We start from the raw sequence: 56,386 nt of genomic DNA, 5'->3' as shown, positions 1-56,386 counted from the left end.
CACGCTGAACATGCTCATGATGAGCTTCATCAGCATAGGGATCGTCACCATCCTGTGGGTGCTGTACGGCTTCTCCATGGCCTTCGGTACGGACTCCGGCAGCCTCATCGGCTGGAACTCCGACTGGGTCGGCCTCAGCAACATCGGCCTGACGGAGCTATGGGACGGCTACACCATCCCGATCTTCGTCTTCATGATCTTCCAGATGATGTTCGCCATCATCACGCCCGCCCTGATCAGCGGTGCCCTGGCCGACCGTGTGAAGTTCACCGCCTGGGCGCTCTTCGTCGCCCTGTGGGCCACGGTCGTCTACTTCCCGGTCGCGCACTGGGTCTGGGGCTCCGGTGGCTGGGCCTTCGAGCTGGGTGTGATCGACTTCGCCGGTGGTACGGCGGTGCACATCAACGCGGGTGCCGCGGCGCTCGGCGTGATCCTCGTCATCGGCAAGCGCGTCGGCTTCAAGAAGGACCCGATGCGTCCGCACAGCCTCCCGCTGGTCATGCTCGGCGCAGGGCTCCTGTGGTTCGGCTGGTTCGGCTTCAACGCCGGTTCGTGGCTCGGCAACGACGACGGCGTCGGCGCGCTGATGTTCGTCAACACGCAGGTCGCCACCGCCGCCGCCATGCTGGCCTGGCTCATCTACGAGAAGATCCGGCACGGCGCGTTCACCACGCTGGGCGCCGCCTCCGGCGCGGTCGCCGGTCTGGTCGCCATCACCCCGTCCGGCGGTGCGGTCTCCCCGCTCGGCGCGATCGCGGTCGGTGCCATCGCCGGTCTGCTGTGCGCCATGGCCGTGGGCCTGAAGTACAAGCTCGGTTACGACGACTCGCTCGACGTCGTCGGCGTCCACCTGGTCGGCGGTGTCGTCGGCTCCCTGCTGATCGGCCTCTTCGCCAGCGGCAAGGGCCAGTCCACCGTCGAGGGCCTCTTCTACGGCGGCGGCCTGACCCAGTTCTGGAAGCAGTGCGCCGGTGTCTTCGCGGTCCTGGCCTACTCGCTGGTCGCCTCCGCGATCCTCGCCTTCATCCTCGACAAGACCATCGGGATGCGGGTCTCCGAGGACGACGAGGTCGCCGGCATCGACCAGGCCGAGCACGCCGAGACCGCATACGACTTCAGCGGCGCCGGCGGCGGTTCCGCCCGGACCGCCACCCCGGCCCCGGCCGCGGCAGCCACGAGCAAGAAGGTGGACGCATGAAGCTCATCACCGCCGTCGTCAAGCCCCACCGGCTCGACGAGATCAAGGAAGCCCTCCAGGCCTTCGGCGTGCACGGCCTGACGGTCACCGAGGCCAGCGGCTACGGTCGTCAGCGGGGCCACACCGAGGTCTACCGCGGTGCCGAGTACACCGTCGACCTGGTCCCGAAGATCCGCATCGAGGTCCTGGCCGAGGACGACGACGCCGAGCAGCTCATCGACGTCATCGTCAAGGCCGCCCGCACCGGCAAGATCGGTGACGGCAAGGTCTGGTCCCTGCCGGTCGACACGGCCGTACGGGTGCGGACCGGCGAGCGCGGGCCCGACGCGCTCTGAGGCAGGGCAACAGAACAGGAGTCGCTGGGTGACGAGCACGGACGTTTCCAAGGATGCAGAGGACTCGGGACCCAGCGGCTACGCGGCGGCCCGGCTGCGTCTCCTCACCGAGGGGGCGCGGTCCGGGCCGCCGCGCCGTGCCGCCCTAGCGGAACTGACCGACGAGTGGCTGACCGGGCTGTTCGCCGCCGGTGCCGAGGGACTGCGCGGAGTTTCCCTGGTCGCCGTCGGCGGGTACGGCCGCGGCGAGCTGTCCCCGCGCAGCGACCTGGATCTGCTCCTGCTGCACGACGGCGGCGACAGCAAGGCGGTGGCCGCGCTGGCCGACCGCATCTGGTACCCCGTCTGGGACCTCGGCCTCGCCCTCGACCACTCCGTGCGCACGCCGGCCGAGGCCCGCAAGACCGCCGGCGAGGACCTCAAGGTCCAGCTCGGCCTGCTGGACGCCCGGCACATCGCGGGTGACCTGGGCCTCACGGCCGCACTGCGCACGTCCGTCCTCGCCGACTGGCGCAACCAGGCACCCAAGCGGCTGCCCGAACTCCAGGAGCTGTCCGCCGAACGCGCCGAGCGCCAGGGCGAGTTGCAGTACCTCCTGGAACCCGACCTGAAGGAGGCGCGCGGCGGTCTGCGGGACGCCACCATCCTGCGCGCCGTCGCCGCGTCCTGGCTGGCCGACGCCCCGCGCGAGGGCCTCGACGACGCCCGGCGCCGGCTCCTCGACGTACGTGACGCCCTGCACCTGACCACCGGGCGGGCTACCGACCGGCTCTCGCTCCAGGAGCAGGACCAGGTCGCCGCCGAGCTCGGCCTGCTCGACGCGGACACGCTGCTGCGGCAGGTGTACGAAGGGGCACGGGTGATCTCGTATGCCAGTGACGTCACGTGGCGTGAAGTAGGGCGCGTGCTGAGGGCGCGCGCCGTACGGCCGCGTCTGCGCGCCATGCTGGGCGGTGGGAAGCCCACCGCCGAGCGCTCCCCGCTCGCCGAGGGCGTGGTGGAGCAGGAGGGCGAGGTGGTGCTCGCCCGTGCCGCACGCCCCGAGCGTGACCCCGTGCTCCCCTTGCGGGCCGCGGCCGCTGCCGCTCAGGCCGGACTCCCGCTCTCCCTGCACGCCGTACGGCGCATGGCGGCGAACGTGCGCCCGCTGCCCACGCCCTGGCCCGCCGAGGCGCGCGAGCAGCTCGTGACCCTGCTGGGCTCGGGGCGGCCGACGGTCGAGGTGTGGGAGGCGCTGGAGGCCGAGGGGCTCATCACGCACTTCCTGCCCGACTGGGAGCGGGTGCGCTGCCGTCCGCAGCGCAACGCCGTGCACATCTGGACCGTCGACCGTCATCTCATCGAGACGGCCGTGCGTGCCTCCGAGTTCACCCGCCGCGTCCACCGCCCCGACCTCCTGCTGGTCGCCGCGCTGCTGCACGACATCGGCAAGGGCTGGCCCGGCGACCACTCGGTGGCCGGCGAGATCATCGTCAAGGACGTGGCCGCGCGCATCGGCTTCGACCGAGACGACGTGGCCGTACTCTCCACTCTCGTTCTCCATCACCTGCTGCTCGTCGACACGGCCACCCGGCGCGACCTGGAGGACCCGGTCACCGTGCGCTCGGTCGCCGAGGCCGTCGGCTCGCAGGGCACCCTGGAGCTGCTGCACGCCCTGACCGAGGCGGACGCGCTGGCCACCGGTCCGGCGGCGTGGTCGTCCTGGCGCGGGTCCCTCGTCGCCGACCTGGTCAAACGGGTCGGCGCGGTCCTCGCAGGGGACGACCCGGACGAGCCCGAGTCCGCCGCGCCCACCGCCGAACAGGAACGGCTCGCCATCGAGGCGATCGCCACCGGCAGCCCCGTGCTGTCGCTCCGCGCCCAGACCGAGCCGCCGACCGAGGAGCAACCGTCCGGCGACCCGGAGCCGCTCGGTGTGGAACTCCTCATCGCCGTCCCCGACCAGCCGGGCGTGCTGCCCGCGGTGGCCGGCATCCTCGCGATGCACCGCCTGACCGTCCGCACGGCGGAACTGCGTGCGCTGGACCTGCCGACCGGCGTCGAGGGCGCCGTCCTGCTGCTGAACTGGCGGGTCGCCGCCGAGTACGGCTCACTGCCGCAGGCGGCCCGGCTGCGCGCCGACCTCGTACGGGCCCTGGACGGCTCCCTGGACATCGCCGGCCGCCTCGCCGAGCGGGACGCGGCCTATCCGCGCCGCCGGGGCGTGGTGGCACCGCCGGCGAGAGTGACGGTGCATCCGGCCGCCTCCCGGCTGGCCACGGTCATCGAGGTGCGCGCCCAGGACGCGCCGGGGCTGCTGTTCCGGATCGGCCGGGCGCTGGAGGACGCGAGCGTGCGGGTGCGCAGTGCGCATGTCAGCACACTGGGCGCCAACGCCGTCGACGCGTTCTATGTCACAGGGCCCGAGGGCGCCCCGCTGCCCGGTGATGAGGCGGCGGCCGTGGCCCGCAAGCTGGAAGAGACATTGCGGGGCTGACCCGGGGATCCCGGCAACCTGTGCCGCCGGGATACCCTGGAGGGCGATTGCCAGCCGCCACCGACCCCGAGGACCGCGAGCGCCGTGTTCGATACTCTTTCCGATCGCCTCTCAGCGACTTTCAAGAACCTGCGCGGCAAGGGACGGCTCTCCGAGGCGGACATCGACGCCACAGCGCGCGAGATCCGCATCGCCCTCCTCGAAGCGGACGTGGCACTGCCCGTCGTCCGCACGTTCATCAAGAACGTCAAGGAGCGCGCCCTCGGCGTAGAGGTCTCCAAGGCGCTGAATCCGGCCCAGCAGGTCCTGAAGATCGTCAACGACGAGCTCGTGACGATCCTCGGTGGCGAGACCCGCCGCCTGCGCTTCGCCAAGCAGCCGCCGACCGTGATCATGCTGGCCGGTCTCCAGGGTGCCGGTAAGACCACCCTCGCGGGCAAGCTCGGCCGCTGGCTGAAGGAGCAGGGCCACTCGCCGCTGCTGGTCGCCGCCGACCTCCAGCGCCCGAACGCCGTGAACCAGCTCAGCGTCGTCGCCGAGCGCGCCGGCGTCGCGGTCTACGCGCCCGAGCCGGGCAACGGCGTCGGTGACCCGGTCAAGGTCGCCAAGGACTCCATCGAGCACGCGAAGTCCAAGGTCCACGACATCGTGATCGTGGACACCGCCGGCCGCCTGGGCATCGACCAGGAGATGATGCAGCAGGCCGCGGACATCCGTGACGCGGTCTCGCCGGACGAGATCCTCTTCGTCGTCGACGCGATGATCGGTCAGGACGCGGTCAACACCGCCGAGGCCTTCCGTGACGGCGTCGGCTTCGACGGCGTGGTGCTCTCCAAGCTCGACGGTGACGCCCGCGGTGGTGCGGCTCTGTCGATCCGCCAGATCACCGGCAAGCCGATCATGTTCGCGTCGAACGGCGAGAAGCTCGACGAGTTCGACGCCTTCCACCCGGACCGGATGGCCTCCCGCATCCTCGACATGGGTGACCTGCTCACCCTGATCGAGCAGGCGGAGAAGACCTTCGACCAGGCCGAAGCCCAGAAGATGGCCGAGAAGCTGGCCTCCAAGAAGGGCCAGGACTTCACCCTCGACGACTTCCTGGCCCAGATGGAGCAGGTCAGGAAGATGGGCTCCATCTCCAAGCTGCTCGGCATGCTCCCGGGCATGGGCCAGATCAAGGACCAGATCAACAACCTGGACGAGCGGGACGTCGACCGCACGGCCGCGATCATCAAGTCGATGACCCCGGGCGAGCGCCAGGAGCCGACGATCATCAACGGCTCCCGCCGAGCCCGTATCGCCAAGGGTTCCGGCGTCGAGGTCAGCGCGGTCAAGAACCTGGTCGAGCGGTTCTTCGAGGCCCGCAAGATGATGTCCCGCATGGCCCAGGGCGGCGGCATGCCCGGGATGCCGGGGGTGCCGGGCATGGGTGGCGGTCCCGGCCGTACGAAGAAGCAGCCGAAGAAGGCCAAGGGCAAGCAGCGCTCCGGCAACCCGATGAAGCGCAAGCAGCAGGAGCAGGAGGAGGCCGCCCGCCGCGCCGCCGCCGCTCAGGCCGGAGGCGCCCTCGGGCTGCCGGGTCAGCAGGCCGCGCAGGACTTCGAGCTGCCGGACGAGTTCAAGAAGTTCATGGGCTGAGCCCTTCCCGTACGTCTCAGAGGGCGCCCCTCGCCAAGAGGGGCGCCCTCTGCGCGTGCCGTGGCGCGCTGTCTGCCGTAACGTCCAGATATGAGCAATGCCGCGCCGCCACGCAAGGCCCCTGACCAGCCGTGGCGCACGGAGGGCACTCCCGACGAGCCGCCCCGGAAGCCCGGTGGCCGGCGCGCACGCGGCCGCTGGTGGGGTCTCCTGGTCACCGCGGTGGTCGTGTTCCTCCTGGCCTACATCGGACTGACGTACCTCGACGAGGGCGACGAGCCGACCATCTCCTACACGGAGTTCAGCCGGCAGGTCGACGACGGCAACGTCTCCAAGATCTACTCCAAGGGCGACGCCATCCAGGGCGAGCTGAAGAGCGCCAGGGACGACCCCGAGGGCGACGGCAAGTACACCAAGTTCAAGACACAGCGCCCTGCCTTCGCCGACGACGACCTCTGGCAGGAGCTGAGCAGAAGCGACGTCACGGTGACCGCGCAGCCGGTCGTGAAGCAGCGCGGTCTGCTGGTCAACCTGCTGATCTCGCTGGCGCCCCTCGTGATCATCGTCGCGTTGTGGCTCTTCATCGCCCGGCGGTTCGCCGGGGGCCGCGGCGGCGCGGGCGGCATGTTCGGGCGCAAGCCGCCGCCCAAACCGGTCGAGCTGCTGCCGGGCAAGCACCGCACGACGTTCGCCGACGTGGCCGGCATCGACGAGGTCAAGGGCGAGCTGGACGACGTCGTCGACTTCCTGGAGCACCCCGACGCCTATCGCAGGATGGGCGCGAAGATGCCCCGCGGCGTGCTGCTCGCGGGCTCGCCGGGCACCGGCAAGACCCTGCTGGCGCGGGCGGTGGCCGGCGAGGCGGGCGTGCCGTTCTTCTCCGCCTCCGCGTCCGAGTTCATCGAGATGATCGTCGGGGTCGGCGCCTCGCGCGTCCGCGAGCTGTTCGCCGAGGCCCGCAAGGTGGCGCCGTCGATCATCTTCATCGACGAGATCGACACCATCGGACGGGTGCGCAGCGGCGGCGCCTCGGTGAGCGGGCACGACGAGCGCGAGCAGACGCTGAACCAGATCCTCACCGAGATGGACGGCTTCTCCGGCTCGGAGGGCGTGATCGTCATCGCCGCGACGAACCGCGCCGACATCCTGGACCCGGCACTCACCCGGCCCGGCCGCTTCGACCGGGTCGTCAACGTCTCCCCGCCGGACCGCCGCGGCCGCGAGGCGATCCTGGCGATCCACACCCGCGACATCCCGCTCGCCGAGGACGTGGACCTTGTCCAGCTCGCCCGCAAGACCCCGGGCATGACAGGGGCGGATCTGGCCAACCTCGCCAACGAGGGCGCCCTGCTCGCGGTCAAGCGGGGCCAGGAACAGGTCACCGCCGCGGACCTCTCCGAGGCCCTGGAGAAGGTGCAGCTCGGCGCCGAACGCACCCTCGTGATGCCCGAGGAGGACCGCCGCCGCACCGCGTTCCACGAGAGCGGGCACGCCCTGCTCGGCATGCTCCAGCCGGGCGCCGACCCGGTCCGCAAGATCACCATCGTGCCGCGCGGCCGGGCGCTCGGCGTGACGATGTCGACCCCCGAGGTGGAGCGGTACGCGCACTCGGAGGAGTATCTGCGCGGCCGGATCATCGGCGCCCTGGGCGGCATGGCGGCCGAGGACGTGGTCTACGGCGTCGTCACCACCGGTGCGGAGAACGACCTCGAACAGGTCACCAACATCGCGCGCGGGATGGTGGCCCGCTGGGGCATGAGCGAACGTGTCGGCCGGCTGTCCGCCCTGCCGAGCGACGCCCAGCAGGCGTACGGGCTCTCCGCCGCGCCGCGGACGCTCGACGTCATCGACGCCGAGATGCGCCGGATCGTCGACGACTGCTACGAGGAGGCCTGCCGCAAACTCCGCGACCACCACGCGCAGTTGACGGCGCTCGCGGAGGCGCTGCTGGAGCACGAGACGCTGGAGGAGGCGGACGCGTACCGGATCGCCGGGATCACCCGGCTGTCGAAGGAGGGGACCTCCTAGGCGACGCGAGGACTCAGGGCACGCGCGCGATCAGATACCGGAACACGTTCGGCATCCACACCGTGCCGTCCTTCCGCTGGTACGGATGCAGCGCCTCCGCCAACTCCTTGTCGACCTGGACCTGGTCGGTCGCACGGATCGCCGCGTCGAACAACCCCGTCGACAGCAGCCCTCGTACGGCACTGTCGACGTCCGCGTACCCGAAGGGGCAGGCGACCCGCCCCGAACCGTCGGGCCGCAGGCCCGCGCGCTGGGCGACCTCCTCCAGGTCGTCGCGCCGGGCCGGGCGCCAACTCCCCGTGCTGCGCAGGGGATCGGCCAGCTTCGTGGCGACCCGCAGCACCGACGACGTGGCGCAGCGCTCCGGCGGACCCCAGCCGGCCAGCACCACCGGTGACCCTCGCCCGGCGAGCGGGATGACGGCCGCGAGCGCCTCACCGAGGCCCTCCGAGTCACCCGCGAGGCACCCGATCGGCTCGAATGCGGTCACCAGGGTGTACGCGGGCGTCTCGGCGCCCGCCGCGTCCCGGGGCGAGCCGTCGACGAGCCGGACGTCGCCACGCGCACGCGTGTCCCACGCCTCGGGCAGCAGCCGCCGCCGGGCGAGCGTCAGTCGTTCGGGGGAGTCGGACTCGACACCGGTGACGGCCGCGCCTCTGGACGCCGCCATCAACAGGGCGAGCCCGCTGCCGCAGCCGAGGCCCAGCAGCCGGGTCCTCGGGCCCACTTCCACTCGCTCGTAGACGGCCTCGTAGAGCGGAACCAGCATCCGCTCCTGGATCTCGGACCAGTCACGCGCGCGTGCACACAGGTCCACACGGAGTGTCGCGCCCGCGTGGGGTAGGTGCTGCCGCACGAGCGTAGGTGTCATGTAAAGCGCCCCATTCCGCCGAGAGTTGTCACTGTGCCCGATGTCGTAGCGCCCTGTGACGATGCGCTCACGCTCCCCCGTATGCCAGGAAACTCCGAGCCATGCGTCGCGTCCAGGGGTCTCGGGGCCCTGCTTGCGGGTTCCGGGCGTCCGTGGCCGAAATTCACATTCCGGCAACATGGGCCCGTACCATCTGGCCATGGCAAAGGCACCCGTTCTTACGCCACGGGCACATGACTTCCCGCGCTGGTACCAGGACCTGATCGGCAAGGCCGAGCTGGCCGACAACGGCCCGGTGCGCGGCACGATGGTGATCCGGCCGTACGGGTACGGGCTGTGGGAGCGGATGCAGGCCGAGATGGACGCCCGCATCAAACGGGCCGGTGCCTCCAACGTCTACTTCCCGCTGTTCATCCCGCAGTCGTATCTGACGCGCGAGGCCGAGCACGTCGAGGGCTTCGCTCCCGAGCTGGCCGTCGTCACGCACGGCGGCGGCAAGGAGCTGGAGGAGCCCGTCGTCGTGCGGCCCACCTCCGAGACGATCATCAACGACTACTTCGCCAAGTGGGTGCAGAGCTACCGCGACCTGCCGCTGCTGATCAACCAGTGGGCGAACGTGGTGCGTTGGGAGATGCGCCCGCGCGTGTTCCTGCGGACGACGGAGTTCCTCTGGCAGGAGGGCCACACCGCGCACGCCACCTACGAGGACGCCCGGGACTACGCCGCGTACATCCACCGGGAGGTGTACGCCGACTTCATGGTCGATGTCCTGGGCATCGACGTGGTGCTCGGCCGCAAGACCGCGAGCGAGCGCTTCGCCGGAGCGGTCAACACCCTCACGCTCGAAGCGATGATGGGCGACGGCAAGGCCCTCCAGATGGGCACCAGCCACGAGCTCGGCCAGAACTTCGCCAAGGCCTTCCACACCCGCTACCTGTCGAAGGAGGGCCGCGAGGAGTACGTCTGGCAGACCTCCTGGGGCTCCTCCACCCGTATGGTCGGCGGCCTGATCATGGCCCACGGCGACGACGACGGACTGCGGGTGCCGCCGCGGCTCGCGCCCGTCCAGGCGGTCGTTCTGGCGATCAAGGGGGACGAGCCGGTTCTGGCCAAGGTCCGCGAGATCGGCGACCGGCTGCGCGCGGCGGGCGTCCGCGTCCACGTCGACGACCGCACGGACACGCCGTTCGGGCGCCGCGCGGTCGACTGGGAACTCAAGGGCGTGCCGGTACGGATCGAGATCGGGCCCCGTGACCTGGAGGGCGGCACGGCGATGCTCGCGCGGCGCATCCCGGGAGGCAAGGAGCCGGTCGCGCTCGACGCCCTGGCCGGGCTGCTCCCCGCGATCCTCGAGGAGGACCAGGCGCTGCTGCTGCGCCAGTCCCGCGAGCGACGCGAATCCCGTACGTCGGACGTGTCGACGATCGAGGAAGCCGTCGAGGCGGCCACCGCCGGCGGCTGGGCGCGGCTGCCGTGGGCCACGCTCGGTGAAGAAGGCGAGGTCAGGCTGGCCGAGCACGCCGTGACCGTACGGTGTCTGGTCGCCGAGGACGGGTCGGTGCCTCAGGCCGACGACGCACCGGGTAACGTCGCGGTCGTCGCGCGCGCTTACTGAGATGACGCCCGTGTGGAACGAGAGCGGCCGAAACGCCTCTTGCGCATCCGCGGACCACAGCCGCATCGGCGCGTGGACGGGGCGTACGCGCCGGGGCGTACGTCAGGCTACGCACCAGCTTGTTATGAGCTGTGAGGCTTCTCCGCAGATCGACGCACCCGCCCTCGTCGTGGCGCATCATTCGCAACTGACGGGTACGTGCAAATTATTTGGGATGCCCCGGAATCGGAACACAGCGGCACTCCGGCTCGTTGTCATTACGTGAGCACGACACAGACACCACCTGTTCTCGCCGCAGAGCTGGCACAGGCGTGGGCCGACATTCAGCGGTACCACCCCGAGCTGCCAGATCTCGCCGCGCCAGAGTCCCTGATCGGGGAGTCGTCGTCCGCGTGCGGTCACGAGCTCTCCTTCGAGCGACTGCTTCACGAGGCAGTCCATGGCATCGCCGCCTCGCGCGGCATCCGCGACACCTCCCGGGCCGGCCGGTACCACAACCGCAGATTCCTCGCGATCGCCGAGGAGATGGGCCTGGACCACCCCGAGGAGCCGCACCCGAGCAGCGGCTTCTCCCTGGTCACCCTCAACCCCGAGGCCAAGCGGCGCTACCGCCCGACCATCGAACGCCTCCAGCGCGCCCTGAAGGCCCACACCGCGGCGACCTCCGCCGACACGAGCCGCACCTTCCGGGGCCCGGCCGCCCGCCACGGCTCGTCCGGTGGCGGCGTCCGCGTCAAGGCGGTCTGCGACTGCGGCCGCAACGTCCGCGTCGTCCCCTCGGTCCTGGCCCAGGCCCCGATCGTGTGCGGCGGCTGCGGGAAGCCGTTCCGGATCCCGGAGGTCATGGGAGCGGCGTAACGACGCCCGTCGGACACCGGCATCTCGTGGCTGCCGGTTCGGCACGTGGCGTCGTCGGCGAGGGGTGCCGTTGCGCACTCGTATGCGGCACCCCTAGCGCTGCGTCGCGCAACCGCCCCGAGGGCACCCGTAGCGCCGGGTGCCCCTCAGTCATGCCCAGAAGCTCCCGGCCGTACCCCGCGGCCAAGAGTGACCCGCGGGGTGTGGCACAATGGCTAGCTGTACTCGACAGCCGCACAGGACCCCTCTCTCCTCCGGCTGACGCGTCCATCGGGCACTCGGGTACCGCAACCCCACGCGGCCATCTCGCCGTGCCCAACCACGTCAAAACCAGGAGAACCCACTCCCGTGGCAGTCAAGATCAAGCTGAAGCGTCTGGGCAAGATCCGTTCGCCTCACTACCGCATCGTCGTCGCCGACTCCCGCACCCGCCGTGACGGCCGTGCGATCGAGGAGATCGGCAAGTACCACCCGACCTACAACCCGTCGGTCATCGAGGTGGACGCCGACCGTGTGGCGTACTGGCTGGGTGTCGGCGCGCAGCCGACCGAGCCCGTCCTCGCCATTCTGAAGAAGACCGGCGACTGGCAGAAGTTCAAGGGCGAGCCCGCCCCGGCTCCGCTGCTCGTCGCCGAGCCGAAGAAGGCGCGCCCGTCGTTCGAGGCCCTCGGTGGCGACGACGAGGGCAAGGGTGAGGCGATCACCCAGAAGAAGAAGGCGGAGAAGAAGGACGAGGCCGCGGCTGAGTCCGAGTCGGCCGAGGCCTGAGCATGCTCGAGGAGGCTCTCGAGCACCTCGTGAAGGGCATCGTCGACAACCCTGACGATGTGCAGGTCGCATCCCGCAACCTGCGCCGCGGGCGCGTGCTGGAGGTCCGGGTCCACCCCGACGACCTCGGCAAGGTGATCGGCCGTAACGGCCGCACCGCGCGTGCTCTGCGCACCGTCGTGGGCGCCATCGGCGGCCGCGGTGTCCGCGTCGACCTCGTCGACGTGGACCACGTCCGCTGACGCCGAACGCAGCACCGGCTCGGGCCGGGGAGGGCCACTGGGCCGTCCCCGGCCCGTAGTCGTACGACAGGAGATTTGGACTCGTGCAGCTCGTAGTCGCACGGATCGGCCGTGCCCATGGCATCAAGGGCGAGGTCACCGTCGAGGTCCGCACCGACGAGCCGGAGCGCAGGCTCGGGCCCGGCGCCGTACTCGCCACCGATCCCGCCACCGCGGGACCGCTCACCATCGCGACGGGGCGCGTCCACAGCGGCCGTCTCCTTCTGCGCTTCGAGGGCGTCGCCGACCGCAACGCCGCAGAGGCGCTGCGCAACATCCTGCTGATCGCCGAGATCGATCCGGATGAGCTGCCCGAGGAAGAGGACGAGTACTACGACCACCAGCTCATGGATCTCGACGTGGTCACCAAGGACGGTGTCGAGATCGGCCGGATCACTGAGATCTCGCACCTGCCCTCGCAGGACCTGTTCATCGTGGAGCGCCCCGACGGCAGCGAGGTCCTGATCCCGTTCGTCGAGGAAATCGTCGCGGAGATCGACCTGGAGGAACAGCGAGCGGTGATCACGCCCCCGCCCGGCCTCATCGACGACCGCGCGGAGATCGCTTCCAGCAGGGACGAGTCGTAATGCGGCTCGACGTCGTCACGATCTTCCCCGAGTACCTGGAGCCGCTGAACGTCTCCCTGGTCGGCAAGGCACGCGCGCGTGGGCAGCTCAACGTCCAGGTGCACGACCTGCGCGGCTGGACGTACGACCGCCACAACACGGTCGACGACACGCCCTACGGCGGTGGCCCCGGCATGGTCATGAAGACCGACCCCTGGGGCGACGCGCTGGACTCCGTCCTGGCCGACGGCTACGAGAGCGGCTCTCGCGGACCCTGCCTGATCGTCCCCACGCCCAGCGGCCGTCCCTTCACCCAGGAACTCGCCGTCGAACTCTCCGAGCGGCCCTGGCTGATCTTCACGCCGGCCCGCTACGAGGGCATCGACCGACGTGTCATCGACGAGTACGCCACCCGGATGCCCGTCCACGAGGTGTCCATCGGCGACTACGTCCTCGCCGGCGGCGAGGCGGCCGTACTGGTCATCACGGAGGCCGTGGCCCGCCTGCTGCCCGGCGTGCTGGGCAACGCCGAGTCCCACCGGGACGACTCCTTCGCGCCCGGCGCTATGGCGAGCCTCCTGGAGGGCCCCGTCTACACCAAGCCCCCCGAGTGGCGCGGCCGGGACATCCCGGAGGTGCTGCTCAGCGGCCACCACGGCAGGATCGCACGCTGGCGGCGGGACGAGGCCCTGCGGCGTACGACGGCCAACCGGCCCGACCTCATCGAGCGCTGCGACCCCAAGGCCTTCGACAAGAAGGACCGCGAGATGCTCTCCATCCTGGGCTGGATGCCCGACCCGGAAGGGGAGCGGTTCGGCCGATTTTGGCGCAGGACCGAGGGCGTGGAAGAATAGGCCGCTGTTGTGCGCCGTCCGGCGTGCGCCCCTGCCGCAGGGGGACACGACGCCCGCCCCGACGCGCGCGCCACTCTCACCGAACATCTAGTTCCCGTTGATGACCTGTGGCATCAGCGAAGAAAGCAGACGAAATGTCTCACCTGCTCGACACCGTCGACGCCGCGTCGCTGCGCAGCGACGTCCCGGCCTTCCGCCCCGGCGACACCGTCAACGTCCACGTCCGCGTCATCGAGGGCAACCGCTCCCGTGTGCAGCAGTTCAAGGGCGTTGTGATCCGTCGCCAGGGTGCCGGCGTGCGCGAGACCTTCACGGTCCGCAAGGTCTCCTTCTCCGTCGGCGTCGAGCGCACCTTCCCGGTGCACACTCCGATCGTCGAGAAGATCGAGCTCGTCACCAAGGGTGACGTCCGCCGCGCCAAGCTGTACTACCTGCGCGAGCTGCGCGGCAAGGCGGCGAAGATCAAGGAGAAGCGCGAGAACTGAGCGCTTCAGGGGGCTCGCCCCCGCGGGGTCCACAACGGGGCCGGATAACATCTGGCCCCGATGGACACCGAAGCACAGCCGACGGAGCGCGACCGCTCCTCCCGCCCTTCCGACACCGGGGATGCCCCGGACCCGGAGGGTCAGGAGGGACGGTCGCGCTTCGCGTTGGTGGCGCGGCTCACCGAGTGGCTGCCGGGCGGGCGGATCAGCCTGACCCTGCTGGTCCTGTTGGTGTTCCTGCTGCTGCTCAACACGTTCGTGGCACGGCCGTTCGAGATTCCCAGCGGATCCATGGAGTCCGGATTGAGGATCGGGGACCGCGTTCTCGTAAATAAGTTGGCGTACCGTTTCGGTGCCGATCCGCGGCGCGGGGATGTTGTGGTGTTCGACGGAAACGGGTATTTCGGGGACGCCGACTACATCAAACGCGTTGTGGGTGTGGGGGGAGACCACGTGGTCTGCTGTGACAAGGAGGGGAGGATCCAGGTGAACGGCCGGTCGGTCGACGAGTCGACGTTCCTGTACGCAGGCGACAGCCCGTCCACGGTGCGCTTCGACGTCGTCGTGCCCGACGGCCGCCTGTTCGTCCTCGGCGACCACCGCAGCGAGTCCAGCGACTCCCGCGACCATCTGGGCTCGCCCGGCGGCGGCATGATCCCGGCCGCCAACGTCATCGGCCGCGCCGACTGGATCGTCTGGCCGGCCGCGCACTGGACCCGTCTGCACCGTCCCGACGCCTACGCGCGCGTGCCTGCTGCGGAGGGCGCGCATGGGTAACCGTGGCAAGCCCCGCGGCGTGCCCAGCAGCCCCGCCGAGAACCTCCTGCCCACCGGCTCCCGGCGAGCCTCCAGCCCGGCCGGCGGTCGCTCGCGCGCGGAGCGGCGCAAGCTCCAGCGCAAGGTCAAACGACGCCGCAGGCGCTCAGCGATCAAGGAGATACCCCTCCTTGTCGGCGTCGCGGTCCTCATAGCGCTGGTTCTGAAGACCTTCCTCGTCCAGGCCTTCGTGATCCCCTCCGGCTCCATGGAGGCGACGATCCAGATCGGCGACCGTGTCCTCGTCGACAAGCTCACCCCCTGGTTCGGCTCCAAGCCGCAGCGCGGTGACGTCGTCGTCTTCAAGGACCCCGGCGGCTGGCTCCAGGACGAGCAGACGACGGTGAAGAAGGAGGACCCCGTCGTCGTCAAGCAGGTCAAGGAGGCGCTCACCTTCATCGGCCTGCTGCCGTCGGACGACGAGAAGGATCTGATCAAGCGCGTCGTCGGCGTCGGCGGCGACCGGGTCAAGTGCTGTGACACGCAAGGACGGGTCACCGTCAACGGGGTTCCCCTGAACGAGGACTACCTCTATCCCGGCAACTCCCCCTCCGAGGCGAAGTTCGACGTCACCGTTCCGCAAGGACGCCTGTGGGTGATGGGCGACCACCGGGCCAACTCCGCGGACTCCCGCGCGCACCAGGACCAGGGCTACGGCGGCACGGTCTCCGAGGACGAGGTCGTCGGACGGGCGATGTGGATCGCCTGGCCGCTCGGTCACTGGACCACCTTGGAGGAGCCGAATACCTACGCCTCGGTCTCCGACTCGGCGACGGGGTCGACCGCGTCTCCCTCGCTGTCGCATAGGGTTGCTTCCGACGATTCGAACGGAACGATCCAGCTCCCGACCCCTGCGGAACTCCCGCTCGTTATGGGAGTGGTGGGCCTGCGTCGTCTCTGGGGCAGGCAGCGGCACAGAGTAAGGAGTTGGCGTGGGGGATGTGGCGGTTGGCGCACGGTCCGGGCACGACGGCGAGGAGCACCGCGGACACCCCGTGGAAGCAGCCGACCCGGCCGCGGACGGCGCCGTGACCTCCGGGAATGAGCCCGGATCGGACAGTGACGGCGGACGGTCGGGCGGACAGCCCCCGACCGACGGCCAGGGGTCGGGCGGGGCCGCCCCCGCGAAGAAGCAGCGCTCCTTCTGGAAGGAGCTGCCGATCCTGATCGGCATCGCGCTCGTCCTCGCGCTGCTGATCAAGACGTTCCTGGTGCAGGCGTTCTCGATCCCCTCCGACTCGATGCAGAACACCCTCCAGCAGGGTGACCGCGTCCTGGTCGACAAGCTCACCCCCTGGTTCGGCTCCGAGCCCGAGCGCGGCGAGGTCGTCGTCTTCCACGACCCCGACAACTGGCTGGCGGGCGAGCCGACTCCGGATCCCAACGCCCTTCAGACCTTCCTGAGCTGGATCGGCCTGATGCCGTCCGCCGAGGAGAAGGACCTCATCAAGCGCGTGGTCGGCGTCGGCGGCGACACGATCGAGTGCAAGGGCACCGGCCCGCTCACGGTCAACGGCAAGGCGCTGAACGAGCCGTACGTCTACCCCGGCAACACGCCCTGCAGCCAGGACGACCAGGGCGGCCAGTTCAAGGTGAAGGTCCCCGAGGGCTTCATCTGGGTCATGGGCGACCACCGGCAGAACTCCCGGGACTCGCGCTACAACCAGTCCGACGTGAACCACGGCATGGTCCCCGTCGACAAGGTCGTCGGCCGCGCCATCGTGATCGCCTGGCCGATCAACCGCTGGGACACCCTGCCGGTTCCGGACACCTTCGAGCAGAACCTGAACGCCGGCTCCGCCGCCCTGACGGTGGCGCCGCAGGGCGTTGCCCTGGTGGGTGCGGTGCCGTTCGTGCTGTGGCGCAGGCGTCGGGCCGCGGCGGCGGAGACGCGCTGACTGCTGCTTGCCTGCTGCGGGCCCTTCAGGGCTCGCTGTCGTGGGCGGCGCCTTTGCGGCCCTGGGAGCGTCTGATGGCGCTTTCCAGGGCCGTCCTGCATGAGGCGGTGGGGCGGGCTCACGGCCATCCCGCCCGGGACCGGGCTGGGCGGCTTACGGCAGTCCCGCCAGGGGCCGGGCTCCGGCCGGTGCCCAGCGCTGGCGAAAGCTTTGCCGAGCCGGTGGTCCCGGGTGCTCGGCGGGGGCTGCCCCCTGTCGGTACCGCCGGGTAGGGTGCGGATCCATGGGTGGCGAGAGCACGACACGTACGGCGCCGCGTGACGGTGGCGCGAGCAGGGGCCCGGTGGGCAGCCGGACCGGACAGCGGTTGTCCGGGCTGGCCGTGGCGCTGGGCCTGGTGCTGTTCCTGGGCGGGTTCGCCTGGGGAGCGGTGGTCTACCGGCCGTACACCGTGCCCACGAGTTCGATGGCGCCCACGATCGGCGCCGGTGCGCGGGTCCTGGCCGAGCGCATCGACGGCGAGCAGATTCGCCGTGGTGACGTCGTCGTCTTCACCGACAAGACCTGGGTCACCAACGCTCCCGTCGTCAAGCGCGTGGTCGCGGTCGGCGGCGACACGGTGGCCAGCACGGGCGGCAAGCTGACCGTCAACGGCAAGCAGATCGACGAGCCCTATCTGGCCGACGACGGCCTGGCCGAGCTTCAGAACTTCCCGACCGTGACCGTGCCGGAGGGCAGGCTCTTCCTCCTCGGTGACGAGCGCAGCGGTTCCCTGGACTCCACGGCCCACCTCACGGACGCCGCCAGCGGCACGGTGGCGCGCAGCGCCGTCTCGGCCCGGGTGGACGCCGTCGTATGGCCCATGAGCGGCATGCTGGAGCGCCCCACGGGCTTCGAGCAGCTCGGCGCGCTGTCGGCTCAGGGGCCCCTGCGCACGGTCCTCGCGCTGATCGTCGTGGGCGGTGTGCTGGTCCTGGCCGGTGGGGCCTACGGCCCCATCGAGAAGCGCCTCGCGGGCCGTTCCCGCGCGCGGACGGAGCCCGCGGGTGCCCGCTGAGGCGGTGCAGGGGCACGACGACGGGCTGCGCAAGGTCGCCCGGGTCGTGCTGCTCGACCCCGACGACCGGATTCTGCTCCTGTACGGCCATGAGCCGGAGGATCCGGCCGACGACTGGTGGTTCACGCCCGGCGGGGGACTGGAGGGCGACGAGACGCGAGAAGAAGCCGCAATGCGGGAACTCGCGGAAGAGACGGGCATCACGGAGGTCGTGCTCGGTCCCGTACTGTGGCGGCGGAGGTGTTCGTTCCCGTTCGCGGGACGCCGCTGGGACCAGGACGAGTGGTACTACCTGGCACGTACGACACAGACGGCGACCCGGGCCGCGGGCCTCACCGAGCTGGAGCGGCGCAGCGTCGCCGGTGCGCGCTGGTGGACGTGTCAGGAACTTGCCCGAGCGCATGAGACGGTGTATCCGACCAGACTCGCCGAGCTGCTGCGCACACTGCTCGACGAAGGTCCCCCCGCCGGGCCCGTGACCCTTGACCCTGAAATCGTCTAGGTGCTGACGGGACTGGCGCACAATGGTGGGATCGCACGGCTGAAGGGGAACATGCCATGAGCGCCGAGGACCTCGAGAAGTACGAGACCGAGATGGAGCTCAAGCTCTATCGGGAGTACCGCGATGTCGTCGGTCTGTTCAAGTATGTGATCGAGACCGAGCGGCGCTTCTACCTGACCAACGACTACGAGATGCAGGTGCATTCGGTCCAGGGTGAGGTGTTCTTCGAGGTGTCCATGGCGGACGCCTGGGTGTGGGACATGTACCGGCCGGCGCGCTTCGTGAAGCAGGTTCGGGTGCTCACGTTCAAGGACGTGAACATCGAGGAGCTCAACAAGAGCGATCTGGAGCTTCCCGGCGGGTGACGTTCACTCGCGGGGGTGAGACGGATATCCACAGTCACGGACTTGTCCACCAAGATCCAATAGCTCGCTGAGCTGCTCGCATTGTTGGCGCCGGAGGTGGTGCCGACATGAACGCACGCAGTGCACTCGGCAGGTACGGCGAGGAACTGGCCGCGAGGCGGCTGGTCGAGTCCGGGATGACGGTTCTGGAGCGCAACTGGCGCTGCGGCAGGGCCGGGGAGATCGACATCGTTGCCAGGGACGGTGACGTGTTGGTCGTGTGTGAGGTCAAGACGCGCAGGAAGGGTGCCTTCGAGCATCCGATGGCTGCGGTGACCCCGGAGAAGGCGCAGCGCCTGCGTGGCCTCGCGGAGAGCTGGGTCCACACCCACGGAGGCGCACCACCGGGAGGCGTCCGCATCGACCTGGTCGGTGTCCTCCTGCCGGAGCGGGGCGCCCCTGTCGTGGAGCACGCGCGGGGGGTGGCCTGAATGGGGTTCGCTCGTACGTGCTCGGTGGCACTGGTCGGCGTCGAGGGCGTCGTGGTCGAGGTCCAGGCGGATCTGGAGCCAGGGATCGCCGCGTTCGCGCTGGTGGGCCTGCCGGACAAGAGCCTGACGGAGAGCAAGGACCGAGTGCGCGCGGCGGTCGTGAACTCGGGTGTCGCGTGGCCGCAGAAAAAGCTGACCGTGGGCCTGAGCCCGGCGTCCGTACCGAAGAGCGGCAGCGGCTTCGACCTCGCCGTCGCCGCGGCCGTCCTCGGGGCGGCCGAGCGGATCGACCCCCGGGTGCTCGCCGACATCGTGATGATCGGGGAACTGGGCCTCGACGGACGCGTCCGGCCGGTGCGGGGCGTCCTGCCGGCGGTGCTCGCGGCGGCAGATGCGGGATACGAGCAGGTGGTCGTACCCGAGTCCGCGGTGCCGGAGGCATCACTCGTGCCGGGTGTCTCTGTGCTGGGCGTGCGGAGTCTGCGCCAGCTCATCGCTGTCCTCACCGATGAGCCCGTTCCGGACGAGGAACCCGTCTCTGGCGAGATCCGCCCGGACCCGTTCCTGGCGGGTCTGGCGCTCCCGGGTACCGGGCTCGGCTCGGTCAAGGGCGGTCACACACAGGATCTGGCGGACGTGGCCGGCCAGCACGTGGCCCGAGCGGCCCTGGAAGTGGCTGCGGCGGGACGGCATCACGTCTTCTTCAAAGGCCCGCCCGGAGCCGGCAAGACCATGCTGGCCGAGCGGCTTCCGGGTCTCCTGCCGGAGCTGAGCCGGCAGGAGTCGCTTGAGGTGACAGCGGTCCATTCGGTGGCGGGGATCCTTCCGCCCGGCCACCCGCTGGTCGACATGCCTCCGTACTGCGCCCCGCACCACTCGGCGACCATGGCCTCGCTCGTCGGCGGAGGCAATGGCCTTCCCCGGCCGGGCGCGGTATCCCTGTCACACAACGGGGTCTTGTTCCTCGACGAGGCGGCTGAGTTCCACAGCAGCGTCCTGGACGCGTTGCGTCAGCCGTTGGAATCCGGCCATGTCGTGATCGCCCGTGCGGCCGGGATACTGCGGATGCCCGCAAGGTTCCTCATGGTCCTGGCGGCCAATCCATGCCCCTGCGGTCGGCATGGACGGGGTGAGGACATCTGCGAGTGCAGGCCCTCCTCGATCAAGCGATATCGGGCCCGACTGTCCGGCCCGCTGATGGATCGAGTGGACCTCCGGGTCACAGTAGAACCGGTCGCACGCGCCGAACTGCTCCAGCTCCACACGGGTGCGGAGACGACGGCGACGGTGGCCGAACGGGTCAAAGCCGCTCGGGAACGGGCGGCCACGCGCTACGAGGGAACGCCCTGGCGCACCAACAGCGAAGTGCCCGGACATGAGCTGCGCACTCGCTGGCACGTTCAGCCGGGAGCGCTGCGAAAAGCCGAGGAAGACCTCGATCGAGGCCTCCTCTCGGCGCGCGGCCTGGACCGGGTTCTGCGCGTGGCCTGGACCCTGGCCGACCTGGCAGGTCGCGGCCGGCCCTCGGCGAACGACGTGAACTGGGCCCTCGAACTGCGCACGGGTGTCCGCCGCGGGGCGGTACTCGAAGGGATCGGAACATGACCGGCCCTGGGGAGCATCGCGGTGACGGCGGCGGAGCGGCGGCGACGCATGTTTCGGGAAGGGAGGGCGATCGCGCTGCCTCGGCCAGTGACGGAGCCGCGGAGGTCGGCGGGACGGGCGATGGCGAACTGCTCGATCGGGTCTTCCTCAGCCGTGTCGTCGAACCCGGGGACGAGGTCGTCGGGCGGTGGCTGCGGGAGTTCGGGGTGGGGGAAGTGGCGCGGAAGCTGCGGGCGGGGGTGGAGCCCTTGCCCGGGGTGAGTTTCAAGCGGTGGGAGGGGTTACGGGCCCGGGGGGCGCGGGCCGAGCCCGGCGTGGATCTTGCCGTTGCCCGGGAGGCCGGCGTGCGGTTCGTGTGCCCGGGGGACGTGGAGTGGCCCGGGCAGCTCGACGACCTGGGGGACGCCCGGCCCGTCGGGTTGTGGGTGCGGGGGCGGGCCAGTCTGCGGATGTGGGCCCTGAGGTCCGTGGCAGTGGTCGGAGCGCGCGCCTGCACCGAATACGGCGCCCACATGGCGGCCACGCTCGCCGGCGGGCTCGCGGAGCGCGGGTGGGTGGTCGTGTCCGGGGGCGCCTACGGAGTCGACGGGGCAGCCCATCGGGGTTGCCTCGGCGCCGGCGGTGCCACCGTCGCGGTGCTCGCCTGCGGCGTCGACCGGCCCTATCCGCGCGGGCACACCGAGCTGATCAACAGGATCGCGGAACAGGGACTGGTGATCGGGGAGCTGCCGCCGGGGGATCATCCGACGCCCAGCAGATTCATCGTGCGGAACAGGGTGATCGCGGCGTTGACCCGGGGCACGGTCGTCGTGGAGGCCGCCCATCGCAGTGGCTCACTGGCCACCGCCCGGGCGGCACAGCGGCTGGGCCGTCACACGATGGGAGTGCCCGGGCCGGCCACCAGCGGCCTGTCCGCGGGCATCCACGAGCTCCTGCGCGGCGACGCCGTCCTGGTCACCGACGCCGCAGAGGTCATCGAGCTGGTCGGCGACATGGGAGAGCTGGCCCCGGAGCGGCGTGGGCCCGTCCTGCCGCGCGATCTGCTCGAGCCGGCGGCCCGCCGAGTCCTCGCCGCGCTGCCCGGCCGTCGTACGGCGAGAGCGGACGAGGTCGCGCGCGGTGCGCAGACCGCCGTGGACGACGCGATCGCCCGACTGTACGAACTCCGCGCACTTGGCTACGTCGAACGACACGGCGACGGCTGGAAGTTGACACGCCAGGCGATGATCTCCGTTCGAGCCGGTCGAAGCCGATGCTGACCGAGCGTGTTCGGCCGTACGGGGGAACACGGATGTCCTTGTGAATTCCCCCAGTTGGGGTGTTCGTGTGATCACGTAGAGCGACCGGCATGACCCGGCGGGGCGTCGGGCGGAACGTATCTGCGTACGGCTTGCGCTCCGTCCTTCGCGCACCGCGACACTTCAGTCACGCTACGCTCACGAGGATTCCGGCGCAGACCGGCACCTCGACACCGGAAGGTCCCCAGAACGGCACCACAGCGACATCAGACCGACAGCTCCCCCAAAGCACCCCCCACTTCACGGCAGAACGGCACAAGGCAACGAATGCCCCAGCACACCTCCGGGTCCGACCGGGCGGCGGTCCCCCCAGCCGCCCGCGACGGTGGCAGCGTGCGACCGCCCGCTCCCTCGACACTCGACGAGCTGTGGCGGTCGTACAAGGCGACGGGGGACGAGCGGTTGCGCGAGCAGTTGATCCTGCACTACTCGCCGCTCGTCAAGTACGTGGCGGGCCGGGTGAGTGTCGGTCTGCCGCCCAATGTGGAGCAGGCGGACTTCGTGTCGTCGGGGGTGTTCGGGCTCATCGACGCGATCGAGAAGTTCGACATCGACCGGGAGATCAAGTTCGAGACGTACGCGATCACGCGGATCCGGGGCGCGATGATCGACGAACTGAGGGCGCTGGACTGGATCCCGCGGTCGGTGCGACAGAAGGCACGCAACGTCGAGCGGGCGTACACCACCCTGGAGGCGCGGCTGCGGCGGACGCCGACGGAGGCCGAGGTGGCCGTCGAGATGGGGATCGCGGTGGACGAACTCCACTCGGTCTTCAGCCAGTTGTCGTTGGCGAACGTGGTGGCGCTGGAGGAGTTGCTGCACGGCGGGGGCGAGGGCGGCGACGGGCTGAGCGTCATGGACACGCTGGAGGACACCGCCGCCGACAACCCGGTGGAGGTGGCCGAGGACCGGGAGCTGCGGCGCTTTCTGGCACGGGCGATCAACACGTTGCCCGAGCGTGAGAAGACCGTGGTGACGCTGTACTACTACGAGGGACTCACCCTCGCCGAGATCGGGAACGTGCTCGGCGTGACCGAGAGCCGGGTGAGCCAGATCCACACCAAGTCCGTGCTCCAGTTGCGGGCGAAACTGGCCGGCTTCGGTCGTTGACCTGGCCGGACGCGTGCGGGGTTCGCGGAGAGACTCCCGTCCGCGAGGGCACGTCCGTAAAGTGGTTGACGTGCCAAGGATTCGAGCGGCCTCCGTGGCCGAGCACCGGTCGATGCAGCGAGCCGCCCTGCTGGACGCGGCGCGGTCCCTGTTGTCCGAGGGAGGGACGGAGGCGCTGACCTTCCCGGCTCTCGCCGAGCGGACGGGGCTCGCGCGGTCGTCCGTGTACGAGTACTTCCGGTCTCGGGCCGCCGTGGTCGAGGAGCTGTGCGAGGTCGACTTCCCGCTGTGGGCCGCGGAGGTCTCGGCGGCGATGGAGCGTGCGGCCACTGCCGAGGACAAGGTCGAGGCGTATGTGCGCAAGCAGCTCGAGCTGGTGGGGGACCGGCGGCACCGGGCCGTGGTCGCGATCTCCGCGAGTGAACTGGACGCCGGGGCTCGGGAGAAGATCCGGGCGGCGCACGGCGGGCTCGTCGCGATGATCGTCGAGGCACTGGGGGAGATGGGGCACGGGGAGCCGCGGTTGGCGGCGATGCTGTTGCAGGGCGTCGTGGACGCGGCCGTGCGCAGGATCGAGCTGGGCGCGGCGGAGGAGCCGGCCTCGATCACGGAGGCTGCGGTGGCCATGGCGTTGCGGGGCGTTCGGGGCTGACGCCGAAGGAGGCGGCACGGGTGGGCGTGGATTGCGTCGACCGGCGTTGACCGGTGCCTGGCGCCGGGTACCTGGCACCGGGCACCGGACCTCATGGCTGAGGGCGAGGCGTCGCGCAGTCCAACGCCGGTGAGGTGCCCCACCCGCCCACCGCCGGTGAGGTGCCCCCGCCCACCGCCAGCGAAGTGCCCCCCGCCCCCACCAATGGCTGAAACGGCTCGGCAGCTCGGCGACTACGACGGCAGCGGGACCCCCAGGACCGGCAGCAGCCTCGATGGCCCGGTGCGCAGCAGCCACGGCGGGAGGAGCGAGAGCGGGTCCAGGTAGGTCTCGGCTCTCCGTAGGCCCCAGTGCACGCACGTCTCAGTGCAGTGCGACCCGGTTGCCTCCACCGTCCCCACGACCTCGCCCGCCTCCACCTCGTCGCCCTTCTCCACCACGGCCCGCACCGGCTCGTACGTCGTCCGCAACGGTGGATCCCCCGTCCCCGGCAGCTCCACCGACACGACCCCCTTCCCGGCCACCCGTCCCGCGAAGGAGACCCGTCCCGCCGCAGCCGCTCGGACGGGCGTACCGGTCGCGGCCGCCAGGTCGACGCCGCGGTGGCCTCGGCCGTACGTGGTCGCCGGGGGCTCCCAACCGCGAAGGATCGGGGGACGTACACCCACGGGCCAGGCACGGCCGACCGCCGGCACCGTCGGGGCCGGGTCCGGCGCGGAGGGCACGCTCGTCGTGGTCGTCGTGGTCGTCGTGGTCGTCGTGGTCGTCGTGGTCGTCGTGGTCGTCGTGGTCGTCGTGGTCGTCGTGGTCGTGGCGGTCAGGGTCAGTCGCGGGGCCGGTGCCAGCAGGACGGTCGTCGTCAGGAGCAGCAGCAACACCAGCCGCCCCACCGACCGTCCGCATGCCCTTGCCGCCCCCGCCGTTCTCGCACATCGCTTCGCTCGCATGCGAGGACCGTCCCTTACCTCCGTCGATCATGGCCGGTATCTGTGGATAACTCCTGGGTTGTGGACAGCGGGGTCACCCGGTACCCCTCGGGTCCCGTACACTTCTTCTGGCGATCCGGGTCACCGGGTCGACTTCGCACGCCCCGACACGGCCACCGGAAACGGTCCGTGTCAGCGCCCCTCGGTCCCTAGTGGCACGGCGCATGTGGGCGTCAGGCGCGGGAGCCGTCCGGCTCTCGCGGCACAACCGAGAAATTCAAGGAGAACGGCCATGGCCGTCGTCACGATGCGGGAGCTGCTGGAGAGCGGCGTCCACTTCGGTCACCAGACCCGTCGTTGGAACCCGAAGATGAAGCGCTTCATCTTCACGGAGCGCAACGGCATCTACATCATCGACCTGCTCCAGTCGCTGTCGTACATCGACCGCGCCTACGAGTTCGTCAAGGAGACCGTCGCCCACGGCGGCACGGTCATGTTCGTCGGCACGAAGAAGCAGGCGCAGGAGGCCATCGCCGAGCAGGCCACCCGCGTCGGCATGCCCTTCGTCAACCAGCGCTGGCTGGGCGGCATGCTCACCAACTTCTCGACCGTCTACAAGCGTCTGCAGCGCCTCAAGGAGCTCGAGCAGATCGACTTCGAGGACGTCGCCGCTTCCGGTCTGACCAAGAAGGAGCTTCTCGTGCTCTCGCGCGAGAAGGCCAAGCTGGAGAAGACCCTCGGTGGTATCCGCGAGATGCAGAAGGTGCCCAGCGCCGTCTGGATCGTGGACACCAAGAAGGAGCACATCGCGGTCGGTGAGGCCCGGAAGCTCAACATCCCGGTCGTCGCCATCCTCGACACCAACTGCGACCCCGACGAGGTCGACTACAAGATCCCGGGCAACGACGACGCGATCCGCTCCGTCACCCTGCTCACCCGTGTGATCGCCGACGCCGTCGCCGAGGGCCTCATCGCCCGTTCCGGCGTCGCCACCGGTGACAAGGGCGAGAAGGCCGCGGGCGAGCCGCTCGCCGAGTGGGAGCGCGACCTGCTCGAGGGCGAGAAGAAGGCGGACGAGGCTCCGGCCGCTGCCGAGGCCCCGGCTGCCGAGGCGCCCGCCGCTGAGGCTCCGGCCGCTGAGGCCCCCGCTGCCGAGGCTCCGGCCGCTGAGGCCCCCGCTGCCGAGGCTCCGGCCGCCGAGGGCGAGCAGGCCTGACACCGTCGGTGTTGACGGCGGGAGCAGTGACATGAGGTCCGCTCCCGCCGTTCACCCGTAGGTCGACGGAAGGTCAGCGGCCCCGGCTACTCCAGGGGCCGTAGACCCCGTAGATCTTCGATCTTCCAGACTTCGAGAAAGATTCACAGACTCATGGCGAACTACACCGCCGCTGACGTCAAGAAGCTCCGCGAGCTCACCGGCGCCGGCATGATGGACTGCAAGAAGGCGCTGGACGAGGCCGAGGGCAACGTCGAGAAGGCTGTCGAGGCGCTCCGCATCAAGGGCCAGAAGGGCGTCGCCAAGCGCGAGGGCCGCTCCGCCGAGAACGGCGCCGTGGTCTCGATCATCGCCGACGACAACTCCTCCGGTGTCATCGTCGAGCTGAAGTGCGAGACGGACTTCGTCGCCAAGGGCGAGAAGTTCCAGGCCGTGGCCAACGCCATCGCCGAGCACGTCGCGAAGACCTCCCCCGCCGACATCGAGGCCCTGCTCGGCTCCGAGATCGAGGCCGGCAAGACCGTCCAGGCGTTCGTGGACGAGGCCAACGCCAACCTCGGCGAGAAGATCGTCCTGGACCGCTTCGCGCAGTTCGCCGACGGCTTCGTGACCGCGTACATGCACCGGACGATGCCCGACCTGCCCCCGCAGATCGGTGTCCTCGTCGAGCTGGACAAGCCGAACGCCGACGTCGCCAAGGGCATCGCGCAGCACATCGCCGCCTTCGCGCCGAAGTACCTCTCCAAGGAGGACGTGCCGGCCGAGGTCGTCGAGTCCGAGCGTCGCGTCGCCGAGGAGACCACCCGCGCCGAGGGCAAGCCCGAGGCCGCCCTGCCGAAGATCGTCGAGGGTCGCCTCAACGGCTTCTTCAAGGACGCCACGCTGCTCGGCCAGCCGTACGCGCTCGACAACAAGAAGTCCGTCCAGAAGGTTCTGGACGAGGCCGGTGTCACCCTGAAGCGCTTCTCGCGCATCAAGGTCGGCATCTGAGTCCGTGCCGCGATCGGCGCCTCGTCCCTATAGGGTCGAGGACAGTCGTTGGCGGACGCCGTCACCACGCACGCGCGCGTGACGGACGACAGCAGATCTGACGAGGAGGCCATTGCCGCGCATGGGATGCGAAACACACCCCAACCGGCAATGGCCTTCTTCGTATGTGCACCACGTAACAAAGGCGGGATCTCGATGACCACCAAGCCCCAGAAGAGCGACGACGGCAAAGTACGCGGCCGGTACCTGCTGAAGCTGTCCGGAGAGGCCTTCTCCGGCGGCGGGGGCCTCGGAGTCGACCCGGACGTGGTGCACAAGATCGCCCGCGAGATCGCGGCCGTCGTGCGCGACGGCGCGCAGGTCGCGGTCGTCATCGGCGGCGGCAACTTCTTCCGCGGCGCCGAACTCCAGCAGCGCGGCATGGACCGGGCCCGCTCCGACTACATGGGCATGCTCGGCACCGTGATGAACTGCCTCGCCCTCCAGGACTTCCTGGAGAAGGAGGGCATCGACAGCCGCGTCCAGACGGCCATCACCATGGGCCAGGTCGCCGAGCCCTACATCCCGCTGCGTGCCGTACGGCATCTGGAGAAGGGCCGCGTGGTCATCTTCGGCGCCGGCATGGGCATGCCGTACTTCTCCACCGACACCACCGCGGCCCAGCGCGCCCTGGAGATCGACGCCGAGGCGCTGCTGATGGGCAAGAACGGTGTCGACGGGGTCTATGACTCCGACCCCAAGACCAACCCGGACGCCGTCAAGTTCGACTCCCTCGGCTACGGCGAGGTCATCACGCGCGACCTCAAGGTCGCCGACGCCACGGCGGTCACGCTGTGCCGCGACAACAAGCTTCCGATCCTTGTCTTCGAGCTTCTGGTGGAGGGCAATATCGCCCGCGCCGTCAAGGGTGAGAAGATCGGCACGCTTGTGGGTGAGCAGGGCGGTCGGGGCTGACGCTTCGACAACTCCGCAAACGAACCCGTCCGGGGGACGGACGGGGCGGACCCTGACCGGGGGGATGGACAATGTCCTGCCGGTCGGGAACCGTGCAGGAAGAAGACGCGACGCAGCCGGCCGCCGCCCCACCGAGGAACCGCAGCCGGGCCTTACTCAAGACACGCAGGAGCAAGTGGTGATCGAAGAGACCCTCCTCGAGGCCGAGGAGAAGATGGAGAAGGCCGTCGTGGTCGCCAAGGAGGACTTCGCCGCGATCCGCACCGGCCGTGCGCACCCGGCGATGTTCAACAAGATCGTGGCCGACTACTACGGCGCGCCGACGCCGATCAACCAACTGGCTTCGTTCTCAGTGCCGGAGCCGCGCATGGCGGTCGTGACCCCGTTCGACAAGAGCGCGCTGCGCAACATCGAGCAGGCGATCCGCGACTCCGACCTCGGCGTCAACCCGAGCAACGACGGCAACATCATCCGAGTGGTGTTCCCGGAGCTGACCGAGGAGCGCCGCCGCGACTACATCAAGGTCGCCAAGGGCAAGGGCGAGGACGCCAAGGTGTCCATCCGCTCCGTGCGCCGCAAGGCCAAGGACGCCATCGACAAGCTGATCAAGGACGGCGAGATCGGCGAGGACGAAGGCCGCCGTGCGGAGAAGGAGCTCGACGACACCACGCACAAGTACGTCGCTCAGGTGGACGAGCTCCTCAAGCACAAGGAAGCCGAGCTGCTCGAGGTCTGATGAACGACTCTTCCTGGGGGGCGCCGCCCGGGGCCGGGCAGGCCGGGTACTGGGGGACCTCCCCCACTCTTCGGGCGGGGGGACCCCCATCCCACTCCGCTCGGCGTGGACCTGTCCAGGGGGCTGCCCCGGCGGGTCCCGCGTACGATGCGCCTGAGGCGCAGCACACTCGCCCCATGCCCATCGTGCCCGACGTACCCGCGTACGGCGGCGACCAGGATGACGACCGGGGGGCTGCTCGGCCGAGCGGCCCCTTGTTCAGCAGCCGGCCGCCGCAGTCGCGGCCTCACGACACGCCGCAGGCGCGGCCCTTCGAGGCGGCGTCGCAGAATCCGGAGCCCATGCCCGACGCCCCGCCTCCGGCGCCCCAGCAGAAGAAGAGCGCGGGGCGCGACCTGGGTGCGGCCATAGGGGTCGGTGTCGGCCTCGGCGTGGTGATCGTCGCGTCGCTGTTCGTCGTCAAGGCCGTGTTCGTCGGTGTCGTCGCGGTCGCCGTCGTCGTGGGCCTTTGGGAGCTGACCAAGCGGCTGGATGAGCGCAAGGGCATCAACGCGCCGCTCGTCCCGCTCGCGCTGGGCGGCGCCGCCATGGTGGTCGCCGGGTACGTCCGGGGTGCCGAGGGTGCCTGGGTGGCGATGGCGCTGACCTCGCTGGCGGTCCTGGTCTGGCGGATGACCGAGCCGCCGGAGGGCTACCTCAAGGACGTCACCGCGGGCGTCTTCGCGGCGTTCTACGTGCCGTTCCTGGCGACCTTCGTCGCGATGATGCTCACGGCCGACGACGGCCCGTGGCGCGTCCTGACGTTCCTGCTCCTGACGGTCGTCAGCGACACCGGCGCGTACGCGGTCGGCTGGCGCTTCGGCAAGACCAAGCTCGCGCCGCGCATCAGCCCCGGCAAGACCCGCGAGGGCCTGCTCGGTGCGGTGAGCTTCGCGATGGTGGCGGGCGCGCTGTGCATGCAGTTCCTCATCGACGACGGCACCTGGTGGCAGGGCCTGCTCCTGGGCCTCGCGGTTGCGGCCAGCGCCACGCTGGGTGACCTCGGTGAGTCGATGATCAAGCGGGACCTCGGCATCAAGGACATGGGCACGCTGCTGCCGGGGCACGGCGGGATCATGGACCGGCTGGACTCGCTGCTGCCGACGGCGCCGGTGGTGTGGCTGTTGCTGGTGCTGTTCGTGGGATCCGGCTGACGGCGGAGATCCGGCCGACGGCCCGGTAAGTGTCAGGGAGCCTCCGTTCTCGTAGAGCGGGGGCTCCTCTGTGTGTGGGACGATTTCGGTGTACGCCCACAAAGGCACCCAAAGGGGGTCGTCATGACCGCCATCCGAGAAATCATCGACGTCGACCGGACCCCAGCCGATGTCTACGCGTACATCACGGATCCCTCTCACCTGCCGGAATGGCAGCTCAGCGCGGTCTCGGCCGAGTCGCTGGACGAGGGTCCGATCCACACCGGCTCGCGGGTCCGGGTCACCCGGCGCATCGGAAGCCGCCAGATGCCGATGACCGTGCGCTTCGACCAGCTCGACCCTCCGTACGGCTGGGACCTGCACGGGATCGACGGCCCCGTCCGGCCCCGTACCCACGGCCGGATCGAGCCGCTCGACGACGGCCGGCGCTCCCGCGTCACGATCGACATCGACTTCGAGGGGCACGGCGTCGGCAAGGTACTGATCCCTCTCGTCGTCCGCCCGCAGGTCCGCAAGGAACTGCCGCGCGACGAGCAACTCCTGAAGGACCGGCTGGAGGGTACGACCGGGTAGTCCGGCGCCTGCGACGCACCGACGTCAACGATTCCGTCGGAGGACCGCCCGTCACGAGGGAGTGATCTCCCGGATCCGCGGTGGGGCGGGCCATGCCAGTGGATCTGCGACACTGGTTGGGCTATGCCTAAGCCCGGAGAACTCACATTCGTCGCCCCCCGCGGAGCCAAGAAGCCGCCGCGGCACCTTGCTGACCTCACGCCCGGGGAGCGTAAGGACGCTGTTGCCGCGGTCGGGGAGAAGCCGTTTCGTGCCAAGCAGCTCTCGCAGCACTACTTCGCGCGGTACACGCACGACCCGGAGCAGTGGACCGACATCCCTGCCGGGTCGCGTGCCAAGCTGCGGGAGGAGCTGTTCCCGGAGCTGATGACCGTCGTACGGCATCTGTCGACCGACCAGGGCGACACGCGCAAGACGCTGTGGCGGCTGTTCGACGGGACGCTCGTCGAGTCGGTGCTGATGCGGTACCCGGACCGGGTGACCATGTGCATCAGTTCGCAGGCCGGCTGCGGGATGAACTGTCCCTTCTGCGCCACCGGGCAGGCGGGGCTCGATCGCAATCTGTCCACCGCCGAGATCGTCCATCAGATCGTGGACGGGATGCGGGCGCTCAGGGACGGGGACGTGCCCGGCGGGCCTGCGCGGCTGTCCAACATCGTCTTCATGGGGATGGGGGAGCCGCTCGCCAACTACAACCGGGTCGTGGGGGCGATCAGGCGGCTCACCGATCCCGAGCCCGACGGGCTGGGGCTGTCCCAGCGCGGGATCACCGTCTCGACCGTCGGTCTCGTCCCGGCCATCCACCGGTTCGCCGACGAGGGCTTCAAGTGCCGGCTCGCGATCTCGCTGCACGCCCCCGACGACGAGCTGCGCGACACCCTCGTGCCCGTGAACACGCGGTGGAAGGTGCGCGAGGTGCTGGACGCCGGGTTCGAGTACGTCGAGAAGAGCGGCCGTCGGCTGTCCATCGAGTACGCCCTCATCCGGGACATCAACGACCAGGCATGGCGCGGTGACCGGCTCGGGCGGCTGCTCAAGGGCAAGCCCGTGCACGTGAACCTGATTCCGCTGAACCCGACGCCCGGGTCGAAGTGGACCGCCTCCCGGCCCGAGGACGAGAAGGCGTTCGTCGAGGCCATCGCCGCGCACGGCGTACCGGTGACGATCCGGGACACCCGTGGTCAGGAGATCGACGGGGCCTGCGGCCAGCTCGCGGCCACCGAGCGGTAATCTGAGCGCGTACACCCGTACGTACATCTTCATATTCCGACAGGGGAGCGCCACAGCGCTGAGAGTGCGGCAATCGGGCCGCAGACCCTCTGAACCTTGCCCAGGTCATTCTGGGTAGGAAGTTCGGTCATCACTCAAGCTGTTGCGCCCTGCCCGGGAGCCGAAGAGGGCTCCCGGGCAGGGCCGCGTCTCTTCCTGGTCAACCCCAGGAGGAATCCAGTGAGCATCACCAAGAAGGCCACGGTCTTCGCCGTCGGGCTCGGCCTCGTCACGCTGTCCGCGTGCGGGTCGTCCGACTCGGGCAGCGACGATCCCGGATCCAAGAGCAAGACCGTGACCCTCGTCAGCCACAACTCGTGGGCCGTCTCGAAGGGCGTCCTCGCCGCGTTCGAGAAGCAGTCCGGGTACAAGGTCAAGGTCCTGGAGGACGGCGACGCCGGGCAGGCCGTCAACAAGGCGATCCTGACCAAGGACAACCCGCAGGGCGACGTCTTCTTCGGCGTCGACAACACCCTGCTCTCGCGGGCGCTCGACAACGGGCTGTTCCAGTCGTACGAGGCCAAGGGGTCCGACACGGTCCTGCCCGAGTACCGGGTCGACCAGGACAAGCACCGGGTCACCCCCGTCGACACCGGCGACATCTGCGTCAACTACGACAAGGCGTACTTCAGCGAGCACAAGCTGACCCCGCCGACGACGTACGACGATCTGACCAAGCCCGCGTACAAGAACCTCCTCGTCACCGAGAACGCCTCCACCTCCTCGCCCGGCCTGGGCTTCCTCCTCGGAACCGCCGCCAAGTACGGCGACGACGGCTGGCAGGACTACTGGAAGAAGCTGAAGGCCAACGGCGTGAAGGTCGTCGACGGCTGGGAGCAGGCCTACAACGAGGAGTTCTCCGGCTCGGCCGGCGGCAAGAAGGCCAAGGCCGACCGGCCGCTCGTCGTGTCGTACGCCTCCTCGCCGCCCGCCGAGGTGATCTACGCCGACCCCAAGCCGACCAGCGCGCCGACCGGCGTCGCGGCCGGTACCTGCTTCCGGCAGGTCGAGTACGCGGGCCTGTTGAACAACGCCGAGAACACCGAGGGCGGCAAGGCGCTGCTCGACTTCCTGCTGACCAAGACCTTCCAGGACGACATGCCGCTGAACATGTTCGTCTACCCGGTGCGCGAGGGCGCCCAGGTGCCCGAGGAGTTCACCAAGTACGGGCCCCAGGCCGAGAACCCCGAGACCATGGACCCGGCCAAGATCGCCGACAACCGTGACGACTGGGTCAAGTCGTGGACCTCGCTCGTACTGAAGTAACTGAAGCAGCGGCCCCGCGGAAGAAGGGCGCGGCGGCGGTGCGGCTCGGTCTCATCGCCGCCCCCGTCGCGTTCTTCGCCGTCTTCTTCGCCTACCCCGTCACCGCGATCGTCGCGCGCGGTCTCAAGGTCGACGGGGTGTGGCGGTTCGGGCGGCTGTGGGACGTGCTCGGGGAGTCCGACATCCGCCACGTCCTGTGGTTCACCACCTGGCAGGCGCTCGCCTCCACCGCGCTGACCCTGCTGATCGCGCTGCCGGGCGCCTATGTCTTCGCGCGCTTCGACTTCCCCGGCAAACAGGTCCTGCGAGCCGTGGTGACCGTCCCCTTCGTGCTGCCGACGGTCGTCGTCGGTACCGCCTTCCTCGCGCTCGTCGGCCGCGGCGGGCTCCTCGACGAGCTGTGGGGGGTACGGCTCGACACCACCGTGTGGGCCATCCTGCTCGCGCACGTCTTCTTCAACTACGCCGTCGTGGTCCGCACGGTCGGCGGGCTCTGGGCGCAGCTCGACCCGCGGCAGGAGGAGGCCGCGCGGATGCTCGGGGCGTCGCCCCTGAAAGCCTGGCGTCAGGTCACCCTCCCGGCGCTCGGCCCCGCCGTGGCCGCCGCCGCGCTCATGGTCTTCCTGTTCACCTTCACCTCCTTCGGTGTGGTGCAGATCCTCGGCGGCCCGACCTTCTCCACCCTCGAAGTGGAGATCTACCGGCAGACCTCCGAGATCTTCGACCTGTCCACGGCCGCCGTACTGACGATCATCCAGTTCCTGGCGGTCGCCGCGATCCTCGCCGTGCACGCCTGGACGGTACGGCGGCGGGAGAGCGCCCTGCGCCTGGTGGACGCGTCGGTGACCGCTCGGCGGCCGCGCGGGGCGAGCCAGTGGGCGCTGCTGGCCGGTGTCCTGGCCGTCATCGCCGTACTCCTGCTGCTGCCGCTGGCCGTGCTGGTGCAGCGGTCGCTCGACGCCCCCGACTTCGGCTACTACCGGGCGCTGACCAGTGCCGACGGCGGCGTCTTCCTCGTCGCGCCGATCGAGGCGATCGGCAACTCGCTCCAGTACGCGGTCGTCGCCACCCTCATCGCCGTGCTGATCGGCGGTCTCGCGGCGGCCGCGCTGACCCGGCGGGACGCGGGCCGGTTCGTCCGGGGTTTCGACGCGCTGCTGATGCTGCCGCTCGGGGTGTCGGCGGTGACGGTCGGGTTCGGGTTCCTGATCGCGCTGGACGAGCCGCCGCTCGACCTCAGAAGTACCTGGATCCTGGTGCCGCTGGCCCAGGCGCTGGTCGGGGTGCCCTTCGTCGTACGGACCATGCTGCCCGTGCTGCGGGCCGTGGACCAGCGGCTGCGCGAGGCGGCGGTCGTGCTGGGCGCCTCGCCCTGGCGGGTCTGGCGCGAGGTCGACCTGCCGATGGTGCGGCGGGCGCTGCTGATCGCGGCCGGGTTCGCCTTCGCGGTGTCGCTGGGGGAGTTCGGCGCGACCGTGTTCATCGCGCGGCCCGACAACCCGACGCTGCCGGTCGCCGTCGCGCGGCTGCTGGGACGGGCCGGCGAGCTCAACTACGGCCAGGCGATGGCCCTTTCGACGGTACTGATGGTGGTGTGCGCGGTGGCGCTGCTGGTGTTGGAGCGGCTGCGGACCGACCGGAGCGGGGAGTTCTAGATGCTGCTGAGCCTGGAGAGTGCGACCGTTCGCTTCGGTGCGCGGGCCGTTCTCGACGCCGTCGACCTCGATGTCGCCGAGCACGAGATCGTGTGCGTGCTCGGGCCCAGCGGCAGCGGCAAGTCGACGCTGCTGCGGGCCGTGGCGGGGCTGCAACCACTCGACGCCGGGCGGGTGTCCCTCGACGGGCGGGACCAGGCGGGGGTGCCCGCGCACAAGCGGGGCGTCGGTCTGATGTTCCAGGACCACCAGCTCTTCCCGCAGCGGGACGTCGGCGGCAATGTCGCCTTCGGGACGCGGATGCACGGCGCCTCGAAGGGTGAGCAGGCCGAGCGGGTACGGGAGTTGCTCGACCTGGTCGGACTGCCGGGCGCGGCCGGGCGAGCCGTAGCCTCGCTGTCCGGCGGGGAGCAGCAGCGGGTCGCGCTGGCCCGTGCCCTCGCGCCCCGGCCGAGGCTGCTGATGCTGGACGAGCCGCTGGGGCAGCTCGACCGCTCGCTGCGGGAGCGGCTCGTCGTCGAACTCCGCGAGCTGTTCGGGCGGTTGGGCACCACCGTGCTGGCCGTGACGCACGACCAGGGCGAGGCGTTCGCGCTCGCCGACCGGGTCGTGGTGATGCGGGACGGGCACATCGCCCAGAGCGGCACGCCGCTTCAGGTGTGGCAGCGGCCGGTGGACGAGTTCGTCGCGCGCTTCCTCGGCTTCGACAACGTGGTCGACGGCACGGTCGCCGGTCAGGCCGCGGACACGCCCTGGGGGAAGCTGCCGGTGGGCGAGGACGCCGCCCAGGGCACGCAGACGCTGCTGGTCAGGCCGGCCGGAGTGCGGCTCGTGGGCCCCGACACGGGGCTGCGCTGCACGGTCGCCGCCCGCACGTTCAAGGGCACGCATGTCGCCGTGCACCTCCAGCCGGAGGACGCGCCGCGCCTGGAGGCGGCGTGCGCCCTGCGGGACGCGCCCGAGGTGGGGGACGCCGTCGGGGTCGAGTTCGACGCGGCCGAAATTGTCGTGCTGGGCTGATCACACTGCGCATATGGTGCGGGACATGACACCCCTCACCCATGATCGCTACTGCGACGAGATCGCCCACCAAGTCGGCCTCCTGCGAGCCGTGGTGACCTCCGGCGCCGATCTGTCGGCCACCGTGCCGACCTGCCCGGACTGGTCGCTGGAACAGCTCGTACGGCACACGGGCGGCGCCCTGCGCTGGGTGGAGCTGATGGTGCGGACGCGGGCGCAGGAGGAGATCCCGGAGGAGACGGTCCCGCTTCACGGCGGCCCCGCCGGCGAGGGCGACCCCGCCGCCCTGGACGCCTGGCTCGCGGAGAGTGGCGACACGCTGGTCGGCGCGCTGAGGGAGGCCGGGCCCGATGCGAAGGTGTGGGGATGGGCCGGGGTCCACAGTGCCGGGTTCTGGGCCCGCCGTATGGCCCACGAGCTCACGATCCACCGCGCCGATGCCACGCTCGCCGCCGGACTGCCCTATGAGGTCGCGCCCGACGTGGCCGCCGACGCGATCGACGAATGGCTCCAGATCATCGAGTGGGCCCAGCGGAACCTGCCGGACGATCCGACGAGGGACCTGCGCAGGGCGGGCAGCATCCACCTGCACGCCACCGGCGACACAGCCGGGCTTGAGGCCGAATGGCTGATCGACGTCTGCGGGGACGTCATCTCCTGGCGGCGCGGCCACGAGAAGGCGACCGTCGCGCTGCGGGGGCCGCTCACCGCCGTACTGCTCGCCTTCTACCGTCGGCTGCCGCTGGACGGCCACGGGTTGGAGGTGCTCGGCGAGCGGGCGCTGCTGGAGTTCTGGCTGGAGCGGGCCAGCTTCTAGCGCCGCGTGGGCCGGCGACGGCTCCCGGGAACCCTCGGTTCGCCCTCCGGTGATCCTTCCCAGGGCGCCGAGCTGTGCTAGTGTTTCGGTGTTGCAGTTGTGGTACCCATGAACCTATGTGCGCCTGACAGGAATGCATTCCTAGGGGCGCATTAGTTGTTTTTTCCGGCATCTCCGGATGGGGCCTCTGCCTACAGAAGGAGAAGGTCATGGCACAGGGAACCGTGAAGTGGTTCAACGCCGAAAAGGGTTTCGGCTTCATCGAGCAGGACGGCGGCGGCCCCGACGTCTTCGCCCACTACTCGAACATCGCGACCCAGGGCTTCCGTGAGCTCCAGGAAGGCCAGCGGGTCACCTTCGACGTCACGCAGGGCCAGAAGGGCCCGCAGGCGGAGAACATCGTTCCCGCCTGATCGCCGGACGCGTATCCGCTAACCGGGGTCCGCACCGCATGGTGCGGACCCCGGTTTGTGCTGTTTCAGGAAGGCAGAAAGCCGCATGCCCCGCAGGCCCCAGAAGCCGAACCGGCGCGCCTCGTCGCCCGCACCGTCCGCGTCGCCGCCGCGGGAATTCCGGCTGCCGGAAAACACGACACCCGCACTCCCCGCCGTCGAGGACTTCGCCGCTCTGGACATGCCGGCAGGGCTGCTGAAGACGCTCGCCGCGCAGGGCGTGACCACCCCCTTCCCCATCCAGGGCGCCACCCTGCCCAACTCGCTCGCCGGCCGTGACCTGCTCGGCCGGGGGCGCACCGGTTCCGGCAAGACCCTCGCCTTCGGGCTGGCGCTCCTGGCCCGCACGGCCGGACTGCGTGCGCAGCCCAAGGCGCCCCTCGCCCTCGTGCTGGTGCCCACCCGGGAACTCGCCCAGCAGGTGACGGACGCGCTGACCCCCTACGCGACGGCCGTGAACCTGCGGCTGGCCACCGTGGTCGGCGGGCTGTCGATCACCAAGCAGGCGGCTGTGCTCCGGCGCGGCGCGGAGGTGCTCGTGGCGACTCCCGGCAGGCTCAACGACCTGCTGGAACGCGGCGACTGCGTGCTCGGCGACGTGCGCATCACGGTGCTGGACGAAGCCGACCAGATGACCGACATGGGCTTCCTGCCGCAGATCACCAAGCTGATCCAGCAGGTACGGCCGGACGGGCAGCGCATGCTCTTCTCGGCCACCCTGGACCGCAACATCGACCGTCTGGTGCAGCGGTTCCTGACCGACCCCGTGGTGCACTCCGTGGACCCGTCGGCGGGAGCGGTGACGACCATGGAGCACTACGTGCTCCACGTCCAGGACGAGACCGACAAGAAGGCCGTCACCACGCGCATCGCGGCCCGTGACGGGCGGGTCATCCTCTTCCTCGACACCAAGCGGGCCGCCGACCGGCTGACCAAGCGGCTACTGGCCGTCGGTGTCCGCGCGGCGGCACTGCACGGGGGCCGCTCCCAGCCGCAGCGCAATCGCACCCTGGAGCAGTTCAAGAGCGGCCAGGTCACCGCCCTGGTGGCGACGAACGTCGCGGCCCGCGGCATACATGTCGACGACCTCGACCTCGTCGTGAACGTCGATCCGCCCACCGACCACAAGGACTACCTGCACCGGGGCGGCCGCACGGCCCGCGCGGGCGGTTCCGGCAGCGTGGCCACACTGGTCCTGCCCGACCAGAAGCGGGACGTCACCCGGCTCATGTCGGACGCTGGCATCCGCCCCCGGACGTCCCGGATCACCTCGAGCGACCCGGAACTGGCCGTCATCACCGGCGCGCGTGAGCCTTCCGGCGTGGCCGTCATCATCGAGGTCCCCCAGCCGGTGACATCGACGGCGTCCCGCGCGGACGGGAAGACCGGCAGGCGGTCCGGCAGCCGACGCCGAAACGGCGGCGAGGCCAAGGCGGCGGGTACCACCACCGGGTCGGGGAGCCGGGGCACCGGCCGCCGGGCCGCGTCCGGGGCGCCGGCGTCCACCACGACCGCCACCACCTCCGCGACCGGTGGGCGAGGATCCGCCCGCCGGACGGCATCCGGCGGGGCAACTGGCGGTGCGGTCAGAGCGGGCGGCCGCGGCTCCGACCGCCGGTCCACGGCCGGGGCTGCGACCGGCGCCGGCGCCTCCGGCAAGGCTGTCCGCAGCGGATCCGGCCGACGGGCGAAGAGCGGCGGAGGCACGGGCGACACCGCCGGGCGCAACGCCGACCGGCGAGGCGGCCGCCGCACCTCGGCCAACTAGACCGCGCTCTGGGGCTGCGGCCGCACTTCTGCCGCTCAGACCGCTGCGCTGCGATTGCGGCTGCGCCTCTGCCACTCGGGCCGCTGCTCGGCGGCTGCGCCTCTGCCACTCGGGCCGCTGCTCGGCGGCTGCGCCTCTGCCACTTGGGCCGCTGCTCGGCGGCTGCGCCTCTGCCGCTTAGGCCAGAGCTCCGCCGCTCCGGCAGCGCCTTTGGCACCTAGGCCGCTGCCCTGTGGCTGCACTTCTGCCGCTTAGGTCGCTGGTCGGCGGCTGCGCCTCTGCCGCTTAGCCCGGAGCTCCGCCGCTCCGGCAGCGCCCTTTCACCTGGGCCGCGTCAAGCGACGCCCGCCCCGGTGTGGCATCAGTGGAGACGACGTAGGCCCGCCCCCGGAAACGGGGACGGGCCACGTGTGTTGCTGGGGGGTGCGTCAGCGGTCGCTGCTCGCTCCACGCCGGCGCAGGCCGAAGAAGACCGCGCCGCCGCCGAGGGCGACCAGGCCGACCGCGATGCCCGCGATCATGCCGGTGTTGGAGTTCGCACCGGTCTCCGCGAGGTTGGAGTCACCGGCCGCCGGGGACGGGGCGCTGCTCACCGTGTCCGCGGGGGCGGTGCTGTCGCTCTCCGACGGGGTCGGGGTCGGCGAGTCGGTCTCCTCGGCCGGGGTCGAGGCGGGGGCCGACGGGGTCGGGGTGTCCGACGGAGCCGGCGGCTCTTCCTTCTTGCAGGCCGTGGAGGGGGTCGTCAGGTTCGGCGTGATGTCCTCGTCGACATAGCCGGCGGCCTTGACGTGGACGCGGTACTCGGCGTCCGGCTTCCAGTTCTCGGCGAAGGTGATGGTGACGCCCTCGCGGGAGCCCTTGACCACCTGCTCACCGACCTTCTTCAGGTCGGCGCCGTTGTTCTGGAGGAACACCGTGATGGTCGCCGGGACACCGCTGGGGTCCACGTCGGTGACGGTGATGACGCCCTTGTCGCCGTCGCACTTGGCTTCGGCGGAGAATTCACTGATGTTGCACGCGAGCGCGGTGCCCGCGGCGGAGAGCGCGAGCGCGGCCGAGGCGGAGGCGACACCCAGAGCGCGCACGGAACGCGCGGCAGTACGGCGGTTTATGGACACGTTTGTCCTTACGGGAGTTGCACCACTGAGGGGGGTTCGGAGAGGGCCGGTGACGCGACATCACCGTCCCCAGGAGTCTCACAGGTTTATAAGCGTGGCATAAGGAGTGTCAACGCATATGCAGCCTACAGGCGTTGGCTTTGCCCTCTTATTAACAGCCGAGACGTTTCAATGCCTCCGGCGCCTCCTCGATCCGGTCAACCAGGGCAATCCGGGCCTCCATCGACCGTTCCCTGGCAAGGGACTTGAGCAGCGGCCAGGCCGGCAGCCTCTCCGTCCAGTGCGCGCGGTCGACCAGGACCATCGGGGTTGGTTCACCGCGCGACTCGTAGTAGTTCGGCGTCGCGTTGTCGAAGATCTCCTGTACGGTCCCGGCGGCGCCCGGCAGGAAGACGACGCCCGCGTTCGAGCGGGCCAGCAGGCCGTCCTCGCGGGTGGCGTTGGCGAAGTACTTCGCGATGTGCGAGGCGAAGGGGTTCGGCGGCTCGTGGCCGTAGAACCAGGTCGGGATGCCGACGGAGCGGCCGCCCTTGGGCCAGCGGGCGCGCACCTCGAAGGCGGCGGAAGCCCAGTCGGTGATCGAGGGCGTGAACCCCGGTGCCTTGGCGAGGAGTCGGAGGGCGTCGGTGAGCATCCCGTCGTCGAGCGGGGCGGCGTACGCGCCGAGGTTGGCGGCCTCCATCGCGCCCGGGCCGCCGCCGGTGGCGACCGTGAGACCGGCGCGGGCCAGCTCCCGGCCGAGCCGGGCTGCGCCCTCGTACGCCTGCGTGCCGCGGCGCATCGCGTGGCCGCCCATGACGCCCACCACCCGGGCGCCGGACAGGAGTTCGTCGAGCGCGTCCGAGATGGAGTCGTCGTGGATCGCGCGGAGCATGGAGGCGTAGACGTCGCGGTCGGCCTTCGTCCGCTGGAACCAGGCGTAGGCGTGGGCGTCGGGTGTGTTCTCGTAGCCGTCCGCGAGGGCGGCGAAGAGTTCGTCGGGGGAGTAGACCAGGCCCCGGTACGGGTCGAAGGGGAGGTCGGGGACCGGGGGGAAGACCAGGGCGCCGCCGGTGCGGATCTTCGCCGCGGCCTCCTCGCGCATCGGGCAGCCGAGGAAGACCGCGCCCGTGGTGTCGGTGCCGAGCAATTCGCGTGTACGGTCCGTCAGGTCGACTGCCTGGACCCGGAATCCGGCGAGGGAGCCGCGCGCCGAGACGGTCGCGTCGAACTCCTCCAGAGTCTCTATCTCACGGTCGTCGTGGTGGGCCGCATGGGCGGGCATCGTCTGCACCCGCCCATGCTAGGCACCCTGTGTCGTGCGGCTGTTGTCAGCCCTCGATGGCCGACGGGTCCATCCATACGATCTCCCAGCTATGGCCGTCGAGGTCGTCGAAGCCACGGCCGTACATGAAGCCCTGGTCCTGGACCTGCTCCGACGCCGTGCCGCCCGCGGCGACCGCCTTCTCGACCAGCTCGTCGACCTTCTCGCGGCTCTCGGCGCTCAGACAGATCGCCACCTCGCTGGTCTTCGTGGCGTCCGCGATCTCCTTCTTCGTGAAGGTCGAGTAGAACGGCTTGGTGAGCATCATCGCGACGATGGTGTCGCTGATCACGACGGACGCCGCGTTCTCGTCGCTGAACTGCGCGTTGATCGAGTAGCCCAGCTCCGTGAAGAACTTCTTCGACGCGTCGAGGTCGTTCACGGGCAGGTTCACGAAGATCATCTGCTGGTAGGCGGGGGCGCTCATCGTGGTCTCTCCCATCGGGGTGGTTGCTGTTCGCTGGGGTAGACCGAGGGTCCGATCGGAACTCATCGCCCGGGGGTGACTTTTCCTCACGGGTTTTCCGGGGCTTCGGCCACGGCCGCGAAGGACGCGTCAGCGAGCGGCCAGGGGCAGTGCGGCCAACTCCGCGACGAAGAGGGTCAGCGGGCAGAAGACGGCCAGCAGGACGCCGGTGCGCAGGGCGGCGGCGCTGCGGAGCATCCTGGTCGGCGCGCCGAGGCGGAGCAGCGCGGCCGTGGTGTCGGCGCGGGCCTGCCTGGCCTCCAGCGCGGCCATGAGCAGGGTGGTCACGGTCGCGCCGCCGACCACGGTCGCGCCGAGGGCGGAGAGGGGGCCGATGGCGGCGGTGGCCGCGGAGCCGGACAGGGGAGCCATGGCGTAGACGGCGGCGGCCACGGCGCACACGATGCCGAGGGGGCGGCCGATCCGGGTGGCCTCCGCCATCAGGCCGCGGCCGGCCAGGAGACGCAGCGGCCCGGGCCGTACGGACTGGAGGAACCGGCCGCACAGATGGGTGAGACCGGGCGCGGCGAGGGCGAGGCCGACGGCGGCCAGGACCCAGCCGAGCAGGACCGCGGCGGGACCGGTGGGCAGGGCCGTGGGCAGGGTGAGGGGGTCGTGCTCCGCGGTGCGGCCGGCGTAGGTCTCCACGGCCAGGCCCGCGGTGAGGATGGTGATGCCCCAGGGGAGGCCCGCGGGTGGTTTGCGGGGCACCGGGAAGTGGGCCAGGTCGTCCAGCGTCCGCCGGCTGTCGTCCTCCTCCTCGTCCGGCGCCTGGGCCGGAGCGATCGCCAGGACCTGCGCGGCACCGCCCTTCTGCGGGACGGGCGCGGCCCCGGCCGAGGCGGCCCGCGGCGCTGACCCGGCGCCCCGTACGGCATCCCGCAACCGCGCCCCGAACCGCCCGTACGCTCCGAACGTCTCGCGGCCCGCCGGCCTGCCTGACGCCCCGAAGCGGCCGTGGGCCCGTGCCCTGGCCTTCGTCGCGGCGGGCGCGAGGGCCTTCGGGCGCAGCAGCAGGGCGACCGCCGCGGACGCCAGCACCGGTGCCAGGGCCAGGAGCGTCAGGGCGGCCGGCAGCGGCAGGGGGCTGTCCGCCGCCAGGAACTGCGCGGCGGCGCCGTCGAAGGGCATGCCCGTCAGGTCACCCCGCAGGTGCAGGAAGACCACGAGGGCCAGCATCGAGCCGAGCGCGCAGGACAGGGCCGTCGTGGTGGCCGAGACCAGCATGAGGCGGCCCGGTCCGAGGCCGATCGCCGCGAGGCCGGGACGCGGTCTGGTACCGGGGTCCGTGCGGGCCACCGCGACCGCGAGGTGGATCGTCGCGGCCAGCGGAGGCGCGCACCAGGCCAGCCGGAGGGTGGCCGCGGCGGGGGAGTCCGGGTGGGACATCGCGTAGCCGAGGGCGGACAGCAGCAGGAAGCCCGTGCCCGCCGAAGCCGCCGCGACGAGCAGCCGGCGCACCTGTACGGCGGGATGGGCGCTGCGGGTCAGACGGAGAGCGAGCACGCGGCCCGGCCTTCCGCCTCGGTGACCGGAGGCAGGTGCACCGTGTTCACGCGACGCCCGTCCAGCAGGGTCACGCTGCGGTCGGCGAGGGCTGCCGTGTCCGCGTCATGGCTGGCCAGTACCACGGTGATGCCGTGCGAACGGGCGGCCGTCGTCAGGGTGCGCAGCACGTGCGTACGGTCGGCGCGGTGCAGGGAGGCCGTCGGCTCGTCGGCGAACAGCACCATCGGGGAGGGGGCAAGCGCACGGGCGATGCAGACGCGCTGGCGCACGGCCTGGACGACCTGATGCGGGCGCTTGCGGGCCGCCTCACCGATGTCCAGGCGCTCCAGCCACTCCAGCGCGGCCGTCTTGGCGCGGCGGCGGCTGGTGCCGCGCAGCATCAGGGGCAGGGCCGTGTTCTCCCAGACGTTCAGCTCGGGGACGAGCGACGGCGTGGGATCGACCCACGCGAACCGGTCGCGGCGCAGCCGCTCGCGGGCCACCGGGCCCATCGTGTGCACCGGCACGCTGTTGAACCAGACCTCGCCGCGCCGCGCCTGGGCCAGGCCGGACAGACAGCGCAGCAGGGCGGTCTTGCCGCTGCCGCGCGGACCGATGACGGCGAGGATCTCGCCCTCCTGGACACCGAGCGAGACTCCGCTGAGCGCGGGCGAGCCGTCGTTGTACGAGAAGTGCAGGGCGCGTGCCCAGAGCACGTCGTTGTCCGGCGGGGCCACCATGGCGTACACCTCGGTTCTGATCCGTTTTCCCGTTCCTCGATCCCCCGTGCGGGGGAACGAAGGCTGGGCTGATCGGTCACTGGCACGCTAGGCAGCCGTCGCCCGAAGCCGGGACAGCACAGGGCCCCGGGCCGCCGTGTCTCACTCGAACGGGCGGCACCGGGGCCAGTGTGTTGATCATTCCGGCCGCGGGGCGGCGGAGGTCAGCCGGGGGTCAGAGCTTCGTCCACGCCTCCGACAGCGTTCCGCGCAGGATCTGCTCGATCTCGTCGAACGTCTCCTGGTTGGAGATCAGCGGCGGGGCGAGCTGGATGACCGGGTCGCCGCGGTCGTCGGCACGGCAGTACAGGCCGTTCTCGAAGAGCTTCTTGGACAGGAAGCCGTACAGGACGCGCTCGGTCTCCTCGTCGTTGAAGGACTCCTTGGTCGCCTTGTCCTTCACCAGCTCGATGCCGTAGAAGAAGCCGTTGCCGCGGACGTCGCCGACGATCGGCAGGTCGTGCAGCTTCTCCAGCGTCCCGCGGAACGCGGCCTCGTTGTCGAGGACGTGCTGGTTGAGGCCCTCGCGCTCGAACAGGTCGAGGTTGGCGATGCCCACGGCCGCGGAGACCGGGTGGCCGCCGAAGGTGTAGCCGTGCAGGAAGGTGTTGTCGCCCTTGTAGAAGGGCTCCGCCAGGCGGTCGGAGACGATGCAGGCGCCGATCGGGGAGTAGCCCGAGGTCATGCCCTTGGCGCAGGTGATCATGTCCGGGACGTAGCCGAACTTGTCGCAGGCGAACGTCGTGCCCAGGCGGCCGAAGGCGCAGATGACCTCGTCCGACACCAGCAGCACGTCGTACTGGTCGCAGATCTCGCGCACCCGCTGGAAGTAGCCGGGCGGGGGCGGGAAGCAGCCGCCCGCGTTCTGCACCGGCTCCAGGAAGACCGCGGCGACCGTGTCCGGGCCCTCGAAGAGGATCTGCTGCTCGATCTGGTCGGCGGCCCAGCGGCCGAAGGCCTCGGGGTCGTCGCCGAAGAGCGGGGCGCGGTAGATGTTGGTGTTCGGGACCTTGTGCGCACCCGGAACCAGCGGCTCGAACGGGGCCTTCAGGCCCGGCAGGCCGGTGATGGACAGGGCGCCCTGCGGGGTGCCGTGGTAGGCGACGGCGCGGGAGATGACCTTGTACTTGGTGGGCTTGCCGACGAGCTTGAAGTACTGCTTGGCGAGCTTCCAGGCGGTCTCCACCGCCTCGCCGCCGCCGGTGGTGAAGAAGACCTTGTTGAGGTCGCCCGGCGCCTCGTTCGCCAGCCGCTCCGCCAGCTCGACAGCCTTCGGGTGGGCGTAGGACCACACCGGGAAGAACGCCAGCTCCTGCGCCTGCTTGAAGGCGGTCTCGGCGAGCTCCGTGCGGCCGTGACCGGCCTGGACCACGAACAGGCCGGCGAGACCGTCGAGGTACCGCTTGCCCTTGTCGTCGTAGATGTAGGTACCCTCGCCCCGGACGATGGTCGGGACGGGTGCCTTCTCGTACGAGGACATGCGGGTGAAGTGCATCCACAAGTGGTCGTACGCGGTCCTGCTGAGGTCCTGAGGGCTGTTGGTGCTCACGGTTATCGGGTCCTCACGGTTATCGGGTTCCCCACATGTAGGTCTGCTTCTTGAGCTTGAGGTAGACGAAGCTCTCGGTCGAGCGCACTCCTGCAAGGGCCCGGATGCGTTTGTTGATGACGTCCAGGAGGTGGTCGTCGTCCTCGCAGACGATCTCCACCATCAGGTCGAACGACCCGGCGGTCATCACCACGTACTCGCACTCGGACATGGCGGTCAGCGCGTCGGCCACGGACTCCACGTCGCCCTCGACGTTCACGCCGACCATCGCCTGCCGCCGGAAGCCCACGGTGAGCGGGTCCGTGACGGCGACGATCTGCATGACGCCCTGGTCGAGCAGCTTCTGGACGCGCTGGCGCACGGCCGCCTCGGACAGGCCGACGGCCTTGCCGATGGCCGCGTACGGCCGGCGGCCGTCCTCCTGAAGTTGTTCGATGATGGCGAGGGAGACGGCGTCCAGCGTGGGGCCGCCGCCGTTCCTGGACTCGCGGGAGTCCCTGTGCTCTGCGCTTCGACTGGCCACGACGTCACTGTGCACGACGTCTCGACAGTTCCGCAAGGCCGAGGCGATGAAATTCGTTGTTTACGTGACTGAGTACTGCGGATTTCGCAGAAGAGGCGCCAGTGGGGGTGTTGAAAACGTGGGCCTGCCGATTAGGGTGGGTGTCTCAGAGAATGGACAGTTCGACCTGACACAGGAGGCCGGCAGTGAGCACCGAGCTGCGTCGTCTGCGCAACTACATCGACGGTGAGTTCCGGGACGCCGCCGACGGACGGACCACCGAGGTGGTCAACCCCGCGACGGGCGAGGCGTACGCGACCGCGCCGCTGTCCGGACAGGCGGACGTCGACGCCGCGATGGAGGCCGCCGCGCGCGCCTTCCCCGCCTGGCGTGACGCGACCCCCGCCGAGCGCCAGAAGGCTCTGCTGAAGATCGCGGACGCCTTCGAGGAGCGCGCCGAGGACCTGATCGCCGCCGAGGTGGAGAACACCGGTAAGCCGATCGGCCTCACGCGGTCCGAGGAGATCCCGCCGATGGTCGACCAGATCCGCTTCTTCGCCGGCGCGGCGCGGATGCTGGAGGGCCGCTCGGCCGGCGAGTACATGGAGGGCCTGACCTCCATCGTGCGCCGTGAGCCGATCGGCGTCTGCGCGCAGGTCGCGCCCTGGAACTACCCGATGATGATGGCCGTATGGAAGTTCGCCCCGGCCCTCGCCGCGGGCAACACGGTCGTCCTGAAGCCGTCCGACACGACCCCCGCGTCGACGGTCCTGATGGCCGAGATCATCGGCTCCGTCCTGCCCAAGGGTGTCTTCAACGTCATCACCGGCGACCGTGACACCGGCCGCATGATGGTCGAGCACTCCACGCCGGCGATGGCCTCCATCACCGGTTCCGTGCGGGCCGGCATGCAGGTCGCCGAGTCGGCGTCGAAGGACCTCAAGCGGGTCCACCTGGAGCTCGGCGGCAAGGCGCCGGTCGTCGTCTTCGAGGACACCGACATCGCCAAGGCCGTCGAGGACATCTCCGTCGCGGGCTTCTTCAACGCCGGGCAGGACTGTACGGCCGCCACGCGCGTCCTCGTCCACCACTCCATCCACGACGAGTTCGTGCAGGCGCTCGCGAAGGCCGCCGCCGACACGAAGACGGGCCAGCCGGACGACGAGGACGTGCTCTTCGGCCCCCTGAACAACCCGAACCAGCTCAAGCAGGTCTCCGGGTTCATCGAGCGGCTGCCCGCCCACGCGAAGGTCGAGGCGGGCGGTCACCAGGTCGGTGACAAGGGGTACTTCTTCGCGCCGACCGTCGTGTCCGGGCTGAAGCAGGACGACGAGATCATCCAGAAGGAGGTCTTCGGGCCGGTCATCACCGTGCAGTCCTTCACGGACGAGGCGCAGGCCGTCCTGTGGGCGAACGGTGTCGAGTACGCGCTCGCGTCGTCGGTGTGGACCAAGGACCACGGGCGCGCGATGCGGATGTCCAAGGCGCTGGACTTCGGCTGCGTGTGGATCAACACGCACATCCCGCTGGTCGCGGAGATGCCGCACGGCGGGTTCAAGAAGTCCGGGTACGGCAAGGATCTGTCGGCGTACGGGTTCGACGACTACACGCGGATCAAGCACGTGATGACGTCCCTGGACGCATAGGTCGTACATCGCCTGCGGGTGCGTGGGGGCTGGTCGCGCAGTTCCCCGCACCCCTTCAGGGCGTGATCGACAGGGTGTCTGCTTGGCACCGTTCCGCTTGACGGGGCGTCCATTGCAGGGCCCTCGGCAAGGGCGGCATGCTGCGGCAATGGCCCTCCCACCGATGAACTCCCCGCTGTCCCGCCGGAATCTGCTGCGCACGCTCGGTGCTGGCACCCTGCTCGGGGGACTCGCCGGATGCGGTGTGCGGCCCGCCTATGTGTCGCCCGCCGACCGGGCCGCCACCGATGTCTCCGCCACCGAGAAGCGGCTCAACTGGGCCAACTGGCCGCTGTACATCGACACGGACGACGAGAACGCGACGCGCCGGCCCACGCTTGAGGCGTTCCAGAAGCGCACGGGCATCTCCGTCGACTACGTCGAGGAGATCAACGACAACGACGAGTTCTTCGGCAAGATCAGCCCCGCCCTGATGAACCACCAGCGCACCGGCCGCGACCTCATCGTCATCAGCGACTGGATGTGCGCCCGGTTCGTACGGCTGGGCGGGGTGCAGGAAATGGACCGGACGCGTCAGCCGAACGTGACGAAGTACCTGGACCCGCTGCTTCGTTCACCGGCCTTCGACCCCGGACGGAAGTTCACCGTGCCGTGGCAGTCCGGCATCACCGGCATCGCGTACAACCGCCGCCGACTGGGCCGCGAGATCCGCCATGTCTCCGACCTGTGGGCGAGCGACCTGAAGGGCCGGGTGACCCTGCTCTCCGGTCTCGACGAGGCCTTCGCCCTGCTCATGCAGGGCAACGGCGTCGACATCACCCGCTGGACGGCGGACGACTTCCACACGGTCTGCGACCAGGTCGAGAAGCAGATCGGCCGGGGCCAGATCCGCCGCTTCACCGGCAACGACTACATCAAGGACCTCGCCGGCGGAGACGTCCTGGCCTGCCAGGCGTACTCGGGCGACGTCATCCAGCTCCAGGCGGACGATCCCGACATCCGCTTCGTCGTCCCCGAGGAGGGCGCCGAGCTGTGGTCGGAGTCCCTGATGGTCCCCAACCTCGCCCGCCACAAGGCCAACGCCGAGCGGCTGATCGACTACTACTACGAGCCCGAGGTCGCCGCCGAACTGGCCGCCTGGGTCAACTACGTCTGCCCCGTCCCCGCAGCCCAGGACGTCCTCGCCTCCGCCAAGGACGCGGAAACCGCCGCCCTGGCCGAGGACCCGCTGATCTTCCCCGACAAGGCGATGCGCGAACGCCTCGCCATCGCGCGGGACATCACGTCGGAGGAGCGGGTGGAGTTCGCCAAGCGGTGGAACGCGATCGCGGGGTTGTAGGGGCCGCGTACCAGCGCTCCTACCAGTGACCCTGCCGGTGCACCGCCGTACGGCCCACCGTCGCCGCCAGTTTGCGCAGCCGGCGCCAGTCCAGGCGCGGTCCGCGCTGGGGGACGCCGGGGCGTTTGCGGGGGACGCGGACGCGCAGGGCGCCCGAAGTGATGCGGATGTGGACCGGGGCGGGCAGCACCAGGGCCTCGCCGTCGATGCCGGCCTCGATCTCCTCGCGGTCGGCCTCGATGACCACCTCGGTCGCGGTCAGGATGCTGAGGCCGGGCGGCGCGGGGTCGAGGAGCAGGGCGGCGGCCTCGGCCGCGCTGTCCACCCTGATGCCCAGGACGCCGAGGACGGCGGCGTCGAGGCGGTCGCGGCGGCCCAGCCCGAAGGGGTCGTCGGTGCGGTAGGGGTTGTTGCTGACCAGCACGGCATGCGGAGCGTCGAGCGTGGTGCCCGCCGCCCGGACGGTCAGCAGCGGGCCCTGCTGACGGGTGAGCAGGTCGGGCAGCAGCTCCAGGCTCGTGCCGATCTTGTCGTCGCGGTAGCCCGGGCTCTGCACGATGGCCGCGTACGCCCCGAAAGAGGCGTTGTTGACGAAGGGCCGACCGCTGGCGAAGCCGAGGTCGACGCGCAGTTCCACGCCGTCGACGAGCGCGTCGAGACAGGCGGCGGGGTCCTCGCGGTCGAGGCCGAGGTCCATGGCGAAGTGGTTGCGGGTGCCGGCGCTGATCACCAGGAACGGGATGTCGTACGCGGCGGCGACGGCCGCGACCAGCGCCTGGGTGCCGTCCCCGCCCGCGACACCCAGCAGGTCCGCGCCCTCCGAAACGGCCTTGCGGGCCAGGGCGGTGACGTCCTGGTGCTCCTCGGGGTCGAGGAGGACGACCTCGGCGCCGAGCCGTTCGGCCTTCTCCTTGAGCGCGAAGCGGTCCACCTTCCCGCCGCCCGAGCGGGGGTTCATGATCAGGACCGCCCGCCGGGGCGGTGCCGCCTTGCGCCCGCGCATCACCCGCACCCGTGGGCTGCCCGTGCCCCGCAGCGCGTACCGGCCGCTCCACACGGCCACCGTCCACAGCGCCACGGACACCAGCAGCGCCCAGAACAGGGTGGCCGCGAACAGCGCGATCACGGCGGCCGGTACGGCCAGGGCCACGACGCCCGCCACCCAGCGCACCGGTCCGCGCAGCGTCAGCGTCCACCACACCGCCACCGCGCTGAGCCCCATGCCCGCCGCGCCGGCCACCAGCAGCAGAACGCCGCCGACCCCGCCGTAGGCGAGCGGCACGAGCACCGCGAGCCCCGCGGCAGCCAGCGCTGCCCGCGCCGCCCACCGCTGCCCCCGGTAAGCCCGTTCGCTCAGGTCCAGGCCCATGCATCCTCCCTCGTCGGCGGACATCGTAGGGCCGGAACGGGCCGCATCGCGGCCGGCGGTGTGGGTTCTCCTGCGGAAACCCGTTTTGAACGTGTTCAACTCCAGGCGTACGCTCCTCCCATGAGCGACAGAGCCGCCCTGCTCAAGGGCATCCGCGTCTGGCTGGCCTTCTTCGTCGTCTGCCTGGTGCTCAGCGGCGCCACGGCCTTCCCCCTCGTCCACGAACTGCGCTGGACCGAGGACCTGCTGCGCGCCCTTTCCGTGCCGGACCACCTCCCCGGCCTCATGGAGTGGATCGAACGCGTCCGGCGCGGGGTCGAGACCGCCGACGCCGACCACCCGTTCCTGCTCTACGGCACCGACTGGCTGGCCTTCGCCCACCTCGTCATCGCCGTCGCCTTCTACGGGCCGTACCGCGACCCGGTCCGCAACATCTGGGTCGTCGAGTTCGGGATGGTCGCCTGCGCCGGCATCATCCCGCTGGCCCTGATCTGCGGGCCGATCCGCGACATCCCCCTGTGGTGGTCGCTGATCGACATGTCCTTCGGCGTCTTCGGAGTGATCCCCCTGTACGTCGTGCGCAAGAAGATCAAGCGACTGGAGGCGCTGACCGAGCCGTCGGCGCCCCCGGCCGCTGCCGCCGCCGTCAGCGGTTGAACGCCGGGAAGGCGAAGCGCTGGGCGATGGCGAGGCCGTCGCCCTTCGCATCGGTGGAGTTGACGGAGTAGACGACCGTCCGGGACAGGTCACGGGTGGCCGCGACCACGGTGTGATAGCCGGGGCGGGCACCCGTCTTGCCCCAGATCTCCTTGCCGTTGAGGTCGTAACGCTCCAGCGCGGCACCCATGGTGGCCCCCTCGATGTCGGGGACCGTGAACATCTCCTCCAACTGCGGCTCGGGCACCACCTGGCCGCGGAACAGTGCGAACAGCAGCCGCTCCAGGTCGGCCGTCGTGGAGATCAGGTCGCCGGCCGCGAACCGGTCGGACATGTTCCACTCGGTCACGTCGACCAGGTGGCCGTCGATCCAGTCGTAGCCGCGGTTGTGCGGCCCGTGGACCCGCGGGTCGGGGCCCGCCGGGAACGAGGTGTGCCGCATGCCGAGCGGGCGGAAGATCCGTACGGCCGCCTGATGGGCGTAGGAGTCGCCGGTGACCTTCTCGATCAGCAGGCCCAGCACGGTGTAGTGGATGTTGCCGTACCGCTGGAACTCGCCGGGCGCGTGGTCCGGGTCGGGGCCCTTCGCGACCGACGCGGCCACCACCTCCTGCGGGGTCAGCGTCTCGAAGCGGTGCGGGTAGCCGTCGTCCACGTCCTCGCCGAGGGACGCCCCGGGCTGAAGGCCGCTGGTGTAGTTCAGCAACTGCCGTACGGTGATGGGCGCGAAGTCGTTCGTGAGCAGGCCGGGCAGGTAGTGCTGCACCGTCCCGTCGAGCGAGATCCGCCCCTCGGCGGCGAGTTGCAGCACGATCGCCGCGGTCACGATCTTCGTCGTGGAACCGGCGCGGAAGCGGGCGTTCTCCAACGCCGGCGCCCCGGTTCTCATGTCCCGCACGCCGGCCACCCCGTGCCAGGTCCCCTTGCCGCCCACCCGGATCAGTGCGGCCGTGGCGTCCTTGTCGGGCAGCCCGGCCAGTGCGGCGCACAGGGCCTTCACGTCCGGGCCGTTCGGCGACGCGGCCTCGACCGCACGCGCGGAGCAGGACGAGGGTGGCGCGGGCCGCGCCGACGCCGTCCCCGCCAGCGGTATCGCGGTGAGCGTCAGCGCGAGCGCGGAGGTGAGGAGGGTGGGCAGGGGGCGTACGGGCATCAGGTGCTCCTGAGATCGGTCGGTGGGAGGTCCGTGATCATCGTCGCCGCGGCGCGGGCCCGTCCGGATCGTCGGCGAGGAGGGGCTCGGACCCTGGGGCGGCCCGGAGCAAGTTCCCTACGGAGTAAGGGTGTTGTAGGGGATCGTCCTTACGGGCCACCGGACGCGGTGCCACCGGCCGGACCGAAAAAGTGTTATCGCCGCCCCCTTCACCCCGTCTCCACTCGCGTCCCCCCCCCCCCGCCCCCCACACCCGGGAGCCCCGATGTCCCGCCCGTACCCGAAGCGGAATGTGATCTCCGATATAGCCAAAGGTGCAGGTCCGGCTGAGAAGGTGCGTGCGGGCGGCGAATGACCCGGGAGAGGACGTACGTGGACGGGAGAGCCGGCCGGCAGTGGCGCTCCACCATCGCGGCGGCGCAGGCCGGTGACCGGCAGGCGCTGGACGAGTTGGTCGAGGGCTGGCTGCCGCTGGTCTACAACGTGGTCGGGAGGGCCCTGAACGGCCATGCCGACGTCGACGACGTCGTCCAGGAGACCATGCTGCGCGCCGTCGACAACCTCGGCTCGCTGCGCGACCCGGACAGCTTCCGCTCCTGGCTCGTCGCCATCGCCATGCGGCAGATACGGGATCGCGCCCGCCGCAGACAGCCCGCGCAACTCGACGAGTCGGCCGCGCGCGAGGCCTCCGACTTCGCCGAACTCACCGTCCTGCGGCTCCGGTTGGAGGGGCAGCGGCGCGAGGTCGCGGAGGCGGTGCGCTGGCTGGACGAGGAGGACCGGCAGTTGCTGTCGCTGTGGTGGCTGGAGGTCGCGGGCGAGCTGACCCGGCGGGAACTGGCCGCGGCGGCCGGGATCAGCCGGCAGCATGCCGCGGTGCGCGTGCAGCGCGTGAAGGAGCGGCTGGAGACCGCGCGCGGCATCGTGCGGGCGCTGGACGGCGCCTGCCCCGGCCTGCGCGAGCTGACCGCCCGCTGGAACGGCCGGGCCGACTCGGTCTGGCGCAAGCGGCTGGCCCGGCACATCAGGGGCTGCGGCTACTGCGGCGACACCCGCGAGGCCGTCGTACCGGCGGAACGCCTCCTCGTCGGCATCGCGCTCGTCCCCGTCCCGGTCGGCTTCACACTGGCCCTGGCGTTCGGCGGCAAGACCGCGGCCGCGGCGACCGCGGCCTCCGTCGGCTGGTCCGCCAAGGTGATGGCCGCCCTCACCCAGCCCGCCGTGGCGGTGACGGCCGGCGCGACACTCGTCGCCGGCGGCGCCTACGTCGTCACCCAGACCCCCGACGCGCCGCCCCCGCGCGCGGCCGCCCCCACGGCGGCGAGCACCGCCCGCCCGCCGTCCCCCCTCCCGTCCGCGTCACCGACGCCCACACCCTCGCCCACGCCCTCCGCGTCGCCGTCGGCCACGCGGAAGACCGAGCTGTACGGCACTGTCGTCGACGCCGTCGACCGGGCCCCCGACCCGGACGCCGAGCCCGCCGCCCTGCCCCGCCGGCCCGAGTCCGGCGTCACCAGCACCGGCGGCGCGCACGCAGTGATGAACCACCGCGGCGACAGCGTCACCCTCACCGGCCGGGGCTATGTCCTCGTCCGCTGGCAGATCTCGCCGGGGTACCGGGCGGGCGGCCTGGTCATGCCGGCCTGGACCGGGCTGAAGGGCAGGCTCTTCCACGTCGCCTCGGGCGGCGGGCGCCGTATGGACGACCGCGTCAGCGACACCGACGACTCCGCCACCGGCATGGGCAGTTCGACCACCGGCTACGCCGTACTGCCGCCCGGCACCCAGCAGATGTGGCAGAACGAGTGGTTCTACGTCGACGGCAGCGTCACCCTCATCCAGAACGAACGCGGCGCCGACTACGGCCTCAGCGTCTTCCCGTCGGACTGGGACGCGGTGCACGAGGACATCACCCACGGTCCGCCCGAGGGCGCGACCCGCTACGGCCTCGTCCGCGACACCGGCAAGGACGACGCCCCCGTACCGCAGTACGTCACCCGCTCGACTCCCGCGGACGCGGCGACCGTGCCTCAGGAGTCCCGCGTGTAGCGCTGCGCGGCCGCGCCTCGCGCTTCCAGGAGGACGCCGAGGCGGTTCGTGGTGATCGAGTCGACGCCCAGGTCCAGCAGACGGCGGATCGAGCGCCGGGTGTCAGGGGTCCAGACGGACAGCAGATGGCCGCCCCGGTGGACGCGCTCGGCGAGGGCGTGGTCGACCAGCGCGAACCGGTAGTTCAGCCAGCGCGGACGCACCGCGTCCAGCAGGGCGGGGCGCGGCGGCGCCAGCGTCGTCCAGGTCAGGGCGATCTCGGCGGCCGGGTCGGCCTCCCGCACGGCGAGCATGGCGGCGGCGTCCGCGCAGTAGTACACCCGGTCCTGCGCCCCGCACTCCCGCACGACGTCCACGATCCGGCGGGCCGTGCGCACATCGGGGGCGCCGGGCAGGTCGAGCATCACCCGGCTCCCGTCGCACACCGCGAGAGCCTGCGCCAGCGTCGGCACCCCGCCCTCGGTCAGCCCCCGCACCTCGGCCTCCGACAGCGCGCGCAGCGGCCGGTCCTGCTCCCACAGACGCTTCAGCGTCTCGTCGTGCAGCAGCACGGGCACGCCGTCCTTGGTGAGGCGCACGTCGATCTCCACCGCGTCCGCGCCCAGGGCGAGCGCGGAGCGCAGGGAGTCGAGCGTGTTCTCGCGGACGCGATAGGGGTCGCCGCGGTGGGCCACGGCGGTCACGTTCAGCATGAGGACATTCTGGGGGCGGGGGCCGGCGTGGAGACGTGCGAGGGCGGGCGGTTCAGGGCGCGAGCCACTTCGCCGTGTACGTGTCGATCTCCTCGGCGATCCGGGCCTTGCCGGACTCGTCGAGGAAGGACGCGGTGACGGCGTTCTTCGCGAGGTCGGCCAGACCCCGCTCGTCGAGGTCGAGGAGGCGGGCGGCGACGGCGTACTCGTTGTTGAGGTCGGTGCCGAACATCGGCGGGTCGTCGGAGTTGATCGTGACGATGATCCCGGCCTTCGCGAACTCCTTTATCGGGTGCTCGTCCAGGGTGCGCACCGCGCGCGTGGCGATGTTGGAGGTCGGGCACACCTCCAGCGCGATCCGGTGCTCGGCGAGATGCGCGAGCAGCTTCGGGTCCTGCGCCGAGCTGGTGCCGTGCCCGATGCGCTCGGCACGCAGGTGGGTGAGGGCGTCCCAGACCGTCTCCGGGCCGGTGGTCTCACCGGCGTGCGGCACCGAGTGCAGTCCGGCGGCGATGGCCCGGTCGAAGTACGGCTTGAACTGCGGCCTCGGTACGCCGATCTCGGGACCGCCGAGCCCGAAGGAGACCAGGCCCTCCGGGCGCACCCGGTCGTCGGTGGCGAGCCGCGCGGTCTCCTCGGCGGATTCCAGACCGGCCTCGCCGGGGATGTCGAAGCACCAGCGCAGCACGGTGCCGAACTCGGCCTCGGCCGCCTTGCGGGCGTCCTCGATCGCCGCCATGAAGGCGCGCTCGTCGATGCCGCGGCGGGTGGAGGAGAACGGCGTGATGGTCAGCTCGGCGTAGCGCACCTGCTGCCGGGCCAGGTCACGGGCCACCTCGTAGGTCAGCAGCCGTACGTCCTCCGGAGTGCGGATCAGGTCCACGACGGACAGGTACACGTCGATGAAGTGGGCGAAGTCCGTGAACGTGAAGTAGTCCGCCAGGGCCTCCGGGTCGGTGGGGACCTTGGAGTCGGGGTGGCGGGCGGCGAGTTCGGCGACGATGCGGGGGGAGGCGGAGCCGACGTGGTGCACGTGCAGTTCGGCCTTGGGCAGTCCGGCGATGAAAGCGTGCAGATCGCGCGGGACGCGGGCGTCGACGAGATGCTCGGTCAAGGTTCCTCCCCGGGAACGGCGCCTTCCGCCCGGTTCGTGGCCGGCGGGGCGCGGTGATCGGCTGATCGGTGACTCGGGGATCATCGTAGGCCGGTCCCGCGCCGCCGATGCCAGGGCCTTAGCATGACGGCACGTACGACAGAGGGGATCCCGCGCATGTCCGACGACGCGCAGACGCCGGAAGCGCCGGGGGAGGCAGCGCAGACCTCGCTTGACAAGCGGACCTCCCTCGACAAGCAGGACGCGGTGGGGGCGGGTGCCGCCGCGTCGGTGCCGGCGCCGCAGGGCGGTCACCCCTCTGTGGACCCCTGGGCGCCGCCGGCCGCGGATGCGCAGTCGGGGCCCGCCGAGCCCGCTGGTCCCGGGTACACCCTCGCCTCCAACGACACTCCGGCCTGGGCCGCGCCGTCCGTGCATGATCAGCGGACGGTCACCTCGATGCCGTCCTCCGGACCGGCGGGGGAGCCGCAGGATGCCGTGCCTGCGCCGCAGTGGGTCAATCCGTCGCCGGGGCCGCACGGCGCGCACGGGCCGGCCGACTCGGCGCCGAACCCGTTCGCGCCGCCGGGGGCCACGCCCGC

The 56,386-nt window shown here is 70.7% G+C and carries 54 protein-coding genes (2 of these 54 cut by a window edge); 41 read left to right on the top strand and 13 right to left on the bottom strand.

Annotated features, from left to right (window positions below; all coding sequences use genetic code 11):
* The 5 genes from ACZ69Q_RS37800 to ftsH all read left to right on the top strand — a co-directional run.
* On the top strand, positions 1-1,198 hold the 3' portion of the coding sequence (locus ACZ69Q_RS37800; RefSeq protein ID WP_471051266.1) for an ammonium transporter. It extends 146 nt beyond the left edge of the window; the window shows 1,198 of its 1,344 coding nt (coding positions 147-1,344); the start codon falls outside the window, past its left edge; its stop codon occupies positions 1,196-1,198.
* On the top strand, positions 1,195-1,533 hold the full coding sequence (locus ACZ69Q_RS37795) for a P-II family nitrogen regulator (RefSeq protein ID WP_055725071.1): 339 nt from the start codon (positions 1,195-1,197) through the stop codon (positions 1,531-1,533). The genes ACZ69Q_RS37800 and ACZ69Q_RS37795 overlap by 4 nt, the downstream gene beginning before the upstream one ends.
* A 28-nt stretch (positions 1,534-1,561) precedes the next feature.
* Positions 1,562-4,009 carry a [protein-PII] uridylyltransferase gene (locus ACZ69Q_RS37790; protein ID WP_471051264.1) on the top strand — a complete coding sequence of 816 codons (2,448 nt, stop codon included), beginning with the start codon at positions 1,562-1,564 and terminating at the stop codon, positions 4,007-4,009.
* 84 nt (positions 4,010-4,093) lie between these two features.
* Complete coding sequence (ffh, locus tag ACZ69Q_RS37785; protein ID WP_471051262.1) at positions 4,094-5,647, top strand: signal recognition particle protein; 1,554 nt, start codon at positions 4,094-4,096, stop codon at positions 5,645-5,647.
* A 90-nt stretch (positions 5,648-5,737) separates the two neighbouring features.
* Positions 5,738-7,675: an ATP-dependent zinc metalloprotease FtsH gene (gene ftsH / locus ACZ69Q_RS37780; protein WP_471051259.1), complete on the top strand. Its 1,938-nt coding sequence runs from the start codon at positions 5,738-5,740 to the stop codon at positions 7,673-7,675.
* 13 nt (positions 7,676-7,688) lie between these two features.
* Here ftsH and ACZ69Q_RS37775 read toward each other — a convergent pair whose 3' ends face one another.
* On the bottom strand, positions 7,689-8,546 hold the full coding sequence (locus ACZ69Q_RS37775; RefSeq protein WP_471051257.1) for an SAM-dependent methyltransferase: 858 nt from the start codon (positions 8,544-8,546) through the stop codon (positions 7,689-7,691).
* 199 nt (positions 8,547-8,745) lie between these two features.
* Between ACZ69Q_RS37775 and proS the strand changes: the two genes are divergently transcribed.
* The 18 genes from proS (at position 8,746) to ACZ69Q_RS37685 (ending at position 23,746) form a co-directional block, all read left to right on the top strand.
* Positions 8,746-10,161: a proline--tRNA ligase gene (gene proS, locus ACZ69Q_RS37770; RefSeq protein ID WP_471051254.1), complete on the top strand. Its 1,416-nt coding sequence runs from the start codon at positions 8,746-8,748 to the stop codon at positions 10,159-10,161.
* Positions 10,162-10,422: 261 nt separating this feature from the next.
* Positions 10,423-11,019, top strand: a complete 597-nt coding sequence (locus ACZ69Q_RS37765) for a hypothetical protein (protein ID WP_471051251.1) — start codon at positions 10,423-10,425, stop codon at positions 11,017-11,019.
* A gap of 348 nt (positions 11,020-11,367) precedes the next feature.
* Positions 11,368-11,787, top strand: a complete 420-nt coding sequence (gene rpsP, locus ACZ69Q_RS37760; protein WP_030048919.1) for a 30S ribosomal protein S16 — start codon at positions 11,368-11,370, stop codon at positions 11,785-11,787.
* A 2-nt stretch (positions 11,788-11,789) separates the two neighbouring features.
* Positions 11,790-12,029 (top strand): RNA-binding protein, encoded by a 240-nt coding sequence (locus ACZ69Q_RS37755; protein ID WP_003973401.1) that lies wholly within the window; start codon positions 11,790-11,792, stop codon positions 12,027-12,029.
* Between the two features lie 83 nt (positions 12,030-12,112).
* A complete protein-coding gene (gene rimM, locus ACZ69Q_RS37750) occupies positions 12,113-12,655 on the top strand; it encodes a ribosome maturation factor RimM (protein WP_471051248.1) in 543 nt (180 codons plus the stop codon).
* Positions 12,655-13,488, top strand: coding sequence for a tRNA (guanosine(37)-N1)-methyltransferase TrmD (gene trmD / locus ACZ69Q_RS37745; RefSeq protein ID WP_471051246.1), 834 nt, complete (start codon positions 12,655-12,657; stop codon positions 13,486-13,488). Before rimM ends, trmD begins: the two co-directional genes overlap by 1 nt.
* Before the next feature lie 134 nt (positions 13,489-13,622).
* A complete protein-coding gene (gene rplS / locus ACZ69Q_RS37740) occupies positions 13,623-13,973 on the top strand; it encodes a 50S ribosomal protein L19 (RefSeq protein ID WP_093910095.1) in 351 nt (116 codons plus the stop codon).
* Between the two features lie 60 nt (positions 13,974-14,033).
* Positions 14,034-14,750 (top strand): signal peptidase I, encoded by a 717-nt coding sequence (gene lepB, locus ACZ69Q_RS37735; protein ID WP_471051242.1) that lies wholly within the window; start codon positions 14,034-14,036, stop codon positions 14,748-14,750.
* A complete protein-coding gene (lepB, locus tag ACZ69Q_RS37730; protein ID WP_471051239.1) occupies positions 14,743-15,834 on the top strand; it encodes a signal peptidase I in 1,092 nt (363 codons plus the stop codon). Before lepB (ACZ69Q_RS37735) ends, lepB (ACZ69Q_RS37730) begins: the two co-directional genes overlap by 8 nt.
* Complete coding sequence (gene lepB / locus ACZ69Q_RS37725; RefSeq protein ID WP_471051236.1) at positions 15,722-16,687, top strand: signal peptidase I; 966 nt, start codon at positions 15,722-15,724, stop codon at positions 16,685-16,687. Before lepB (ACZ69Q_RS37730) ends, lepB (ACZ69Q_RS37725) begins: the two co-directional genes overlap by 113 nt.
* Before the next feature lie 283 nt (positions 16,688-16,970).
* On the top strand, positions 16,971-17,744 hold the full coding sequence (gene lepB, locus ACZ69Q_RS37720) for a signal peptidase I (protein ID WP_471051234.1): 774 nt from the start codon (positions 16,971-16,973) through the stop codon (positions 17,742-17,744).
* Entirely contained in the window at positions 17,734-18,246 is a 513-nt protein-coding gene (locus tag ACZ69Q_RS37715) for an NUDIX hydrolase (protein WP_471051231.1), read from the top strand. Before lepB (ACZ69Q_RS37720) ends, ACZ69Q_RS37715 begins: the two co-directional genes overlap by 11 nt.
* A 56-nt stretch (positions 18,247-18,302) precedes the next feature.
* Positions 18,303-18,611, top strand: a complete 309-nt coding sequence (locus tag ACZ69Q_RS37710; RefSeq protein WP_003965949.1) for a DUF2469 domain-containing protein — start codon at positions 18,303-18,305, stop codon at positions 18,609-18,611.
* 107 nt (positions 18,612-18,718) lie between these two features.
* Positions 18,719-19,081 carry a YraN family protein gene (locus ACZ69Q_RS37705; protein WP_471051228.1) on the top strand — a complete coding sequence of 121 codons (363 nt, stop codon included), beginning with the start codon at positions 18,719-18,721 and terminating at the stop codon, positions 19,079-19,081.
* Positions 19,082-20,686: a YifB family Mg chelatase-like AAA ATPase gene (locus tag ACZ69Q_RS37700; RefSeq protein WP_471051225.1), complete on the top strand. Its 1,605-nt coding sequence runs from the start codon at positions 19,082-19,084 to the stop codon at positions 20,684-20,686.
* Entirely contained in the window at positions 20,683-21,945 is a 1,263-nt protein-coding gene (gene dprA / locus ACZ69Q_RS37695; protein WP_471051222.1) for a DNA-processing protein DprA, read from the top strand. The genes ACZ69Q_RS37700 and dprA overlap by 4 nt, the downstream gene beginning before the upstream one ends.
* Positions 21,946-22,251: 306 nt before the next feature.
* Positions 22,252-23,094 carry an RNA polymerase sigma factor WhiG gene (gene whiG, locus ACZ69Q_RS37690; RefSeq protein ID WP_471051220.1) on the top strand — a complete coding sequence of 281 codons (843 nt, stop codon included), beginning with the start codon at positions 22,252-22,254 and terminating at the stop codon, positions 23,092-23,094.
* Positions 23,095-23,188: 94 nt separating this feature from the next.
* Positions 23,189-23,746, top strand: a complete 558-nt coding sequence (locus tag ACZ69Q_RS37685; RefSeq protein ID WP_471051490.1) for a TetR/AcrR family transcriptional regulator — start codon at positions 23,189-23,191, stop codon at positions 23,744-23,746.
* 233 nt (positions 23,747-23,979) lie between these two features.
* Here ACZ69Q_RS37685 and ACZ69Q_RS37680 read toward each other — a convergent pair whose 3' ends face one another.
* A complete protein-coding gene (locus ACZ69Q_RS37680) occupies positions 23,980-24,471 on the bottom strand; it encodes a M23 family metallopeptidase (protein WP_471051488.1) in 492 nt (163 codons plus the stop codon).
* Between the two features lie 493 nt (positions 24,472-24,964).
* Here ACZ69Q_RS37680 and rpsB point away from each other — a divergent pair, with 493 nt between their 5' ends.
* The 13 genes from rpsB to ACZ69Q_RS37615 all read left to right on the top strand — a co-directional run bounded on the left by rpsB (position 24,965) and on the right by ACZ69Q_RS37615 (position 38,581).
* Positions 24,965-25,888 carry a 30S ribosomal protein S2 gene (rpsB, locus tag ACZ69Q_RS37675; protein WP_471051218.1) on the top strand — a complete coding sequence of 308 codons (924 nt, stop codon included), beginning with the start codon at positions 24,965-24,967 and terminating at the stop codon, positions 25,886-25,888.
* A 153-nt stretch (positions 25,889-26,041) separates the two neighbouring features.
* The gene (tsf, locus tag ACZ69Q_RS37670) at positions 26,042-26,878 is read left to right on the top strand and encodes a translation elongation factor Ts (protein ID WP_471051215.1); all 837 of its coding nucleotides are present in this window, start codon (positions 26,042-26,044) and stop codon (positions 26,876-26,878) included.
* A gap of 195 nt (positions 26,879-27,073) precedes the next feature.
* Positions 27,074-27,832 (top strand): UMP kinase, encoded by a 759-nt coding sequence (pyrH, locus tag ACZ69Q_RS37665; RefSeq protein ID WP_471051212.1) that lies wholly within the window; start codon positions 27,074-27,076, stop codon positions 27,830-27,832.
* A gap of 178 nt (positions 27,833-28,010) precedes the next feature.
* Positions 28,011-28,568 (top strand): ribosome recycling factor, encoded by a 558-nt coding sequence (frr, locus tag ACZ69Q_RS37660; RefSeq protein WP_062666818.1) that lies wholly within the window; start codon positions 28,011-28,013, stop codon positions 28,566-28,568.
* Entirely contained in the window at positions 28,568-29,761 is a 1,194-nt protein-coding gene (locus tag ACZ69Q_RS37655; protein ID WP_471051210.1) for a phosphatidate cytidylyltransferase, read from the top strand. Before frr ends, ACZ69Q_RS37655 begins: the two co-directional genes overlap by 1 nt.
* A gap of 123 nt (positions 29,762-29,884) precedes the next feature.
* Positions 29,885-30,334, top strand: a complete 450-nt coding sequence (locus tag ACZ69Q_RS37650) for an SRPBCC family protein (RefSeq protein WP_471051207.1) — start codon at positions 29,885-29,887, stop codon at positions 30,332-30,334.
* A 123-nt stretch (positions 30,335-30,457) separates the two neighbouring features.
* Entirely contained in the window at positions 30,458-31,564 is a 1,107-nt protein-coding gene (gene rlmN / locus ACZ69Q_RS37645) for a dual-specificity RNA methyltransferase RlmN (protein WP_471051204.1), read from the top strand.
* 219 nt (positions 31,565-31,783) lie between these two features.
* The gene (locus ACZ69Q_RS37640; protein WP_471051201.1) at positions 31,784-32,869 is read left to right on the top strand and encodes a thiamine ABC transporter substrate-binding protein; all 1,086 of its coding nucleotides are present in this window, start codon (positions 31,784-31,786) and stop codon (positions 32,867-32,869) included.
* Positions 32,845-34,524 carry an ABC transporter permease gene (locus ACZ69Q_RS37635; RefSeq protein WP_471051199.1) on the top strand — a complete coding sequence of 560 codons (1,680 nt, stop codon included), beginning with the start codon at positions 32,845-32,847 and terminating at the stop codon, positions 34,522-34,524. Before ACZ69Q_RS37640 ends, ACZ69Q_RS37635 begins: the two co-directional genes overlap by 25 nt.
* Positions 34,525-35,544 carry an ABC transporter ATP-binding protein gene (locus ACZ69Q_RS37630; protein ID WP_471051196.1) on the top strand — a complete coding sequence of 340 codons (1,020 nt, stop codon included), beginning with the start codon at positions 34,525-34,527 and terminating at the stop codon, positions 35,542-35,544.
* 25 nt (positions 35,545-35,569) lie between these two features.
* The gene (locus ACZ69Q_RS37625) at positions 35,570-36,361 is read left to right on the top strand and encodes a maleylpyruvate isomerase family mycothiol-dependent enzyme (protein ID WP_471051193.1); all 792 of its coding nucleotides are present in this window, start codon (positions 35,570-35,572) and stop codon (positions 36,359-36,361) included.
* Between the two features lie 209 nt (positions 36,362-36,570).
* Positions 36,571-36,774, top strand: a complete 204-nt coding sequence (locus ACZ69Q_RS37620) for a cold-shock protein (protein ID WP_031486274.1) — start codon at positions 36,571-36,573, stop codon at positions 36,772-36,774.
* 85 nt (positions 36,775-36,859) lie between these two features.
* Positions 36,860-38,581 (top strand): DEAD/DEAH box helicase, encoded by a 1,722-nt coding sequence (locus ACZ69Q_RS37615; protein ID WP_471051187.1) that lies wholly within the window; start codon positions 36,860-36,862, stop codon positions 38,579-38,581.
* A 428-nt stretch (positions 38,582-39,009) separates the two neighbouring features.
* Here ACZ69Q_RS37615 and ACZ69Q_RS37610 read toward each other — a convergent pair whose 3' ends face one another.
* The 7 genes from ACZ69Q_RS37610 to ACZ69Q_RS37580 form a co-directional block, all read right to left on the bottom strand.
* Positions 39,010-39,699: an LAETG motif-containing sortase-dependent surface protein gene (locus ACZ69Q_RS37610; RefSeq protein WP_471051185.1), complete on the bottom strand. Its 690-nt coding sequence runs from the start codon at positions 39,697-39,699 to the stop codon at positions 39,010-39,012.
* Positions 39,700-39,850: 151 nt separating this feature from the next.
* Complete coding sequence (locus ACZ69Q_RS37605) at positions 39,851-40,972, bottom strand: LOG family protein (RefSeq protein ID WP_471051182.1); 1,122 nt, start codon at positions 40,970-40,972, stop codon at positions 39,851-39,853.
* 37 nt (positions 40,973-41,009) lie between these two features.
* A complete protein-coding gene (locus tag ACZ69Q_RS37600; RefSeq protein WP_471051179.1) occupies positions 41,010-41,429 on the bottom strand; it encodes a VOC family protein in 420 nt (139 codons plus the stop codon).
* Positions 41,430-41,558: 129 nt separating this feature from the next.
* Positions 41,559-42,974 carry a hypothetical protein gene (locus ACZ69Q_RS37595; protein ID WP_471051177.1) on the bottom strand — a complete coding sequence of 472 codons (1,416 nt, stop codon included), beginning with the start codon at positions 42,972-42,974 and terminating at the stop codon, positions 41,559-41,561.
* Positions 42,956-43,696 (bottom strand): ABC transporter ATP-binding protein, encoded by a 741-nt coding sequence (locus ACZ69Q_RS37590; RefSeq protein WP_471051174.1) that lies wholly within the window; start codon positions 43,694-43,696, stop codon positions 42,956-42,958. The genes ACZ69Q_RS37595 and ACZ69Q_RS37590 overlap by 19 nt, the downstream gene beginning before the upstream one ends.
* Positions 43,697-43,910: 214 nt before the next feature.
* The gene (locus ACZ69Q_RS37585) at positions 43,911-45,284 is read right to left on the bottom strand and encodes an aspartate aminotransferase family protein (RefSeq protein WP_471051171.1); all 1,374 of its coding nucleotides are present in this window, start codon (positions 45,282-45,284) and stop codon (positions 43,911-43,913) included.
* 19 nt (positions 45,285-45,303) lie between these two features.
* The gene (locus ACZ69Q_RS37580; protein ID WP_471051169.1) at positions 45,304-45,822 is read right to left on the bottom strand and encodes an Lrp/AsnC family transcriptional regulator; all 519 of its coding nucleotides are present in this window, start codon (positions 45,820-45,822) and stop codon (positions 45,304-45,306) included.
* 170 nt (positions 45,823-45,992) lie between these two features.
* Between ACZ69Q_RS37580 and ACZ69Q_RS37575 the strand changes: the two genes are divergently transcribed.
* Positions 45,993-47,432 carry a gamma-aminobutyraldehyde dehydrogenase gene (locus ACZ69Q_RS37575; RefSeq protein ID WP_471051166.1) on the top strand — a complete coding sequence of 480 codons (1,440 nt, stop codon included), beginning with the start codon at positions 45,993-45,995 and terminating at the stop codon, positions 47,430-47,432.
* Between the two features lie 148 nt (positions 47,433-47,580).
* Entirely contained in the window at positions 47,581-48,771 is a 1,191-nt protein-coding gene (locus ACZ69Q_RS37570; protein ID WP_471051163.1) for a polyamine ABC transporter substrate-binding protein, read from the top strand.
* A 19-nt stretch (positions 48,772-48,790) separates the two neighbouring features.
* Here the strand turns inward: ACZ69Q_RS37570 and ACZ69Q_RS37565 are convergent, their stop codons facing one another.
* The gene (locus ACZ69Q_RS37565) at positions 48,791-50,140 is read right to left on the bottom strand and encodes a diacylglycerol/lipid kinase family protein (RefSeq protein ID WP_471051160.1); all 1,350 of its coding nucleotides are present in this window, start codon (positions 50,138-50,140) and stop codon (positions 48,791-48,793) included.
* A gap of 120 nt (positions 50,141-50,260) precedes the next feature.
* Here ACZ69Q_RS37565 and ACZ69Q_RS37560 point away from each other — a divergent pair, with 120 nt between their 5' ends.
* On the top strand, positions 50,261-50,797 hold the full coding sequence (locus ACZ69Q_RS37560; protein WP_471051158.1) for a hypothetical protein: 537 nt from the start codon (positions 50,261-50,263) through the stop codon (positions 50,795-50,797).
* Here ACZ69Q_RS37560 and ACZ69Q_RS37555 read toward each other — a convergent pair.
* Positions 50,787-51,950, bottom strand: a complete 1,164-nt coding sequence (locus ACZ69Q_RS37555; protein ID WP_471051155.1) for a serine hydrolase domain-containing protein — start codon at positions 51,948-51,950, stop codon at positions 50,787-50,789. The two genes, ACZ69Q_RS37560 and ACZ69Q_RS37555, sit on opposite strands and share 11 nt — an antisense overlap.
* A gap of 351 nt (positions 51,951-52,301) precedes the next feature.
* Here ACZ69Q_RS37555 and ACZ69Q_RS37550 point away from each other — a divergent pair, with 351 nt between their 5' ends.
* Entirely contained in the window at positions 52,302-53,999 is a 1,698-nt protein-coding gene (locus ACZ69Q_RS37550; protein ID WP_471051152.1) for an RNA polymerase sigma factor, read from the top strand.
* Here the strand turns inward: ACZ69Q_RS37550 and ACZ69Q_RS37545 are convergent.
* Positions 53,981-54,691 (bottom strand): glycerophosphodiester phosphodiesterase, encoded by a 711-nt coding sequence (locus tag ACZ69Q_RS37545; RefSeq protein WP_471051150.1) that lies wholly within the window; start codon positions 54,689-54,691, stop codon positions 53,981-53,983. The genes ACZ69Q_RS37550 and ACZ69Q_RS37545 overlap by 19 nt on opposite strands.
* A gap of 52 nt (positions 54,692-54,743) precedes the next feature.
* Positions 54,744-55,805, bottom strand: coding sequence for an adenosine deaminase (locus ACZ69Q_RS37540; RefSeq protein ID WP_471051147.1), 1,062 nt, complete (start codon positions 55,803-55,805; stop codon positions 54,744-54,746).
* A gap of 156 nt (positions 55,806-55,961) precedes the next feature.
* Between ACZ69Q_RS37540 and ACZ69Q_RS37535 the strand changes: the two genes are divergently transcribed.
* On the top strand, positions 55,962-56,386 hold the 5' end (the start) of the coding sequence (locus ACZ69Q_RS37535; protein ID WP_471051144.1) for a DUF4190 domain-containing protein. Its footprint extends 529 nt past the window's final position; only the first 425 of its 954 coding nucleotides appear in the window; it begins with the start codon at positions 55,962-55,964; the stop codon falls past the right edge of the window.

The sequence above is a fragment of the Streptomyces sp. NPDC036764 genome (assembly GCF_055609385.1).
This window is presented reverse-complemented; position numbering and strand designations above follow the sequence as displayed.

Excerpts from the sequence above, each read along its gene's own strand:
- ACZ69Q_RS37590 (WP_471051174.1), bottom strand. The coding sequence starts at position 43,696 with ATGGTGGCCCCGCCGGACAACGACGTGCTCTGGGCACGCGCCCTGCAC.
- lepB (WP_471051239.1), top strand. The coding sequence starts at position 14,743 with ATGGGTAACCGTGGCAAGCCCCGCGGCGTGCCCAGCAGCCCCGCCGAG.
- ACZ69Q_RS37570 (WP_471051163.1), top strand. The coding sequence starts at position 47,581 with ATGGCCCTCCCACCGATGAACTCCCCGCTGTCCCGCCGGAATCTGCTG.
- tsf (WP_471051215.1), top strand. The coding sequence starts at position 26,042 with ATGGCGAACTACACCGCCGCTGACGTCAAGAAGCTCCGCGAGCTCACC.
- trmD (WP_471051246.1), top strand. The coding sequence starts at position 12,655 with ATGCGGCTCGACGTCGTCACGATCTTCCCCGAGTACCTGGAGCCGCTG.
- ACZ69Q_RS37565 (WP_471051160.1), bottom strand. The coding sequence starts at position 50,140 with ATGGGCCTGGACCTGAGCGAACGGGCTTACCGGGGGCAGCGGTGGGCG.
- rplS (WP_093910095.1), top strand. The coding sequence starts at position 13,623 with ATGTCTCACCTGCTCGACACCGTCGACGCCGCGTCGCTGCGCAGCGAC.
- whiG (WP_471051220.1), top strand. The coding sequence starts at position 22,252 with ATGCCCCAGCACACCTCCGGGTCCGACCGGGCGGCGGTCCCCCCAGCC.
- proS (WP_471051254.1), top strand. The coding sequence starts at position 8,746 with ATGGCAAAGGCACCCGTTCTTACGCCACGGGCACATGACTTCCCGCGC.
- ACZ69Q_RS37630 (WP_471051196.1), top strand. The coding sequence starts at position 34,525 with ATGCTGCTGAGCCTGGAGAGTGCGACCGTTCGCTTCGGTGCGCGGGCC.
- lepB (WP_471051242.1), top strand. The coding sequence starts at position 14,034 with ATGGACACCGAAGCACAGCCGACGGAGCGCGACCGCTCCTCCCGCCCT.
- ACZ69Q_RS37560 (WP_471051158.1), top strand. The coding sequence starts at position 50,261 with ATGAGCGACAGAGCCGCCCTGCTCAAGGGCATCCGCGTCTGGCTGGCC.
- ACZ69Q_RS37625 (WP_471051193.1), top strand. The coding sequence starts at position 35,570 with ATGACACCCCTCACCCATGATCGCTACTGCGACGAGATCGCCCACCAA.
- ACZ69Q_RS37550 (WP_471051152.1), top strand. The coding sequence starts at position 52,302 with ATGACCCGGGAGAGGACGTACGTGGACGGGAGAGCCGGCCGGCAGTGG.
- ACZ69Q_RS37755 (WP_003973401.1), top strand. The coding sequence starts at position 11,790 with ATGCTCGAGGAGGCTCTCGAGCACCTCGTGAAGGGCATCGTCGACAAC.
- ACZ69Q_RS37555 (WP_471051155.1), bottom strand. The coding sequence starts at position 51,950 with ATGCCCGTACGCCCCCTGCCCACCCTCCTCACCTCCGCGCTCGCGCTG.
- ACZ69Q_RS37795 (WP_055725071.1), top strand. The coding sequence starts at position 1,195 with ATGAAGCTCATCACCGCCGTCGTCAAGCCCCACCGGCTCGACGAGATC.
- ACZ69Q_RS37710 (WP_003965949.1), top strand. The coding sequence starts at position 18,303 with ATGAGCGCCGAGGACCTCGAGAAGTACGAGACCGAGATGGAGCTCAAG.
- ACZ69Q_RS37615 (WP_471051187.1), top strand. The coding sequence starts at position 36,860 with ATGCCCCGCAGGCCCCAGAAGCCGAACCGGCGCGCCTCGTCGCCCGCA.
- ACZ69Q_RS37705 (WP_471051228.1), top strand. The coding sequence starts at position 18,719 with ATGAACGCACGCAGTGCACTCGGCAGGTACGGCGAGGAACTGGCCGCG.
- lepB (WP_471051234.1), top strand. The coding sequence starts at position 16,971 with ATGGGTGGCGAGAGCACGACACGTACGGCGCCGCGTGACGGTGGCGCG.
- ACZ69Q_RS37775 (WP_471051257.1), bottom strand. The coding sequence starts at position 8,546 with ATGACACCTACGCTCGTGCGGCAGCACCTACCCCACGCGGGCGCGACA.
- ACZ69Q_RS37620 (WP_031486274.1), top strand. The coding sequence starts at position 36,571 with ATGGCACAGGGAACCGTGAAGTGGTTCAACGCCGAAAAGGGTTTCGGC.
- pyrH (WP_471051212.1), top strand. The coding sequence starts at position 27,074 with ATGACCACCAAGCCCCAGAAGAGCGACGACGGCAAAGTACGCGGCCGG.
- ACZ69Q_RS37655 (WP_471051210.1), top strand. The coding sequence starts at position 28,568 with ATGAACGACTCTTCCTGGGGGGCGCCGCCCGGGGCCGGGCAGGCCGGG.
- ACZ69Q_RS37650 (WP_471051207.1), top strand. The coding sequence starts at position 29,885 with ATGACCGCCATCCGAGAAATCATCGACGTCGACCGGACCCCAGCCGAT.
- rlmN (WP_471051204.1), top strand. The coding sequence starts at position 30,458 with ATGCCTAAGCCCGGAGAACTCACATTCGTCGCCCCCCGCGGAGCCAAG.
- rpsB (WP_471051218.1), top strand. The coding sequence starts at position 24,965 with ATGGCCGTCGTCACGATGCGGGAGCTGCTGGAGAGCGGCGTCCACTTC.
- ftsH (WP_471051259.1), top strand. The coding sequence starts at position 5,738 with ATGAGCAATGCCGCGCCGCCACGCAAGGCCCCTGACCAGCCGTGGCGC.
- ACZ69Q_RS37600 (WP_471051179.1), bottom strand. The coding sequence starts at position 41,429 with ATGAGCGCCCCCGCCTACCAGCAGATGATCTTCGTGAACCTGCCCGTG.
- dprA (WP_471051222.1), top strand. The coding sequence starts at position 20,683 with ATGACCGGCCCTGGGGAGCATCGCGGTGACGGCGGCGGAGCGGCGGCG.
- ACZ69Q_RS37545 (WP_471051150.1), bottom strand. The coding sequence starts at position 54,691 with ATGCTGAACGTGACCGCCGTGGCCCACCGCGGCGACCCCTATCGCGTC.
- ACZ69Q_RS37700 (WP_471051225.1), top strand. The coding sequence starts at position 19,082 with ATGGGGTTCGCTCGTACGTGCTCGGTGGCACTGGTCGGCGTCGAGGGC.